Origin of the sequence: Rhizobium sp. CRRU65 (assembly GCF_048551595.1) — a bacterium.
Classification (GTDB): domain Bacteria; phylum Pseudomonadota; class Alphaproteobacteria; order Rhizobiales; family Rhizobiaceae; genus Rhizobium; species Rhizobium leguminosarum_J.
Genome location: NZ_JBLYZH010000017.1, coordinates 57186 through 111713, shown reverse-complemented (window position 1 = coordinate 111713; position 54528 = coordinate 57186). Strand labels below are relative to the sequence as shown.

General features: G+C 61.5%; 57 protein-coding genes and 1 pseudogene (1 of these 58 cut by a window edge). 25 read left to right on the top strand and 33 right to left on the bottom strand.

Annotated elements, in window-relative coordinates:
- Together ACM5SV_RS28720 and ACM5SV_RS28715 are read right to left on the bottom strand one after the other, a co-directional pair.
- On the bottom strand, positions 1–138 hold the 5' end (the start) of the coding sequence (locus ACM5SV_RS28720; RefSeq protein WP_012758477.1) for a glutathione S-transferase family protein. 873 nt of this gene lie to the left of the window's left edge; only the first 138 of its 1011 coding nucleotides appear in the window; its start codon is at positions 136–138; the stop codon falls past the left edge of the window.
- A gap of 5 nt (positions 139–143) precedes the next feature.
- Positions 144–368: a hypothetical protein gene (locus tag ACM5SV_RS28715; RefSeq protein ID WP_164902749.1), complete on the bottom strand. Its 225-nt coding sequence runs from the start codon at positions 366–368 to the stop codon at positions 144–146.
- Between ACM5SV_RS28715 and ACM5SV_RS28710 the strand changes: the two genes are divergently transcribed.
- Entirely contained in the window at positions 333–896 is a 564-nt protein-coding gene (locus ACM5SV_RS28710) for a GNAT family N-acetyltransferase (RefSeq protein ID WP_222014227.1), read from the top strand. The genes ACM5SV_RS28715 and ACM5SV_RS28710 overlap by 36 nt on opposite strands.
- A gap of 42 nt (positions 897–938) precedes the next feature.
- On the opposite strand, the gene ACM5SV_RS28705 is transcribed toward ACM5SV_RS28710, so the two are convergent.
- From ACM5SV_RS28705 to ACM5SV_RS28685, 5 genes are read right to left on the bottom strand one after another with little or no spacing between them, the layout of a single operon-like run.
- Positions 939–1355, bottom strand: a complete 417-nt coding sequence (locus ACM5SV_RS28705; RefSeq protein WP_222014226.1) for a GNAT family N-acetyltransferase — start codon at positions 1353–1355, stop codon at positions 939–941.
- 4 nt (positions 1356–1359) lie between these two features.
- Entirely contained in the window at positions 1360–3429 is a 2070-nt protein-coding gene (locus ACM5SV_RS28700; RefSeq protein WP_222014225.1) for a hypothetical protein, read from the bottom strand.
- A 1-nt stretch (position 3430) separates the two neighbouring features.
- Positions 3431–6244 (bottom strand): DUF4159 domain-containing protein, encoded by a 2814-nt coding sequence (locus tag ACM5SV_RS28695; protein WP_222014224.1) that lies wholly within the window; start codon positions 6242–6244, stop codon positions 3431–3433.
- Positions 6241–7161 (bottom strand): DUF58 domain-containing protein, encoded by a 921-nt coding sequence (locus tag ACM5SV_RS28690; RefSeq protein ID WP_012758472.1) that lies wholly within the window; start codon positions 7159–7161, stop codon positions 6241–6243. Before ACM5SV_RS28690 ends, ACM5SV_RS28695 begins: the two co-directional genes overlap by 4 nt.
- A 13-nt stretch (positions 7162–7174) precedes the next feature.
- Positions 7175–8185, bottom strand: coding sequence for an AAA family ATPase (locus ACM5SV_RS28685; RefSeq protein WP_113545306.1), 1011 nt, complete (start codon positions 8183–8185; stop codon positions 7175–7177).
- Positions 8186–8343: 158 nt separating this feature from the next.
- On the opposite strand from ACM5SV_RS28685, the gene ACM5SV_RS28680 reads away from it, so the two are divergent.
- From ACM5SV_RS28680 to ACM5SV_RS28670, 3 genes are read left to right on the top strand one after another with little or no spacing between them, the layout of a single operon-like run.
- Complete coding sequence (locus ACM5SV_RS28680) at positions 8344–8967, top strand: DUF1285 domain-containing protein (protein WP_012758470.1); 624 nt, start codon at positions 8344–8346, stop codon at positions 8965–8967.
- Entirely contained in the window at positions 8964–9614 is a 651-nt protein-coding gene (locus ACM5SV_RS28675) for a CoA pyrophosphatase (RefSeq protein ID WP_012758469.1), read from the top strand. The genes ACM5SV_RS28680 and ACM5SV_RS28675 overlap by 4 nt, the downstream gene beginning before the upstream one ends.
- The gene (locus ACM5SV_RS28670) at positions 9611–10864 is read left to right on the top strand and encodes a CCA tRNA nucleotidyltransferase (protein ID WP_113545303.1); all 1254 of its coding nucleotides are present in this window, start codon (positions 9611–9613) and stop codon (positions 10862–10864) included. The genes ACM5SV_RS28675 and ACM5SV_RS28670 overlap by 4 nt, the downstream gene beginning before the upstream one ends.
- Here ACM5SV_RS28670 and ACM5SV_RS28665 read toward each other — a convergent pair whose 3' ends face one another.
- The 3 genes from ACM5SV_RS28665 to hemF all read right to left on the bottom strand — a co-directional run bounded on the left by ACM5SV_RS28665 (position 10865) and on the right by hemF (position 12449).
- A complete protein-coding gene (locus ACM5SV_RS28665; RefSeq protein WP_012758467.1) occupies positions 10865–11050 on the bottom strand; it encodes a DUF1059 domain-containing protein in 186 nt (61 codons plus the stop codon).
- 114 nt (positions 11051–11164) lie between these two features.
- Positions 11165–11434 carry a hypothetical protein gene (locus ACM5SV_RS28660; RefSeq protein WP_113545302.1) on the bottom strand — a complete coding sequence of 90 codons (270 nt, stop codon included), beginning with the start codon at positions 11432–11434 and terminating at the stop codon, positions 11165–11167.
- A gap of 103 nt (positions 11435–11537) precedes the next feature.
- Positions 11538–12449: an oxygen-dependent coproporphyrinogen oxidase gene (gene hemF / locus ACM5SV_RS28655; RefSeq protein ID WP_012758465.1), complete on the bottom strand. Its 912-nt coding sequence runs from the start codon at positions 12447–12449 to the stop codon at positions 11538–11540.
- A gap of 173 nt (positions 12450–12622) precedes the next feature.
- Here hemF and ACM5SV_RS28650 point away from each other — a divergent pair, with 173 nt between their 5' ends.
- On the top strand, positions 12623–12883 hold the full coding sequence (locus ACM5SV_RS28650; RefSeq protein WP_012758464.1) for a hypothetical protein: 261 nt from the start codon (positions 12623–12625) through the stop codon (positions 12881–12883).
- 3 nt (positions 12884–12886) lie between these two features.
- Here ACM5SV_RS28650 and ACM5SV_RS28645 read toward each other — a convergent pair whose 3' ends face one another.
- Complete coding sequence (locus tag ACM5SV_RS28645; protein ID WP_113545301.1) at positions 12887–14533, bottom strand: Na/Pi cotransporter family protein; 1647 nt, start codon at positions 14531–14533, stop codon at positions 12887–12889.
- Between the two features lie 218 nt (positions 14534–14751).
- Entirely contained in the window at positions 14752–15213 is a 462-nt protein-coding gene (locus ACM5SV_RS28640; protein ID WP_128405962.1) for a tRNA (cytidine(34)-2'-O)-methyltransferase, read from the bottom strand.
- Between the two features lie 386 nt (positions 15214–15599).
- Between ACM5SV_RS28640 and ACM5SV_RS28635 the strand changes: the two genes are divergently transcribed.
- Positions 15600–17456 carry an ABC transporter ATP-binding protein gene (locus ACM5SV_RS28635; RefSeq protein ID WP_222014223.1) on the top strand — a complete coding sequence of 619 codons (1857 nt, stop codon included), beginning with the start codon at positions 15600–15602 and terminating at the stop codon, positions 17454–17456.
- Between the two features lie 112 nt (positions 17457–17568).
- Here the strand turns inward: ACM5SV_RS28635 and ACM5SV_RS28630 are convergent, their stop codons facing one another.
- A complete protein-coding gene (locus ACM5SV_RS28630) occupies positions 17569–17799 on the bottom strand; it encodes a CopG family ribbon-helix-helix protein (protein WP_012758460.1) in 231 nt (76 codons plus the stop codon).
- Between the two features lie 162 nt (positions 17800–17961).
- Between ACM5SV_RS28630 and ACM5SV_RS28625 the strand changes: the two genes are divergently transcribed.
- The gene (locus ACM5SV_RS28625; protein WP_222014222.1) at positions 17962–19875 is read left to right on the top strand and encodes an ABC transporter ATP-binding protein; all 1914 of its coding nucleotides are present in this window, start codon (positions 17962–17964) and stop codon (positions 19873–19875) included.
- Here ACM5SV_RS28625 and ACM5SV_RS28620 read toward each other — a convergent pair.
- Positions 19831–20763 carry an endonuclease/exonuclease/phosphatase family protein gene (locus tag ACM5SV_RS28620; RefSeq protein WP_222014221.1) on the bottom strand — a complete coding sequence of 311 codons (933 nt, stop codon included), beginning with the start codon at positions 20761–20763 and terminating at the stop codon, positions 19831–19833. The two genes, ACM5SV_RS28625 and ACM5SV_RS28620, sit on opposite strands and share 45 nt — an antisense overlap.
- 284 nt (positions 20764–21047) lie before the next feature.
- Between ACM5SV_RS28620 and petA the strand changes: the two genes are divergently transcribed.
- The 4 genes from petA to ACM5SV_RS28600 all read left to right on the top strand — a co-directional run bounded on the left by petA (position 21048) and on the right by ACM5SV_RS28600 (position 24477).
- Positions 21048–21626, top strand: a complete 579-nt coding sequence (petA, locus tag ACM5SV_RS28615) for a ubiquinol-cytochrome c reductase iron-sulfur subunit (protein ID WP_012758457.1) — start codon at positions 21048–21050, stop codon at positions 21624–21626.
- A 14-nt stretch (positions 21627–21640) separates the two neighbouring features.
- Positions 21641–22909: a cytochrome b gene (locus ACM5SV_RS28610; protein ID WP_012758456.1), complete on the top strand. Its 1269-nt coding sequence runs from the start codon at positions 21641–21643 to the stop codon at positions 22907–22909.
- A gap of 25 nt (positions 22910–22934) precedes the next feature.
- Positions 22935–23819, top strand: coding sequence for a cytochrome c1 (locus tag ACM5SV_RS28605; protein WP_012758455.1), 885 nt, complete (start codon positions 22935–22937; stop codon positions 23817–23819).
- A gap of 115 nt (positions 23820–23934) precedes the next feature.
- A complete protein-coding gene (locus ACM5SV_RS28600; protein WP_221967379.1) occupies positions 23935–24477 on the top strand; it encodes an adenine phosphoribosyltransferase in 543 nt (180 codons plus the stop codon).
- Positions 24478–24501: 24 nt separating this feature from the next.
- On the opposite strand, the gene ACM5SV_RS28595 is transcribed toward ACM5SV_RS28600, so the two are convergent.
- Both ACM5SV_RS28595 and ACM5SV_RS28590 read right to left on the bottom strand, forming a co-directional pair.
- Positions 24502–24969: a MaoC family dehydratase gene (locus tag ACM5SV_RS28595; RefSeq protein ID WP_221967380.1), complete on the bottom strand. Its 468-nt coding sequence runs from the start codon at positions 24967–24969 to the stop codon at positions 24502–24504.
- Positions 24966–25457, bottom strand: a complete 492-nt coding sequence (locus tag ACM5SV_RS28590; protein ID WP_222014220.1) for a MaoC family dehydratase — start codon at positions 25455–25457, stop codon at positions 24966–24968. Before ACM5SV_RS28590 ends, ACM5SV_RS28595 begins: the two co-directional genes overlap by 4 nt.
- Before the next feature lie 81 nt (positions 25458–25538).
- Between ACM5SV_RS28590 and ACM5SV_RS28585 the strand changes: the two genes are divergently transcribed.
- Positions 25539–26648, top strand: coding sequence for a hypothetical protein (locus ACM5SV_RS28585; protein WP_222014219.1), 1110 nt, complete (start codon positions 25539–25541; stop codon positions 26646–26648).
- 72 nt (positions 26649–26720) lie between these two features.
- On the opposite strand, the gene ychF is transcribed toward ACM5SV_RS28585, so the two are convergent.
- Positions 26721–27824, bottom strand: coding sequence for a redox-regulated ATPase YchF (gene ychF / locus ACM5SV_RS28580; RefSeq protein ID WP_017994819.1), 1104 nt, complete (start codon positions 27822–27824; stop codon positions 26721–26723).
- A gap of 342 nt (positions 27825–28166) precedes the next feature.
- Between ychF and clpS the strand changes: the two genes are divergently transcribed.
- Positions 28167–28478, top strand: coding sequence for an ATP-dependent Clp protease adapter ClpS (gene clpS / locus ACM5SV_RS28575; RefSeq protein WP_222014218.1), 312 nt, complete (start codon positions 28167–28169; stop codon positions 28476–28478).
- A gap of 11 nt (positions 28479–28489) precedes the next feature.
- On the opposite strand, the gene ACM5SV_RS28570 is transcribed toward clpS, so the two are convergent.
- The 5 genes from ACM5SV_RS28570 to ACM5SV_RS28550 form a co-directional block, all read right to left on the bottom strand.
- The gene (locus ACM5SV_RS28570) at positions 28490–28951 is read right to left on the bottom strand and encodes a GNAT family N-acetyltransferase (RefSeq protein ID WP_222014217.1); all 462 of its coding nucleotides are present in this window, start codon (positions 28949–28951) and stop codon (positions 28490–28492) included.
- Positions 28948–29679: an aminoacyl-tRNA hydrolase gene (gene pth, locus ACM5SV_RS28565; protein WP_012758448.1), complete on the bottom strand. Its 732-nt coding sequence runs from the start codon at positions 29677–29679 to the stop codon at positions 28948–28950. The genes ACM5SV_RS28570 and pth overlap by 4 nt, the downstream gene beginning before the upstream one ends.
- 191 nt (positions 29680–29870) lie before the next feature.
- The gene (locus ACM5SV_RS28560) at positions 29871–30584 is read right to left on the bottom strand and encodes a substrate-binding periplasmic protein (protein WP_012758447.1); all 714 of its coding nucleotides are present in this window, start codon (positions 30582–30584) and stop codon (positions 29871–29873) included.
- Positions 30585–30609: 25 nt separating this feature from the next.
- A complete protein-coding gene (locus tag ACM5SV_RS28555; protein WP_012758446.1) occupies positions 30610–32961 on the bottom strand; it encodes an EAL domain-containing protein in 2352 nt (783 codons plus the stop codon).
- Positions 32962–33146: 185 nt separating this feature from the next.
- Positions 33147–33755, bottom strand: a complete 609-nt coding sequence (locus ACM5SV_RS28550; protein ID WP_012758445.1) for a 50S ribosomal protein L25/general stress protein Ctc — start codon at positions 33753–33755, stop codon at positions 33147–33149.
- Between the two features lie 296 nt (positions 33756–34051).
- Between ACM5SV_RS28550 and ACM5SV_RS28545 the strand changes: the two genes are divergently transcribed.
- Together ACM5SV_RS28545 and ACM5SV_RS28540 are read left to right on the top strand one after the other, a co-directional pair.
- Positions 34052–36136, top strand: coding sequence for a putative bifunctional diguanylate cyclase/phosphodiesterase (locus ACM5SV_RS28545; RefSeq protein WP_222014216.1), 2085 nt, complete (start codon positions 34052–34054; stop codon positions 36134–36136).
- Positions 36137–36238: 102 nt separating this feature from the next.
- Positions 36239–37789 (top strand): hypothetical protein, encoded by a 1551-nt coding sequence (locus ACM5SV_RS28540; protein WP_222014215.1) that lies wholly within the window; start codon positions 36239–36241, stop codon positions 37787–37789.
- Positions 37790–38010: 221 nt separating this feature from the next.
- On the opposite strand, the gene ACM5SV_RS28535 is transcribed toward ACM5SV_RS28540, so the two are convergent.
- From ACM5SV_RS28535 to lgt, 6 genes are all read right to left on the bottom strand, one after another.
- The gene (locus ACM5SV_RS28535; RefSeq protein WP_011652946.1) at positions 38011–38943 is read right to left on the bottom strand and encodes a ribose-phosphate pyrophosphokinase; all 933 of its coding nucleotides are present in this window, start codon (positions 38941–38943) and stop codon (positions 38011–38013) included.
- Between the two features lie 105 nt (positions 38944–39048).
- Positions 39049–39870 carry a hypothetical protein gene (locus ACM5SV_RS28530; RefSeq protein WP_222014214.1) on the bottom strand — a complete coding sequence of 274 codons (822 nt, stop codon included), beginning with the start codon at positions 39868–39870 and terminating at the stop codon, positions 39049–39051.
- 91 nt (positions 39871–39961) lie between these two features.
- Positions 39962–41113 carry a M24 family metallopeptidase gene (locus tag ACM5SV_RS28525; RefSeq protein WP_017994812.1) on the bottom strand — a complete coding sequence of 384 codons (1152 nt, stop codon included), beginning with the start codon at positions 41111–41113 and terminating at the stop codon, positions 39962–39964.
- Positions 41114–41118: 5 nt separating this feature from the next.
- Entirely contained in the window at positions 41119–41913 is a 795-nt protein-coding gene (pgeF, locus tag ACM5SV_RS28520) for a peptidoglycan editing factor PgeF (RefSeq protein WP_222014213.1), read from the bottom strand.
- Between the two features lie 111 nt (positions 41914–42024).
- Positions 42025–43125 carry a class I SAM-dependent methyltransferase gene (locus tag ACM5SV_RS28515; RefSeq protein WP_221973127.1) on the bottom strand — a complete coding sequence of 367 codons (1101 nt, stop codon included), beginning with the start codon at positions 43123–43125 and terminating at the stop codon, positions 42025–42027.
- A 16-nt stretch (positions 43126–43141) separates the two neighbouring features.
- On the bottom strand, positions 43142–43990 hold the full coding sequence (lgt, locus tag ACM5SV_RS28510) for a prolipoprotein diacylglyceryl transferase (RefSeq protein WP_222014212.1): 849 nt from the start codon (positions 43988–43990) through the stop codon (positions 43142–43144).
- A gap of 201 nt (positions 43991–44191) precedes the next feature.
- On the opposite strand from lgt, the gene ACM5SV_RS28505 reads away from it, so the two are divergent.
- From ACM5SV_RS28505 to ACM5SV_RS28490, 4 genes are all read left to right on the top strand, one after another.
- Positions 44192–44452, top strand: coding sequence for an accessory factor UbiK family protein (locus ACM5SV_RS28505; RefSeq protein WP_012758437.1), 261 nt, complete (start codon positions 44192–44194; stop codon positions 44450–44452).
- Positions 44453–44842: 390 nt separating this feature from the next.
- Positions 44843–45343 (top strand): YbjN domain-containing protein, encoded by a 501-nt coding sequence (locus tag ACM5SV_RS28500; protein ID WP_222014211.1) that lies wholly within the window; start codon positions 44843–44845, stop codon positions 45341–45343.
- A 1-nt stretch (position 45344) separates the two neighbouring features.
- Complete coding sequence (proC, locus tag ACM5SV_RS28495) at positions 45345–46172, top strand: pyrroline-5-carboxylate reductase (RefSeq protein WP_017994808.1); 828 nt, start codon at positions 45345–45347, stop codon at positions 46170–46172.
- A gap of 10 nt (positions 46173–46182) precedes the next feature.
- Complete coding sequence (locus ACM5SV_RS28490; protein WP_222014210.1) at positions 46183–46524, top strand: tRNA-binding protein; 342 nt, start codon at positions 46183–46185, stop codon at positions 46522–46524.
- Positions 46525–46641: 117 nt separating this feature from the next.
- Here ACM5SV_RS28490 and ACM5SV_RS28485 read toward each other — a convergent pair whose 3' ends face one another.
- Positions 46642–47337, bottom strand: a complete 696-nt coding sequence (locus ACM5SV_RS28485; RefSeq protein ID WP_222014209.1) for an MBL fold metallo-hydrolase — start codon at positions 47335–47337, stop codon at positions 46642–46644.
- A 287-nt stretch (positions 47338–47624) separates the two neighbouring features.
- Between ACM5SV_RS28485 and ACM5SV_RS28480 the strand changes: the two genes are divergently transcribed.
- Both ACM5SV_RS28480 and ACM5SV_RS28475 read left to right on the top strand, forming a co-directional pair.
- Positions 47625–48242 (top strand): DUF1236 domain-containing protein, encoded by a 618-nt coding sequence (locus tag ACM5SV_RS28480; protein WP_026157437.1) that lies wholly within the window; start codon positions 47625–47627, stop codon positions 48240–48242.
- 183 nt (positions 48243–48425) lie between these two features.
- Positions 48426–48695, top strand: a complete 270-nt coding sequence (locus ACM5SV_RS28475) for a hypothetical protein (RefSeq protein ID WP_003541697.1) — start codon at positions 48426–48428, stop codon at positions 48693–48695.
- A gap of 149 nt (positions 48696–48844) precedes the next feature.
- Here ACM5SV_RS28475 and ACM5SV_RS28470 read toward each other — a convergent pair.
- A pseudogene (locus ACM5SV_RS28470) lies at positions 48845–49308 on the bottom strand (aminotransferase class IV); the annotation flags it as partial.
- Positions 49309–49590: 282 nt separating this feature from the next.
- Here ACM5SV_RS28470 and ACM5SV_RS28465 point away from each other — a divergent pair.
- The 3 genes from ACM5SV_RS28465 to ACM5SV_RS28455 are packed head-to-tail and all read left to right on the top strand — an operon-like array spanning position 49591 to position 52185.
- Entirely contained in the window at positions 49591–50082 is a 492-nt protein-coding gene (locus ACM5SV_RS28465) for a MarR family winged helix-turn-helix transcriptional regulator (RefSeq protein ID WP_017989072.1), read from the top strand.
- A complete protein-coding gene (locus ACM5SV_RS28460; protein ID WP_011652933.1) occupies positions 50083–50784 on the top strand; it encodes a response regulator in 702 nt (233 codons plus the stop codon). It begins immediately after the preceding gene.
- Positions 50785–50808: 24 nt separating this feature from the next.
- Positions 50809–52185, top strand: coding sequence for an ATP-binding protein (locus tag ACM5SV_RS28455; protein WP_025395442.1), 1377 nt, complete (start codon positions 50809–50811; stop codon positions 52183–52185).
- Here the strand turns inward: ACM5SV_RS28455 and ACM5SV_RS28450 are convergent.
- Positions 52182–52643 (bottom strand): winged helix-turn-helix transcriptional regulator, encoded by a 462-nt coding sequence (locus tag ACM5SV_RS28450; RefSeq protein ID WP_222014208.1) that lies wholly within the window; start codon positions 52641–52643, stop codon positions 52182–52184. The genes ACM5SV_RS28455 and ACM5SV_RS28450 overlap by 4 nt on opposite strands.
- Positions 52644–52677: 34 nt before the next feature.
- On the opposite strand from ACM5SV_RS28450, the gene ACM5SV_RS28445 reads away from it, so the two are divergent.
- Complete coding sequence (locus ACM5SV_RS28445) at positions 52678–53544, top strand: oxidoreductase (protein ID WP_222014207.1); 867 nt, start codon at positions 52678–52680, stop codon at positions 53542–53544.
- A gap of 60 nt (positions 53545–53604) precedes the next feature.
- Here ACM5SV_RS28445 and ACM5SV_RS28440 read toward each other — a convergent pair whose 3' ends face one another.
- Positions 53605–54060 carry a BA14K family protein gene (locus tag ACM5SV_RS28440; protein WP_017994798.1) on the bottom strand — a complete coding sequence of 152 codons (456 nt, stop codon included), beginning with the start codon at positions 54058–54060 and terminating at the stop codon, positions 53605–53607.
- Between the two features lie 140 nt (positions 54061–54200).
- Positions 54201–54416: a cold-shock protein gene (locus tag ACM5SV_RS28435; protein WP_003561293.1), complete on the bottom strand. Its 216-nt coding sequence runs from the start codon at positions 54414–54416 to the stop codon at positions 54201–54203.
- Positions 54417–54528 lie beyond the last annotated feature (112 nt).

Genomic DNA, 54528 nt, shown 5'->3' with positions numbered 1-54528 from the left:
GCCGCTGCCGGAAGGACCGGCCTCACCCTCTAATGTCACCCAGTTGCGGAACTGCGAGGGCTGCCGCTTGAAATGACCCTTGCTCTCCTTCGTGTCGTACCAGGCGTCATGCCAGACGCCGTCCACCAGCATTCCCATGGTCTTCATTCCCTTGATTGCGTGTTGGAACGGAAGATATCGCAGATGGCAGGGCTTTGCAGGCGGTAAAGATTGAACAGTGCGTCACGTCGTGCATTTTGCGTTGGACGGCGGAAATTTTTCCTGCTATCGGCCTTTTCACGATTTTCGGACCCCTGCCTGATGTTCATTTCCAGAAACCCGCGACGACGCTGATGCTCCCGAACGCCCAAGGCGTGTTCGAGACCCATCAATCTGTCCATCCGGTTTCTATCATCATGTACAAGCACGATCTCGTCTACCTCACTGAAGACGCGTCTCATGACGCCGCCATCGAACACATCAACGAAGAAGCCTTCGGTCCGGGCCGCTTCACGCGCGCTGCCGCGCGCATCCGTGAGCAGGGACCCCATGACCTGTCGCTCTCCTTCATCTGCACCGATAACGGTGAGACGATCGCCTCCGTGCGCATGACGCCGGTACTGGCCGGTACAGTGAAGGGCCATCTGCTCGGCCCGCTCGCCGTCCGCCCCTCCCACAAGAACAAGGGCATTGGCCGGGAACTGGTGCGGATCGCGGTGGAGGCAGCAAGACGCAAGGGCTCGGAAGCCGTCATCCTCGTCGGCGACCCGCCCTATTACGGCCCGCTCGGCTTCGAGAAGGTCGCCTACAACGCGCTGTCTTTTCCAGGCCCGGTCGATCCCGGCCGTGTACTCGTCGTTCCGATCGCCGAGGGCGTGCACGCGCTGCTGAAGGGTACGATCGCCTGGCGCGAATGATTTAAGCGCCGTGCGTCCTTTCGGACGCACAAAGGAGATGCGCTAGAGATTTTTCCGGAGGAAGCTGCGCGTGCGGCCTTCCGGGAAATCCTTAAGCTCTCCGAAAACCTCATAACCCTGACGCAGATAGGCGCGCAGAGCCTGCGGGTTGAAGGTGTCGATCCAAGCGCCGCGGCACCCCCGGGCTTTCGCCTCTTCTTCCGCCTTTTCGAGGATATTGCCTGATATACCGGTGCCGCGCAGTGTATCGGGAATATAGAGCATCTGGGTGAAGAGCCAGCCCCAGGCGGTAAAGCCGGAAAGACCGCCGGTCACCTTGCCGTCGGTATCGCGGATGAGGACTGCAAGCGGCTGGCGATCCGAAGGGCCGACATCGCTGTTGTTGAAGGCCGAGAGCGCATCGGTGATCACTGCCAGTTCCTCTAGCGAGGGCGAAGCGGTGAGCTCGAATTCCGGCATGAGATTACCGCCCTTCGCGCCACCACATGGCGCCGAAGGCGAGCAGCAGGATGCCGACGCCGGCGAACCCGGCAAAGAGCGGCAGCGTGTTGATGCCCTTCAAGACCGTCTCGCTGGTCATGCGGATCATCATGCGATCGTTGTCGGAGACGCGCACCTGGCCGCGCACCGGCAGGATCGGCGGGACCGAGATCGCGCCATTTGCATTGGAGACGCGGGTGACGAGACCCTTGCTTCTGTCGGCGACCGGCTGCAGCACATCGGTCGTCGAGATCATTGCCTTGAATTCCGGCGCGTCGACGGCGCCGATATGAACAAGCGTCGACAGCTTGCCGTTGCGGACTTCGAAGAGACCGATTTCGTCCATCCTCTTCTCGGCCTTGTAGAGCCCCGGTTCGGACTGGGTGAGCGGCAGGGTTTCGGTCTTGCCGGAGGGATAACGCACGGTGGCGTTGCCGGGATTGTCGCCGATCGTCTGGCGGGTAACTTCAAGGGTCCGGCCGGAGGCGCGCGCCGTCAGCGCTTCTTCCTCGAGCGCCGGCTCCTTCATCAGCCAATGGGCGATACGGCGATAGAGCGAAACGTTCGGACCGCCGCCTTCGAAGCCGCGCGCCCAGAGCCAGCCCTGATCGGAAAGCAGCATGGCGACGCGGCCCTGGCCGGCGCGGTTCAGCACCAACAGCGGGTGGTTGTCGGCGCCGAGCATGATCGTCTCGCCCTGCGGCCGCTCGACATCGACGCTGCGGAACCAGCGTCCCCAATGCGGCGGGTCCTCGCCCGAGCCATCCAGGCCGCGCGTGACGGGATGTTTGCGGCCTTCCTCGGAGAGGCGGGGATAGAAGGCCTTTTCGATCATCTCTCCGGTGGGCGTTGCCGGCAGGACCGTGGAAAGCGGCGTCAGCGCAATGGAATCGGGGCCGGCATGCTCGGGACCGGCGGCGATCAGCAGCGCGCCGCCGTTGTCGACATATTGCGCGATGTAATCGTAATAGAGCAACGGCAGCACGCCGCGGTGCTGGTAGCGATCGAAGATGATCAGGTCGAAATCCTTGATCTTGTCGACGAAGAGCTCACGCGTCGGAAAGGCGATCAGCGACAGCTCGTTGATCGGCGTGCCGTCCTGTTTTTCCGGCGGACGCAAGATGGTGAAGTGGACGAGATCGACCGAGGCATCGGATTTCAGCAGGTTGCGCCAGGCGCGCTCGCCGGCATGCGGCTCGCCGGAGACAAGCAGGACGCGGAGATTCTGGCGGATGCCGTCGATGACGTGGACGGCGCGGTTGTTGGCGGTGGTGACTTCGCCGGGAAGTGCCGCGACCGAGAATTCGAGCACATTGCTGCCGCCACCCGGCACCTTGAAGGAGAAGGGCGTATCCTGCCCGGGTGCCGCCTGCAGGGTGGCAATCTCGTCGCCATTCAGCTTCACCGTGACATCGGCCGTGCCGCCCGGGCTAGGGCCGTCGTCGAAGACGCGCAGGATCACCTGCTGCTCTTCGTTGACGATGCCGAAGCGCGGCCCCTTGATGACTTCGATGCGGCGATCGAATTCGTTGGCTTTGCCGGTGATGAGGCCATGGATCGGCGCGTCGAAACCAAGCGCCTGATTGGCGGCCGGAGCATCATGGACTTCACCGTCGGTCAGCATGATGGCGCCGCCGATACGGGCGGGCGGGACATCGGCAATGTTGGCCGACAGCGCGTCGAACAAACGCGTGGACGGCACGTCGGAATTGACGTCGCCTTCGACATCGACGAAACGAGGCTCTATCTGGGGGAAGCGGGCGAGCTGTCCCTTCAGGGCCGCAAGCGCATCGTCGGTCATCTTGACGCGATCGGGCGTCTGCTGGCTCTGGCTTCGATCGACAAGAACCGGGACGATCGTCGACAACTGATCCCGATCCTCCTGCAGCAGGACAGGATTGGCAAGGGCGGTCAGCATGGCGAGTGCTGCCAGCGTTCTGATCCAGGCGCCGCGAATGCCGCGCCAGATCGCGAAAGCGGCGATAACAGCGCTGACGACCGCGAGTGCAGCCAGAACCGACCAGGGCAGGAAGGGCGAAAAGTCGAGGTTCATCTCATTGTCCTAACCGTTCGAGGAGGTCGGGAACATGGACCTGGTCGGTCTTGTAGTTGCCGGTCAGCATGTACATCATGATGTTGACGCCGGAACGGTAGGCATATTCGCGCTGCGTTTCATCCGACGGCACGGTCGGCAGTATCGGTACGCCGTTGTCGTCGATCGCCCAGGCGCCGGCGAAATCATTGCCGGTGATCAGGATCGGCGAAACGCCGTCGGCCGTCGCCGCCGATTTTTCGCTCGGTCCCTGACCGCCCTGCCGGGACTCGATCCAGAGGGGGCTGCCCGTATAACGACCGGGAAAGCTCGACAGAAGATAGAAGGATTTCGTCAGCACGTGATCAGATGGTACCGGCTCGAGCGGCGGGATGTCGAGATTGGTGAGGATTGCCTGCAATCTCTCACCGTTGGCGCTGACATTGCCGCCATTGTCCAATGCGCTGATCTGATCACGCGTATCGAAAAGCACGGTGCCGCCATTGCGCATATAGGCATCGATACGGCTGATTGCCGCCGTCGACGGCATCGGCGCCGTCGCCGAAACCGGCCAGTAGATGATCGGATAGAAGGAGAGTTCGTCTTTGGTGAGGTCGATGCCGACGGGCGACGCCGGCTCCAGCGTCGTGCGAAAAGTCAGGAACTGGGTTAGTCCCTCAAGACCGCGCTCGGATATATTATCCACATCCTGTTCGCCGGTGACGACATAGGCGAGATGGGTGTTGTCAAGCCTCTGCAGGATGAGGTCGTCGCCGGGCTGGGAGTCGTCGGCGTGAAGCGTGCCGGGTTGCACGAGAAAGCCGGCGCCGACGGCGACCGCGATCATCGCGGCGGTTCGGACAGCCGGGCGCAATCGCGAGAATGCGCCATTCATGAAGAGGACGATCAGGCTATCGGCCAGGAGCAGCAGAAAGGCTGCGAGAAAGAGCGCGGGTTTTGCCGACCAGCTTTCGCCGCCGATCAGGCCTTCGCGCACGGCATTGGTCCCTGTTGTGTCGAGCGGCGTCAGTTCGGCGTTCTCGGGCAGCACGTTCAACGAGGCGAAACCATCCTCCGAACCGTAGAGCCCGGGAGGGTTGTCGAAATTTGTCGTCGGTTCGACCCCGGCCTGTGGAATGAGCGGCCGCGCCGATCCCGTCTCGGAGACGAGCGTGCCCTTGGCCGTCAGCATGCGGAATGGCGGCAGGGTTTCGGAGACACGCGCATTGCCGCGCGCTTCCGAAGTCACACCGCCCGAGCGCGATATCTGCAGGAGGTGACGCAGCATGTCGACGAAAGTGCCTGAGATCGGCAGATCGGACCAGGTTGCTTCAGCGGTGACGTGAAACAGGACGATCTGGCCGGATGCGATCTGCTTCATCGTGACGAGCGGTGTGCCGTCAGCCAGGCTCGCCCAGGTGCGTTCGGCAAGATCGGGCGTCGGTTCGGCGAGCACCTGCCGCTTGACGACGACATCGGCGGGACGCGCTATGCCGGCGAAAGGCCCGAAACTCGGAAATTCGGCAAGCGACTGCGGCTCGCTCCAGGACAAGGTGCCGCCGAGCGCCCGTTCTCCCTGACGCAAGATGACAGGGATCAGCGGATCGTCCGCAGGGGCTGCCGCCATGCGCGGGCCGGCAAACCGCAGGAGCATGCCGCCATTCGATATCCAGCGCGTCAGAGGCTCGTAGGTTTCCTCCGGCAGCCGGCCGATATCGGCCATGATGATGATGGAGGGATTGTTGGCGAGAAGTTTTGGTATCGCGACCGAAAGATCGGAATCGCCAGGTTGGATCAGATCCGCATAGGGTTGCAGCGCCCGCTGGATATAATAGAGCGGCGAGAGCAGCGGCTGGAACTCATCCCCTCCTTCACCTGACAGCAAGACGACGCGGCGGCGCTTGAATGCGTCGTCGAGAAGGTGGACGGCGCCTGCCGTCGCGCCGTTGTCGACGCTGATGCGCGCGAAATCGTTGCGCATCTCGAAGGGAGCGGTGATCGCACTCGTCGCGACGCTCTGGCCGGGGCGGAAATCCACCCTGCCATTGGCGATCGAGCGGCCCTGGGTATCGACGGCGTTCAGCGCCACCGATGCGGCCTGCGAGGTGTTGAGCCGCGTGACCTTGACGGTCATGGCATCCGCCGCATTGTTGGCGGCAGTGATCGCGACCGTCCGCGCGGCATCGCCCTCGATCAGACGCAGATCAGCGGGCTGGAGTTCGGCCAGCCTGCGCACCGTGGCGTCGTCGGCCTTGGCGGCGGCGCCGTCAGTCAGGAAGGCGAGGGTGCCGGGCTTGATGCCGTTCAGCGCGGCGCGCAGCGCCTGGAAGGCGCGTTCGCGGTCCGGTACCAGTGGTCGCGGCTCGGCGGCGCGCAGCTTGTCGCGGGCGGCAGCGGCGGTGCCGGGCACGGCGTCGTTGCTCGGATCGGCGGTGAAGGCGATCGACACAGGCGTGCCGGCGGATTCGGCGTCGTCTATCAACGCGTCGGCGGTCTGGATGCGGCGCTCCCAGTCGGGTGCCGCCGCCCAGCTGTTGTCGACGAAGAGGACGAGCGGGCCACCTGATGCCAGCGAACTGGTGCGTGGATTGAAAACCGGGTCGGCGATTGCAAGGATGATGGTGGCGGCGAGCAGCATGCGCAGCAGCGTCAGCCACCAGGGGCTCTGCGCCGGCGTCTCCTCGCGCTTCAGCACCGAGGCGAGGATCTTCAGCGGCGGGAAGACTTCGGTCTTCGGACGTGGCGGCGTCAGCCGTAGCAGCCACCAGATGACCGGCAAGGCGACGAGCGCGCCGAGAATGGCGGGATAGGCGAAAGCGAAGGGAAGGGCGTTCATAGCTGCCCTCCATGCGTTGCCTTGGCCGGCATGCCGGACAGATACATGTGCACCGCGACCAACGCTTCCGAAGCAAGATGATCGGTGCGATGAGACGCGAAGGTCCAGCCGAGATGGCGCAGCGACTGGCCGAGGCTGTCCCTGCGAGCGAGGTAGGCGTTGCGATAGGCCTCGCGGATATGTTCGGCGCGGCCGGAGATAAGCTTGGCGCCGCTCTCCGGATCGGTGAATTCGGTGCGGCCGCTATAGGGGAATATCTCTTCGGCGGGATCTGATATCTCGACCACGTGGCCGCGCAGGCCGCGGCGGGCAAGCGGGCCGAGGCGCTCCATGATTGCCGGCGCATCGTCGAGGAAATCGCCGATGAGGACGAGGTCGCTCCAGCCGCGGATCATCGCCGTTTCCGGCAGGCCGCCGGTCAGCGGCGTGTGCATGAGCGCGGCTGCGAGGCGTTCGGCGGCGTTGCGGGCGGAGGCGGGTTCCATGATGCCGGGGCAGCCGATGCGCTCGCCGGAGCGGGCGAGGATTTCGGCAAGCGCCAGCATGATGACCAGAGCGCGGCTTTCCTTGGACACGTTGCCGTAGCTCGACTTGTACATCATCGAGGGCGACATGTCGCACCAGAGCCAGATCGTGTGCGCCGCCTCCCATTCGCGCTCGCGCACATAGGTGTGGTCGTCGCGGGCGGAGCGGCGCCAATCGATGCGCGACAGGCTCTCGCCCTCGGCATAGGGACGGAACTGCCAGAAATTCTCGCCGATGCCGCGCTTGCGGCGACCATGCCAGCCGGCGATCACGGTGTTGGCGATGCGCTTGGCTTCCACCAGGCAGTCCGGCACCAGGGCGGCCCGCTGCCTGGCGCGGGAAAGGGCATCGCTGCCTGACGTCGGGTTGACGATCTGTCCGATAGATGCCACGCGTCCGGCTTCCTTATCCCTTTGCCTGCTTGACCAGTCCGGCGACGACATCACGCACCGACATGCCTTCGGCGCGGGCGGCGAAGGTCAGCGCCATGCGGTGCTGGAGAATGGGTTCGGCGAGCGCGAAGATATCGTCCAGAGACGGTGCGAGACGGCCTTCGTAGAGCGCGCGGGCGCGCGCGCAGAGCATCATTGCCTGGCCGGCGCGAGGGCCAGGACCCCAGGCGACGTTCTTGTCGGTCGAGGCATTGCCCTGTCCGGGGCGGGCGGAACGCACCAGCGCCAGGATGGCATCGACAACCGTGTCGCTCACCGGCATCTGGCGCACCAGAGTCTGGATCTCGATCAGCCGCTGCGCATCGATGACGGCTTCCGGTCGGGTTTCGCCCAAGCCCGTCGTCTCGAGCAGGATCTGACGCTCTGCGGCGAGTTCGGGGTAGTTGACGTCGACTTGCAGCAGGAAGCGGTCGAGCTGGGCTTCGGGCAGGGGGTAGGTGCCTTCCTGCTCGAGCGGGTTCTGGGTGGCGAGCACATGGAAGGGCGCCGGCAGGTCATAACGCTGGCCGGCGATCGTGATGTGATATTCCTGCATGGATTGCAGAAGGGCCGACTGGGTACGCGGCGAAGCGCGGTTGATCTCGTCGGCCATCAGGAGCTGGGCAAAGACCGGGCCCTTGACGAAACGGAAGGAGCGGCGTCCACTGTCGTCCTGGTCCATCACCTCGGAGCCGAGAATATCCGAGGGCATCAGATCCGGCGTGAACTGGATGCGGTTGGCGGCAAGGCCGAGCACCTCGCCGAGCGTGGTCACCAGTCTGGTCTTGGCAAGACCGGGAACGCCGACGAGCAGAGCATGACCGCCTGACAGCACGGCGAGAATGGTGTTCTCGACGACGCTTTCCTGACCGAAGATCACCTTCGAGACTTCCCCGCGGATGGCGGCGATATCGGAGAGCGCCTTTTCGGCGGCGGCGACGATCGCCTTTTCATCGAGGCTGGCTTCGGTCTTCATCATACCCATGCGTATCTCCAACGGCTGAAATCATTCGGCAGCGAATCGGCGGACTTATACATGTGCCTCATACCCGATAGAGTTATGGAGATGTGACGGGCTGACAAGTTCGTTGCGAATGACTATCTCGTGACTTTACTTCGTTAAGGACAAACCGGGACGGAAGAATGGCAGCCGAGGAAATCAGCGGACAGGCGGATGCGGCGGGACTTGCCGCACTGATTTCGCGCGCGTCTCAGGAAAATGCCGGACAAAAACGAGGATTGCCGCCGGTCGAGCGGTGGAATCCGCCTTTCTGCGGCGATATCGACATGGAAATCCGGGCGGACGGCACCTGGTTCTACATGGGTACGCCGATCGGTCGACCGGCGCTGGTGCGGCTGTTTTCGACGGTTTTAAGAAAAGACGACGACCAGAAGACCTATCTCGTAACTCCTGTGGAAAAGGTCGGTATAAGGGTCGTCGACGCGCCTTTCATCGCCGTGGAGATGAGCGTGACGGAGGGGCAAGGCCGACAGGTGCTGACTTTCCGCACCAATGTCGGCGATGTCGTGGAGGCGGGAGGAGAGCATCGGCTGCGCTTTGCGATTGCGGGCGAGAATGCCGAATTGAAACCCTATCTGCATGTGCGCGGGCGGCTGGAGGCGCTGGTGTCGCGTGCGGTGATGTATGAACTGGTGGCGCTCGGCGAGACGATCGAGGTCGAGGGACAGGCGATGTTCGCCGTCCGCTCGGCCGGAGAGGTTTTTGCGATGATGCCGGCCGATGAACTGGATGCGCTTTCCCGATGAATGATGCGATTACCCAACGTTATCCGCTGTTTTCCGCAGCCGAATTCCGCCGCCGCGCGCTCAACCAGAATGGTGGGCCGGTCGATCATGCCTGGCGCGATCACGGGGACCACATCCTCAATCCCGATATCGTCGCCGAGGTCGAGACCTTCAAGCTGCGCGACGCCGCCGTGCTCGTACCCGTCATCGACGATGGCGAGGAAGCGCATGTGATCTTCACCAAGCGCACGGCGACGCTGCGCAAACATTCCGGGCAGATCGCCTTTCCCGGCGGCTCGATCGATCCCGCCGATATCTCGCCCGAAATGGCGGCGATCCGCGAGACGGAGGAGGAGATTGGCCTGGCCGGTTCCTTCGTCGAAACCGTGGGGCGGCTGCCGAATTACCTTGCCTCAACGGGCTTCCGCATTACGCCGGTGCTCGGCGTCGTCTCGCCGGGCTTTGCGCTGACGCTGAACCCGACCGAGGTGGACGACGTGTTCGAGGTGCCGCTTTCCTTCCTGATGGATCCTGCCAATCACACCCGCGACAGACGTGTCATCGACGGCATCGACCGGCATTTCTACCGCGTGCCCTATGAAACCAGAATGATCTGGGGCATTACCGCCGGCATCGTCCGCACGCTTTATGAAAGGCTTTATGCATGACCGGCATCGCCGACCAAGCATGGTTCCGCGACCCGGCCCTCGGCCGGATCTTAGCGCTTCTCAACGCCGATGGCGGCGAAGGGCGGGTGGTTGGCGGAGCGGTGCGCAACAGCCTGATGGGCCTGCCGGTCAATGATGTCGACATAGCCACGACACTCAGACCGGAGCCGGTGATGGAGCGGGCGGCGGCGGCCGGCATGAAGGCAGTCCCAACCGGCCTCGAGCACGGCACGGTGACGCTCGTCATCGACGGCAAGCCCTTCGAGGTGACGACCCTTCGCACCGACGTCGAGACCGACGGACGCCATGCCAAGGTTGCCTTCAGCACCGACTGGAAGGGAGACGCCGAACGGCGGGATCTGACGATCAACGCGCTTTATGCCGATGCAAAGGGCGAGGTGGTGGATCTCGTTGGCGGACTTGCCGACATTGAGACGCGCAACATCCGCTTCATCGGCGATGCCGCAAGGCGTATTGCCGAGGATCATTTGCGTATCCTGCGCTTCTTCCGTTTCTTTGCCTATTACGGTTCCGGGCGGCCGGATGCCGAGGGGCTGAAGGCGTGTTCCCTCGCGCGTTCGAAACTGACGACGCTTTCGGCAGAACGCGTCTGGTCTGAGTTGCGAAAGCTGCTTGGCGCCGACGATCCTGGTCGCGCGCTGCTCTGGATGCGGCAGGTGGCGGTGTTGACGGAAATCCTGCCGGAATCGGAACGATGGGGGATCGATGCGATCCCTTCGCTGATCGCCACCGAAAAGGCGCTCGGCTGGATACCCGATCCATTGCTGCGCCTTGCGGCGATCGTGCCGCCCGATGCCGCGCGCATGGAGGCGCTCGCAGCCCGGCTCAAGCTCTCGAATGCGGAAGCGGCCACCCTCAAGGCCTGGGCCATGGCGGCGCCAGTCAATGACGACATGTCATCGGCGGCTTTCGAACGGTTGCTTTATCGCAACAGCACCGACGGCATCACGACACGGCTGAAGCTGGCACTTGCGGTTGCGCGCGGCAAGGCTGAAAGCGATTTCGACGAAATGGCGCGGTCTGCGCGGCTCAACAAGCTGCTGGATAAGGCAACGCACTGGAAGAAACCACAGTTTCCGCTGAACGGCGGCGACGTGATTTCGGCAGGAATCGCGTCTGGCCCGCGCGTCGGCGAGCTGCTTGCCGGTCTGGAAAACCAGTGGGTGGAGGAAAATTTCGTTTCCGACCGGGCGGCGCTGCTCGCCCGGCTCCAGGAACGCGTGCAATAATCAGGCTGCGTTCACCTCGTCGCGGATTCGAGCCTTGATATTATCCACCATGTTCTCGCGGATCGTGGTTTCACCGTGAGCGTCTTTCATGTGTTCAACGGCACGGCGGACCACCTCGGCGTCGCTATCTGCCCGTGTATGCCAGGCGCAGCCCGGAACGAGAGTGCCGCATTCGAAAAGTCGCATGGTCTTCTCCTCTGTTCGAAACACAACGAAGATCGCGATCTTACGCGATTCATGAATGTGCGGGGGGAGGGAAGGTTCCGGCCGGCATCGACATGCCGGCCAGTAAAGGCCGTGTCAGTCGGGCATCGCCCAGGCTTTGTAGGTATCCAAAAGGTGGCCGGGCATGTTGCTGTTGGCGGCCACTGCTTCGTTCTGCAGCTGTTCCGGCGACTTTCCGCCGGCCAGTTGCAGCTTGACCTGCTCGATGAAGCAGGACAGCGGCAGATCCGAGCCGCTCTTGGTCCGCAGTTTCTCGGCAATGCGCGTCAGAAACTCGGATGTGTCGATCGTGCGGGATGTTTCCTGGACATCCGTGGACGCTGGCGAGCCACTTTGTATCGTCATGACAATCCTCCTCCGATTGTTACGCACATACATATAAAGTTAGGACGCACTGAGTTTTCGTGAAGGTCTATCACCTCGAATTTATCGATGAGATATCACAGTTTCATGGCCAGCGGACGACGGGGGGCAACGAAGAGAGAATGGATTCAACGTTGCCGCCGGTCTTCAGGCCGAAGATCGTGCCGCGATCATACAGCAGATTAAATTCGACGTAGCGGCCCCGGCGGATCAATTGTTCGTCGCGATCGGCCTCTGTCCACAATTTATTGAAGTTGGAGCGGACGATTTTTGGATAGACCATGGCGAAAGCCCGGCCGACATCACGCGTGAAGGCGAAATCGGCGTCCCAGCCGCCGGCTTCCTCGCTTGAATGCAGCCAGTCGTAGAAGATGCCGCCGATGCCGCGGGCCTCGTTGCGGTGTTTCAGGAAGAAATATTCGTCGCACCAGGCTTTGTACGCATCATAATCGGCGACGGCATGATTGCGGCACGCGATCTCCATGGCTTTGTGGAAGAGCTGGCTGTCCTCGTCCTCCTGCGTGCGGCGGCGCGACAGCACCGGCGTCAGGTCGGCCCCGCCGCCGAACCAGCGGCTGGTGGTGACGACCATGCGGGTGTTCATGTGCACCGCCGGAACGTGTGGGTTCACGGGATGGGCGATCAGCGAGATGCCGGAGGCCCAGAAACGCGGATCGTCCTTGGCGCCGGGTATCTGGGCGCGGAAATCCGGGGCGAATTCGCCGTAGACAGTGGAGGTATGGACGCCGACCTTTTCGAAGACGCGGCCTTCCATCATCGACATCCGGCCACCGCCGCCAGCACCATTTTCGCGTGACCAGTCCTTGGCGACGAAGCGGCCGGGCTCCTGGTCGGATAGCGGCCCTTCCAACTCGTCCTCGAGGGCCTCGAAGGAGGCGCAGATCGTATCGCGCAATCCCTCGAACCAATTGCGGGCTGCGGCCTTCTTCTCTTCGATATCGTCAGGCAAGCCGATCGGCAGTTCCGGTCTTTCCATTTACGCCTCCGACGGTCGGCATCTCCATCGGAGGCGACTCGCTCATTCTTCATTCACGCCATGATTAGCAGTTGGTGCTGCATCTCGCCAAGCCGAGGCAAGCACCCGGCGCCTCCAAGATTCGACTCGCAAATCGAGAATTTCGATATTACCTTTTCCGAGGAGGTAGATTGATGAAAAAAGTTCCAGGGCCTCCGTCCTTCGACGGCCTGAAGCGCAGGATAGCGAGACATCGGGCGGAAAATCCCCCGAGCAAGAAAGACCATTTCGTGCGTGAGACATATTGCCTCGGCCTCACGGACGCACGCGCCAAGGCGCGCGAATGGTTCGACGAATATCCGAAAGCCGCTTACTGGACCGAGGTGGAAAGCTGGCGCCAGCTCGACGGCGACCAGATCGAATTCACCATGCGCCGTCTGCCCTCGGCAGACTGACCGTCACTTCGCAGTGGCGCGCACGCGGCTTTCGATCAGCAGGCCGTTTTCATCCATGATCGGATGCGCCACCGAGACGATGTGGGCGTTGAGGCGCTTCAGATCGCGCAGCATGTCGAGATGCAGCGAACTCGTTTGCAGGCTGTCGGCGCGACCATCACGCAGGCGTTCGAGGTGGCGCTCGGCAGACTGCTTCTCCATCCGGCGCACCTCGACCTTCACCTCCATCATCTGGCGCGCCAGATTGAAATCGCGGGTGACGAAGATTGTCTGGGCGACGCGCAGATTGTCGATCGTCAAATCGAACAGCTTGCGCAGTTCCTGATGACCGTCCTCGGAAAATTTCAGGCCAAGGGAGATCTTCTTTGCCACCTGCTCCAGCAGGCCCTTCTCGATGATATCGCCCATATGTTCGAGGTTGATCGCATAATCGATGACGACGATCGAGCGGCGGGCGTTCTCGTCGCTGAGACCCTCGCGGCCGAGCTTCGAGAGATAGACCTTCACCGCCTGCTGCAGCCGGTCGACGCGCTCTTCGAGGGTGGATATCTCGGCAAGCTTCGATGCGTCGTTACGCTCGAAAGCTTCGGAGACCCGGATCAGCATCCGCTCGATCAGATCGCCGACGCCGAGCACTTCGCGGGTAGCGCTGGCGAGGGCCACGACCGGCGTCGAAAGCTCCTGCGCATCCAGATATTTCGGCGCGCTGTCGGGTTCGGCTTGATCAGGCACCAGCCGGGCCATCAGGGCAGCGAGCGGCCGGGAGAATGGCCAGGCCAGCGCCGCCAGCAGAAGGTTGAAGGCAAGATGCGCGTCGACCGGCAGCTTGGCAGGACCGAAGGGCAACATTTGGATGAGTTCCGCGCCATATCCCGCCAGCGGCAGGGCGATAAGGCAGCCGAGCGTGCGGACGGCGAGATTGCCGAGGGTGACGCGCCGTGCCGAAACCGGGCCGGACAATGTCGCGACGACAGGCGGTATCGCCCCGCCGAGATTGGCGCCGAGTACGAGCACGATGACGAGTTCGGCGGAGACCACGCCGGCCGAGGCGAGCGAGAGGATGAGCACCACCACCGCAAGGCTCGACGAGGACGCGAAGGCAAGTGCTGCCGAGACGATCATCGCCACGGGCAGGGCGTTATCCAGCAGGCCGATGAAGGCGGCGAGTGCGGGGGAGGCGCGCATCGGTTCCGTAGCAAGGCCAAGAAGGTGCAGTGACAATAGCATCAGCCCGATGCCGATCAGCGCCGTGCCGCCGCCCTGGCTGGCGCTGGAACGGCCGCGGTAGAGCACAATGCCGGCAAGAATCAGGAGCGGAGAGAGCCATTCGATGCCCGTTGCCACGATCCAAGCGGTGATTGCCGTGCCGACATTGGCGCCGAGCAGGACGATCTGCGCCATGCGCGGCTTGATCAGGTCACGCTCGACGAAGGAGGCCGTCATCAGCGCCGTCGCTGTGGAGCTTTGCAGCGCGATTGTCGCGACGAGGCCTGACAGGAAAGAACGAAGACCGCCGCGCGTGCCGGTCGCCAGGCCTGTTCTCAGGCGGGCGCCGAAGGCTCTGGATACGCCATCCTTTACCTGCGCGAGGCCGAACAGCAGCAGAGCCACGGCGCCGAACAGGTTGATCATGATGATTGTAGAGTCCATTTTATTGTTTTTATTCTTCTTTCACAGATCTGGAGAAGTGCTGTTTTCCTCACATGACCGTTCCAAACTTATTGGAATCATGGAGGCCAATGCTGAATTTTTGATTGCCCGGCTAATAAATATACGCCGGTTTGACGGATAGACAACGTTATTTTGCGACATATTCCGGAGCGGATCGGCAATTTCGCGGGCTTTTGCTCTGCCAGCGCCGGTGTCCGTCAGGCCCAGACGGTTTGGCGCATCGCCTCGCCGACGATCATCGCGGCGGAGACGGCGACGTTGATCGAGCGCTGGCCTTCGACCATCGGGATCAGCACGCGCGCATCGGCCCTCTCATGCACCTGATCCGGCACGCCGGCGCTTTCGCGGCCGAAGAGCAGGACATCGTCGGGGCGGAAGGTAAGATCGGTGTAGCGCTCCGCAGCTTTGGTCGAGGCGAGGATCAGGCGGCGGCCGGTGGTCAGACGCCACGCCTCGAAGCGGTCCCAGTTGACATGGCGGGTGAGGGCGGCGGCGGCGATGTAGTCCATGCCGGCCCGTTTCAGGTTGCGGTCGGAGATGTCGAAGCCGGCGGGCTCGATCAGATCGACGGCAAAGCCGAGGCAGGCGGCAAGACGCAGGATGGTGCCGGTATTGCCTGCTATATCCGGCTGATAGAGTGCAAGTCTGAGTGAGGTCATGACGCGCCCTTTTCCCGCTTTCGCCGCTTAGGACCTAATGCAACTGTGATTTCGGCGCAACAGGGCGCATTTTGACATGGAAACGTTCAATTTACGGCAATACGGGGGCTGGAAATTTCGCGATTTTCGCGTTATCCATGCCTATCTTCAATCGCCAGCAGGGAGGGTCACAATGAATATTTTGCTCGATATGCGCCTTCCCGCCGTGATGCCGATTAAGGCGACACGCCGCCGCTAGTGCGTATTTCTTCCTGAAATCCCTCTTTTGATCCATTGTGCGGCTGTTTCAGCCTCGCCCCTTGAACGTTCGGTTCCCATATGTGCTTGCATAGCGCTGGGATGGCGCGAAGCCGGGAGCCGGAACGCTGACGTTTCGGAGCAATTTCATGTTTGGCTGGTTCGAACAGCGACTCAATCCCTTTCCAAGCGAGGACCCCGTCGTCCCGCCGAAAGGTCTCTTTGCCTTTTGCTGGCATTACAGCAAGCCGGCTGCGCCCTGGCTCGGCCTGATGGCCGTGCTGACCGCGCTGATCGCGATCGGCGAAGTGGCGCTCTTCCAGTTCCTCGGCGACATCGTCGACTGGCTGACCAATGCCGACCGCGCCACATTCCTGGAGAGAGAAGGCCACAAGCTTTTCTGGATGGCGGCGCTGGTGCTGATCGGCCTGCCTTTGGTAGCTGGGCTCGATTCGCTCATCATGCATCAGATGATGCTCGGCAATTATCCGATGATCGCACGCTGGCAGATGCACCGCTTCCTGCTGCGTCACAGCATGTCGTTCTTCGCCAACGAGTTTGCCGGGCGTGTCGCCACCAAGGTGATGCAGACCTCGCTTGCGGTGCGCGAAACGGTGATGAAGATCCTCGACGTCTTCGTCTATGTCGTCACCTACTTTCTGACGATGATCATCGTGATTGCGGCAGCCGACTGGCGGCTGATGATCCCGATCCTCGTCTGGCTCGCGGTCTATATCAGCATCGTCGCCTATTTCGTGCCGCGGCTTCGCAAGATCGCGGCGGCGCAGGCGGATGCGCGTTCGATGATGACGGGGCGCGTGGTCGACAGCTATACGAATATCGCGACGGTCAAGCTGTTTTCGCATGCGGGCCGCGAGGAGGTCTATGCCAAGGAGGGCATGGACGAGTTCCTGCAGACCGTGCACAAGCAGATGCGCAAGGTGACGCTCTTCCACATCTTCGTCTACGTGAACAACTGCGTTGCGCTCTTCGTCATCTCGGGCCTGTCGATCTGGTTCTGGCTGAACGGGGCGATATCAGTCGGCGCCATCGCCATCGCCATCGGTCTTGCCATGCGCGTCAACGGCATGTCGCAATGGATCATGTGGGAAGTCTCGGCGCTGTTCGAGAATATCGGCACGGTCTATGACGGCATGGAGATGATGAGCAAACAGCACGACATCGTCGACAAGCCGGGCGCACCCACCCTGACGGCGAAGAAGGGCGCGATCCACTATGACCGCATCCGCTTCCACTACGGCAAGAGCAAGGGCGTCATCGACAACCTGTCGCTCGACATCAAGGCCGGCGAGAAGGTTGGTCTGGTCGGCCGCTCCGGCGCCGGCAAGACGACGCTGATGAACCTGTTGCTGCGCTTCTACGACCTGGAGGCCGGCCGCATCACCATCGATGGGCAGGACATCGCCGGCGTTTCGCAGGAAAGCCTGCGTTCGCTGATCGGCGTGGTGACGCAGGACACTTCGCTGTTGCATCGCTCGATCCGCGACAACATCGCCTATGGGCGCCCCGAAGCAACGGACGACGAGGTGATCGAGGCCGCCAAACGCGCCAATGCCTGGGAGTTCATCGAAGGCCTGGTCGACATGCAGGGCCGCGCGGGGCTCGACGCGCAGGTCGGCGAACGCGGCGTCAAGCTCTCCGGCGGCCAGCGGCAGCGCGTCGCGATCGCCCGCGTCTTCCTGAAGGACGCGCCGATCCTGGTGCTCGACGAGGCAACCTCGGCACTCGATTCGGAAGTCGAGGCGGCGATCCAGGAAAACCTCTTCGCCCTGATGGAGGGCAAGACGGTGATCGCCATCGCCCACCGGCTGTCGACGCTGACGGAGATGGACCAGCTGATCGTGCTCGACAAGGGCCGGATCATCGAGGCCGGCTCGCACAGTGAGCTGATCGCAGGAGGCGGCATCTATGCCGACCTCTGGAACCGTCAGTCCGGCGGCTTCCTCTCCGATCACGCCGACGAAGCGGAAGTGGCGGCGGAATAATAAGAGTAATGAGGCCCTCCCTGCGAAAGCGGAGAGGGCCTCGTGAATTCTTAGGGGGGTTCCAGCTTGCCGACCGTTGCTGAAGATCTGAGCGCGTTTGCGTCCTATCCGATCAAAGGCTGTCGGCCCAATCGATCACGCGGTGAGTTTCGACGACGACCATTGTGTGGGCGGCGGCGATCGTGCGAAGCGCGACGAGGCGGCGGTGCTCCTCCTGATCGATCCAGGTGGTAATGGCCTCGGCGACGATCTCGTCGCGCGGCAACCCCAGGGCGAATGCCAGGGCATCCAGCCTTTCTGCAAGCGGAAGCGGAACATGCACATCGAGCATTTTCGTTTCCATGGATATGGTCTCCGGTAAAGCGCGATCGTAACGTGAGATTGTGACCGGTTCGGGGGCATTCAATGGGTATGCCGCCGATGTTACCGATAATTACCAAAATATAACATTCTGTCCGCTTTTCATTCCCTTTGCCGGCACGGCTAATCCGCCTATATCGCTTCTATGTTGCTGCACCCCATCCTCCGCCGGTTCGAAACCTGGATCGATCCGTTCCGCCCACGCGCCAATCTGCAGCCGCCGCGCTCGACGCTCGGATTCATCTGGTTCTATATCGGCCAGGCGAGGATGCCGTTCATCGCCATGCTCGTTCTCGGCGGCACGTCGGCGGCGATAGAGGCCGCACTCTTCTGGTTCGTCGGGCGGTTGGTCGATATCCTCGGCAGCATCACGCCGGGGGCCGGCTGGAGCGGCCTTCTCGCTGCCCATGGCGGCGAATTGTTCGGGATGCTCGCCCTCATCGGGCTGGTGCGCTTCGTCATCGCCTTCCTGATCGCGCTCGTCGACCAGCAGGTGATCACGCCTGGCTTCTACAATCTCGCACGCTGGCAATCCTATCTCCATGTCTCCAGGCAGTCATTGTCGTTCTTCCAGAGCGATTTTTCCGGGCGCATCGTCACCAAGGTCTGGTCGGCCGGACAGGCCACCGGCGATCTCGTCACCTCGCTGATGGAAAGCGTCTGGTTCGTCGGCATCTATGCCGTAACGACGCTCGTGCTCGTCGCCCGGCTGGACTTTTCCCTTGCCGCCGTCGTGCTGTTCTGGCTTGGCGCCTTCAGCCTGCTTGCCCGCCACTTCGTTCCGCGGATCCGCCAGCATTCCCGCGAGACGGCGGAAGCCGGATCGATGCTGAACGGCCGGATGGTCGACTCCTACAGCAACATGCAGACGCTGAAGCTGTTTGCCCGCGACGAGGAGAGCGACCGCTACATGCGTCAGGGCTTTGATATCTATCAGGATACGGTGTTGCGCTTCACGCGGTTCATCACCGGCGTCCGGGCCTCGATGGCGCTGCTCTCCGGCCTGATGATCGTAACGATGGCGGGGCTGAGCGTCGATCTCTGGCTGCGCGGCCTGGTGAGTTCCGGCGCCGTGGCGTTTTCGCTGGCGCTGGTGCTCAGGCTGAATTTCCTGCTCGGACGGCTGATGACGCAGTTCAACGGCATCATGCGCAATCTCGGTACCATCCAGAACGCCGCCGAGCTGATCTCCCAGCCTCTGGGGCTCGTCGATCGGCCGGATGCGAAGTCCCTGGTGATCCGACAGCCCGGCATCCGCTTCGACGATGTTTCGTTCCGTTACGGCAAGGGTCATCAGCCGGTCGTCGAGAATTTCTCCCTGACCATCCGCCCGGGCGAAAAGGTCGGGATCGTCGGCCGTTCGGGTGCCGGGAAATCGACGCTGATGAACCTGCTGCTGCGCCTCTACGATATTCAGGACGGCCGCATTCTCATCGACGGCCAGGATATTGCAGCGGTGACGCAGGAATCTCTCAGGATGCAGATCGGCGTCGTCAGCCAGGACACCTCGCTGCTGCATCGTTCCGTGCGCGACAATATCCTGTTCGGACGGCCCGATGCCGGCGAGGAGGGGCTGGTGGAGGCGGCAAGGCGCGCCGAAGCCATCGACTTCATCGAACGTCTGCAGGATCAGCAGGGTCGTAGAGGTTTCGATGCGCATGTCGGCGAACGCGGCGTCAAGCTGTCAGGCGGGCAGCGGCAGCGTATCGCCATTGCCCGCGTCATGCTGAAGGACGCGCCGATCCTCGTTCTCGACGAAGCGACGTCGGCGCTCGATTCGGAAGTGGAAGAGGCGATCCAGTCCAATCTTCATCGGATCATGGAAGGCAAGACAGTGCTTGCGATCGCCCATCGGCTGTCGACCATCGCCGCGCTCGACCGGCTGATCGTCGTCGATCTCGGGCGGATCATTGAGGAAGGCAGCCATGACGAACTGCTTCGCCACGGCGGGCTCTATGCGGAACTTTGGGCGCGCCAGTCCGGCGGCTTCCTTGCTGCGGATGAGGATGCGGGCTCAAGGGTCGACGACGAATTCCGCCATGAGGCCAAAATGATTTGACCCGAAGCCATTCTCGATGCGGCGAACGGATTTCAGCCGCAGCGGCGCCCGGGTAAAGATATGATCGATCGGAATACCGAAAGCACCGGCGCGGATCGGCCATGTGGCGGGCTCTAGCGACACCGTGCCCAAGCCTTGAGTGCGCATGAGATACTGCACGTCGGGCGCCAGAATCGACGTATTGAAATCACCGGCGAGAACGAGCGGTCCCGAAAGGGTAGGGATGATCTCCGCTAGATCCCAGATTTCGAGGCCGTGGAATTCGTCGTAATAAGGTTTGGTCAGGTGCGCGGCGAGGAAATTGACCTTCCGGCCATCGAAATCGATCGTCGAGATCGTCAGCCGGTTGCGCCAGAGCAGGCCGAGATTGCGGATGCGGGGTTCGATCAGCGGACGTTTCGACAGCACCAGCGTGTCGCATTGCTCCATGCCGACGCCGCAGCCGACGTAATAGGGATAGGTCTTCAGCAACCGTGGCAGTTCCGACAGCAGCGGTTCGGCCTCCAGGATGTTGACGACGTCCGCACCCGAGCCAATGACCATGTCGGCGATGTCAGGGCCGTTTGCAAAATTATCGTTCTCGATATTGAAGGACATCAGCCTGAACAGGGCCGGGCGGCTCTCCTCGACGGATGGTTCGACGAATTCGCGCATCATCACGACACCGTGGACGGCAAGGACCACCGATATTGCGAGGGTCAGCAGGCCATACCAGTGCCGCTTGACGAAAAGGGCAGCGACCGAGGCCACAGTGCCGGCCACCGCCAGATGGACCTGGAAGCTGTAAAAGAAAGACAGCAGATAGAAATCGGTGACGTATCGCAGGGAGATAATGGCGAGAACGAGGGTCGTGAGAACGCTGAATACGCAAAAAATCGTGTCTCTCATCCGCTCCGGTCCGGCTCACTGGCATGGCTTGGACTGCGCCTATCACGAGGCCGTTTTTGTTGCAATGCAACATAATGGCAAGCGCGTGTTTGCCTTAAAAAATTCATCCGAAATTTCCCGCGACATTGTGCCCTCATCCCCTTGCCAAGGCTGGACATAATTTGCGATCAAGCATAGAACGCGCCGGATTGCCGGGGAATCTATGGCCGAATTGTGTCCAGAGAGATTCGCCGGTAGAGGGGGCAGGGCGGAATTCCGCGAAAATTGCGCAGAGGATGTTAGCCGTGAGCGAACACGAAACGACAAGCGAGGGCATGGGCGAACCCACTCGCCGTGATTTCCTTTATCTCACCACTGGTATGGCAGGCGCCGTCGGCGCCGTCGCGGTCGCTTGGCCGTTCATTGATCAGATGCGTCCTGACGCTTCGACGCTTGCTCTCGCCTCCATCGAAGTCGACGTTGCCAGCCTCGAGCCCGGCATGTCCCTGACGGTTAAATGGCGCGGCAAGCCGATCTTCATCCGCAACCGCACGCCTGAGGAAGTGGAAGCGGCAAATGCCGTCCAGCTTGCTGATCTGAAGGACCCGGTCGCGCGCAATGCAAACCTTCCTGTCGACGCTCAGGCAACGGGTGTCGACCGTTCGGGCGGCAAGGGCAAGGAAAACTGGATCGTCATGATCGGCACCTGCACGCATCTCGGTTGCGTGCCGCTCGGCCAGGCCGGCGAATACAATGGTTGGTTCTGTCCCTGTCATGGCTCGGTCTACGACACGGCCGGCCGCATCCGCAAAGGCCCGGCGCCGCAGAACCTGGCGATTCCGACCTTTTCATTTTTGTCCGATACCAAGATCAAGATCGGTTGAGGGGAGACTGATTAATGAGTGGCCATTCCAGCTACGAGCCATCAACCGGCCTCGAGAAATGGGTCGATGCGCGCCTTCCGCTGCCGCGCATGGTCTATGACAGCTTCGTCGCCTATCCGGTTCCGCGTAACCTGAACTACGCCTACACCTTCGGCGCCATGCTCGCCGTTATGCTGGTGGTGCAGATCCTGACGGGTGTTACGCTCGCCATGCACTATGCGGCCGAATCGTCGGTTGCCTTCAACTCCGTCGAAAAGATCATGCGTGACGTCAACCACGGTTGGCTGCTGCGCTATATGCATGCCAACGGCGCATCCTTCTTCTTCGTCGCGGTCTACCTGCACATCGCCCGAGGCCTCTATTACGGCTCCTACAAGGCGCCCCGCGAAATCCTCTGGATCCTCGGCGTGGTCATCTACCTCCTGATGATGGCGACCGGCTTCATGGGCTATGTTCTGCCCTGGGGCCAGATGTCCTTCTGGGGCGCCACCGTCATCACCGGCTTCTTCTCCGCCTTTCCGCTGGTCGGCGAATGGGTGCAGCAGTTCCTGCTCGGCGGTTTCGCGGTCGAAAACCCGACGCTGAACCGCTTCTTCTCGCTGCACTACCTGCTGCCCTTCATGATCGCCGGCGTCGTCATCCTGCACATTTGGGCGCTGCACGTCGTCGGCCAGACGAACCCGACGGGCGTCGAGGTCAAGACGAAGACGGACACGGTGCGCTTCACGCCTTATGCGACGATGAAGGATGCGCTCGGCGTCTCAATCTTCCTGATGGTCTATGCCTATTTCGTCTTCTACCTGCCGAACTTCCTGGGCCATGCCGACAACTACATCCCGGCCGACCCGCTGAAGACGCCGGCCCACATCGTTCCGGAATGGTACTTCCTGCCGTTCTACGCGATGCTGCGCTCGATCACCTTCAACGTCGGCCCGATCGACTCCAAGCTCGGCGGCGTGCTCGTGATGTTCGGCGCGATCATCGTGCTGTTCTTCCTGCCCTGGCTCGATACCTCAAAGGTCCGTTCCGCCGTCTACCGCCCCTGGTACAAGCTGTTCTACTGGCTGTTCGTGATCAACGCGATCATCCTCGGCTGGCTCGGTTCGCAGCCGGCGGAAGGCTTGTTCACCACGATCTCGCAGATCTGCACGCTCCTCTACTTCGCTTTCTTCCTGGTCGCGATGCCGGTTCTCGGCTTGGTGGAAACACCGCGTCGCATCCCGAACTCGATCACCGAAGCGGTGCTCGAAAAGCGCAACAAGACCGTAGCGGTCAAGGCATAAGCGAGCGACGGAAGGGAATAGAAATATGAAAACGCTTGTTACAAGCATTCTCTCGCTCGCATTTGCCGCCGGTCTCGGCAGTGCGGTGCTGGCCCAGGAGGCGACGCCCGCCAACGGCGCGGCTCCGGCCCATCACGCGGAAAGTGAGACGCCGCACTATCCGCTGAAGGAGCCGAAGGAGGAGGAATGGACTTTTGCCGGTCCGTTCGGCCACTACGACAAGGGTCAGCTTCAGCGCGGCCTCAAGGTCTACACCGAAGTCTGTTCCGCCTGCCATTCGATGAACCTCGTGCCCTTCCGCATGCTCGACGAACTCGGTTATTCCGAGGCGCAGGTGAAGGCTTTCGCCGCGAACTACGAGGTCCAGGACGGCCCGAACGCCACCGGCGAGATGTTTACCCGCAAGGCAGTCCCCTCCGATCACTTCCCGGCGCCTTTCGCCAATGCGGAGGCGGCTGCTGCTTCCAACAACGGTGCGGCTCCGCCTGACTTTTCGCTGATCGCCAAGGCTCGCGAAGTCGAGCGCGGCTTCCCGCAATTCGTCTTCGACATCTTCACGCAGTATCAGGAAGGTGGCCCCGATTACATCCACGCGCTGCTGACCGGCTATGAAGAGCCGCCGGCCGGCTTCCAGGTGGCGCAGGGATCACATTACAATCCTTATTTCCACGCTGCCGCCGTCCTTGCCATGCCGAAGCCGCTCTCCGACGGTCAGGTGACCTATGACGATGGCGCGCCCGCGACGGTCGACCAGTATTCGAGGGACGTCTCCGCCTTCCTGATGTGGGCCGCCGAGCCGCATCTCGAGGAGCGCAAGCGCACAGGCTTCATGGTGATGATCTTCCTGGCGATCTTCACGGTGCTGATCTACCTGACGAAGCGCTCGATCTACGCCAATAAGGAACATTGAGCGGTTCCCCGCCGGATTTCGAAAGGCGGCCTACGGGCCGCCTTTTTTGTTGGTTCTGCCCCTGGCAATTGATAAAGTCCGGCCAATTTCATGCGTTCGCAGATATGGATTTTCGATGACCAATACGACTTCGGAGCTCGCAGCCAGCATCCGTTCCATTCCCGACTACCCCAAGCCCGGCATCATATTCCGCGACATCACCACGTTGCTCGGCAATCCTCGGGCTTTCCGCCGGGCGGTCGATGAACTCGTACAGCCCTATGCGGGCACGAAGATCGACAAGATCGCCGGCATGGAGGCGCGCGGCTTTATCCTCGGCGGCGCGGTGGCGCACCAGCTTTCCTCAGGCTTCGTGCCGATCCGCAAGAAGGGCAAGCTGCCGCACGAGACCGTGCGCATCGCCTACAGCCTGGAATATGGCGTCGACGAGATGGAGATGCATCGCGATGCTGTCCAGCCCGGCGAGAAGGTGATCCTGGTCGACGACCTGATCGCCACCGGCGGCACGGCGGTCGGCGCGACGAAGCTGCTGCGCCAGATCGGCGCGGAAGTGGTCGGCGCTTGCTTCGTCATCGATCTGCCGGACCTCGGCGGACGCAAGAAGCTGGAAGAGCTCGGCGTCGTCGTGCACACGCTGGTCGAATTTTCCGGCCACTGAGCCCTCGTCCTCGTGCCTGCAGCGTCAGTCGAATTCGAGCACGCCGCTTTCGAAGCGGATAACGGCATCGCCGTTTTGATTGACGCCCTCGCAGAGGATGGTGTTGAGGTGCCATCCCGGCCGCGACGCGAGCGCCCGGCTGGAGAGGAAGGCGACGGAATAGGTCACGACATCGCCTGCGAAAACCGGCCGCAGCCATTGCAGTTTCTGGAAACCGGGTGAGGGGCCGAGGTTCGGTGACGTCTGGCCCTTTTGCGCGAGTGCGGCGCTTTGCCTTTCCCAAAAGGCGAGGAAGGTCCGCATCCAGGCGGCGGTGGTGTGCCAGCCGGAGGCGCAGAGATCGCCGAAGAGGGTGTCTTTGGCGGCTTCTTTGTCGACGTGGAAACGCTGCGGATCGTAGCGCGTCGCGAAACGGATGATGTTTTCCTCGGTAAAAGTGTACTTGCCGATCTCGGCCTTCTCGCCAACCGCGTAAAGCTCGGACATCCTCATGCTGATGTCTCCGGGCTTATGCCGATATCCGCGGGCCGGGCACGCATGCCGAACATGACTGAATTCTCCGAGACGCAGACGAGTTCGCCGCGCTGGTTTTCTACCTCGTGGCGCAACTTGACGATGCCGATGCCAGGGCGCGAGCGCATCGGCCGGGCTTCAAGCACGGTCGAATGGCCAGATAGCGTGTCGCCGGCAAGCACCGGCTTTCGCCATTCCATCAGATCGACGCCCGGCGCACCTTCGCAGAGCGAATGCAGCACATAACTGTCGGCCATCATGCGCATGAACATAGAAGAGGTATGCCATCCGGAAGCGGCAAGGCCGCCGAGAATGCTGGCGCGGCCGGCAGCCTCATCGATATGCATCGGTTGCGGGTCGAATTCGCTTGCGAACTCAATGATTTCCTCGGCGGTTACCAGCTTCGGGCCAAGCGCGAAGCGGCGGTCGGGCTGGAAATCCTCGAAGGAAAGCTTTTCTGCCGACATTCGTTCCTCCCGCCATATGCAGCGCACAATGCTTACAATAGCATCCGCGCGGGCTCAATGATTCCGGGGAGATAAACCGGCATGACTGAACTAAGGTCGATACTCGACGAGGCCGTGCGCCAGGAGCTGATTTCGCCGGAGGCGGGCGGGCGGCTTTTGCCGTTCCTGATGGAGCGCGGGGTCGCCGTCGTCGGGAGCGGCGTCGCTGAGGCACAGCCGGCAATGGCGGCGGAGGGGCAGGCCTGGTCGGATACAGAGACGCCAAGCTTCGTGCGCGGCTTCCACGACGTGCTGATCACCATCGGCGTCGTGGTGGCGCTCGGCGGCCTCTGGGGGCTTGCCGCACTTTATGCCGTGCTGCCTGCGATCATCGTGCTTTCGGAAATCCTGGTGCGCCGCCAGCGGCTTGCCCTGCCGGCCGTCAGCCTGACGATCGCGCTGTTCTGTTGGACATTCCTGCTGATGTCCTTCTTCTTCAAACCGGGAATATCAGCCTTCAATGATATCGGGGCGGAGGCGACGCAGTTCGTCGCCGGCTTCCCGATCGTTCTCGGCCTCTATTATGCCCGGTACCGCGTGCCGCTGTCGCTGGCGCTCTGCATCACCTCGGCCCTTGCACTGGTGTTCACCTTGCTATTGCGCCTCATGCAATGGGCGAGCGGCGATCCGCAATTCTTCTCCAACCATCCCCTCCTGTTCGCGGTGGTCCTCGTTTGCGCGCTCGGGCTGTTTGCAACGGCGCTCTATTTCGACCTCGGCGACCGGTTGCGCCGGACGATACGCTCCGATATCGCCTTCTGGCTTCATCTGGGTGCGGCACCGGCACTGCTCTTCAGCGTAAGGCTGCTGATGTCGTTCGACGGCAATTTGCTGGATGTTGCCCAGGCCGTGTCGATCAAGACGCCCATCATTGTCATCAGCGTGGCGGTGTTGATGCTGATCGGCCTTGTCATCGACCGGCGCGCCTTCGTCACGTCAGGCCTGCTGTCGCTCGGTTTTGCGATCTACGGCATTTTCCGCCAAGGGAGCGCGACTGTTGATACCTATATCTTCACGACGCTGATCGTCGTTGGAGCGATCGTGCTCATCATCGGAACAGGCTGGATGCCGCTGCGCCGTATCGTGCTGCGGGCGCTGCCGCTGGTAATCTCGCAGAGATTGCCGCCTGCCGTCGCGGGGGCGGTATCGTAGACCTTATGATTTCGCCCAAACCGCCGTGCCGTTTGGGCGAGATGCATTGGTCGAGACAGCAGCGGTCTACGATCAGGTGTTGAAGCGGAAATGGATGACGTCGCCGTCTTGGACGACGTATTCCTTGCCTTCGTCGCGCGCCTTGCCGGCATCCTTGGCGCCGACTTCGCCATTGTATTTGATGTAGTCGTCATAGGCGATGGTGTTTGCGCGGATGAAGCCACGCTCGAAATCCGAATGGATGACGCCGGCGGCCTGTGGCGCCTTGGTGCCGCGCTCGATCGTCCAGGCGCGCGTTTCCTTCGGGCCGACAGTGAAATAGGTGATGAGGTGGAGCAGCTTGTAGCCGGCACGGATCAGCCGGTCGAGGCCGGCCTCGTCAAGGTCGAGGGCGGAGAGAAATTCCTTGGCTTCCTCTTCGGGAAGCTGGGCAACCTCCGATTCGATCGCCGCCGAGATGACGACGGTTTCGGCACCCTGTTCCTTCGCCATGACGGCAACAGCCTCGGTGAATTCGTTGCCGGTCGAGGCATCGGCTTCGGCGACGTTGCAGACGTAGAGCACCGGATGCGAGGTCAGAAGATTGAGGCTCTTGAGGATGACGATTTCTTCCGCATCGAGCGTCGACAGCAGCGTACGAACCGGCTTGCCTTCGTTGAGCAGCTTCAGCGAGGCATCCATGATCGGCAGCATCGCCACCGATTCCTTGTCTTTGCCGGTGGCGCGCTTGCGCGTCTGCTCGGTGCGGCGCTCCAGGCTTTCGAGGTCGGCAAGCATCAGCTCGGTCTCGATCGTCTCGGCATCGGCGACCGGGTTGATGCGGCCCTCGACATGCGTGATGTCGCTGTCTTCGAAGCAGCGTAGCACATGGACGATGGCGTCGACTTCGCGGATATTGGCGAGGAACTGGTTGCCGAGGCCTTCACCCTTCGAGGCGCCGCGCACCAGGCCAGCAATGTCGACGAAGGAGATGCGGGTCGGGATCAGTTCCTTGGACTTGGCGATGTCGGCAAGCTTGCGCATGCGCGGATCGGGAACGGCGACTTCGCCGGTGTTCGGCTCGATGGTGCAGAAGGGATAATTCGCCGCCTGTGCCGCCGCCGTCTTGGTGAGCGCGTTGAAGAGTGTCGATTTGCCGACATTCGGCAGCCCGACGATACCGCATTTGAAGCCCATGGCTAAAACCTGCTGTTCTTGAATTCCTTGCTGGTGCCTATGGGATAAAGGAGCAATATGGTCAAGTCTTAGAGAGCTTTTAGCGTCGCTCACTTGCCGATGGATCGGTGCTGGCCTATTCTTGAAAGCGATGGAGATTTTGACGTATTGCTGATTTCATCAGAATCCCGGTCGCTGCTCGTATAGACGCAGTTGACCTTTTCAGTATCGAAGCCGGCGACCAGCCCCTGCCTGTTTGAGGCCGGGAGCCGCGCCAGCCGACCGTCGAAAATTCGTCATCGACAATGATTAGCTGGTTTTGAAGATTACTAACCCCATGTCATCAACGGGTGGGTTTTTCCGATGAGTGACAATGACATCGCCCTGAAACCGAAGGCCAAAGTGAAGCTCAAGCTGGACAAGCCGAAGCTCTACAAGGTCATTCTCGTCAATGACGATTATACGCCGCGCGAATTGGTGATCATGATCCTGAAGGCCGTCTTCCGCATGAGCGAGGAGACCGGCTACCGGGTGATGATGACGGCGCACAAGCTCGGTTCATGCGTGGTCGTGGTCTGCGCCAAGGACATCGCGGAGACCAAGGCCAAGGAGGGCATCGACCTTGCCAAGGGCATGGGCTATCCGCTGATGTTCACCGCGGAGCCGGAGGAATAGGCATTTCGGGTTCAGGGCCGGCGGATCTGATAGCCGGTCTTGTCCTGAACGAAGCCGCAATTCTCGTAGAAGCGCAGCGTCGCCGGGCTCTTCGAGCCGGTGAGCAGCATCACCTTGTAGCAGCCGGCCTTCCAAGCCTGCGTCACTGCATGGCCGATGACGGCGCCGGCATAACCGCGCTGGCGGTGATCGGCGTGGGTGACGACGTTTTCAATCAGCGCATAGGAGGCGCCGTTGCGCGTCATGTTCGGCACGACGATCAGGGTGGCGGTTGCAACGGCGAGATCGCCGGCGAAGCCGATGAAAACGGTCATGCCGGGCTGGACGAGGATGGTGGAGAAGCGCTCTTCAGCCAGGGCCCTGTCGAGAACCGGATCGGTCTGGTTCAAGTGCTGGTAGAGGATGGTCAGCCCGGGAAGGTCGCCGGCGGCTGCGGCACGGATGGCGAAATCTTCGTGCGGCACCGGTCTCATTCCCCCTTGTTGCCGAACATCTTCTTCAACATGTCGGCCATCGGGCCGGAGGCCGGCAGCTTCGGCTGATTGTGGTTGCGGGCCTGATGGATATGCGACTGGCCGGCCGGCTTCTTCTCGGCGTCCTTCTTTTCCTTCGCCGGTTTCTCCTCCTCGGCCTTGCCGCCGAGCGCCAGCGCGATCTTGTTCATCAGCTGCGAATCCTCGTTTCGCACCAGCATGTCGGCATTGTCGGCGAGCGTGTCGAGAAGCGGCTCCAGCCAGGCCTTGTCGGCCTTGGCGAAATCGCCGAGCACATGGTTCTGCACCATTTCCTTGATGCCGGGATGGCCGATACCGAGGCGCAGCCGGCGGTATTCCCTGCCGCAATGCGCATCGAGCGACTTGATGCCATTGTGGCCGTTATGGCCGCCGCCGGTCTTCAGCCGCGCCTTGCCCTGGGGAAGGTCGAGTTCGTCGTAGATCGCTACAAGATCGGTGGGCTGGAGCTTATAGAAGCGCATCGCCTCGCCGACGGACTCACCGGAGAGGTTCATGAAGGTTTGCGGCTTGATCAGCAGCACCTTCTCGCCGGCGACCTCGCCCTCGGCGATCTCGGCCCGGAACTTCTTCGACCAGGGCGAGAAGCCGTGGCGCCGATGGATGGCGTCGACGGCCATGAAGCCGATATTGTGGCGGTTGCCGGCGTATTTGCCGCCGGGATTGCCGAGACCCGCGATGATCAGCATGGCCTGTCTTTCCTCGCTAAAGCATGTCGTGCAAAAGTGTGCAGCGGTTTTGCGACAACGACATGCGTAAAAACAAAGACCTAAGGCGCGATAAGCGAATCTGAAAGATCCCGACGCGCTTTAGAACTTACCGCCGTTCACCACCGCGAAATGAAAGCAAAGTCAAGCGGAAAGGGCAGTTGTCGCCAGGGTCATTCCGACAGGTTCATGCCGTATTTTAGGAAGATCTGCTTCTGGTCGCCATCGGCGATCAGCTTGTCGAGGGCAGCCTGCATCCTGGTGAGCAGATCGTCTGGAAAGTTCTTCTCGCAGGCGATGCCCATCGGCTGGGAGGAGAGCACGGTCACTATCTCCACCGGCTGGTCGACCCGCAGCTTCTCGAAATAGAGTTCGGAGATCGGCATCATGTCGATGCGCCCGCCAAGCAGTTTGCGCAGCGTGGCGTTGAAGTCGCTGGCGACATCGAGCTTGGTGAAGCCTTTCTCTTTCAGGATCGTCTCGGTGTAATCCTCGCGCTGCGTGCCGACCGTATATTTCTTCGCCTTGTCCAGATTGTCGGCGGTGACGCCCGAGCCCTTGCGGGTGATCAGGATGTTGCGGTCGATGAGCAGCGGCTCGACCCATTTGAACAACGGGTCGCGTGCGCCATTGTGGGCGGTCGCGAAGACACAGGTCATCGGCGCCGTGCGGGCAAGGCTAAAAGCGCGCGCCCAGGGCATGATCTCGATCGTGTAATCGACGCCGATCGCGGCCATCACCTTTTCGACTTGCTCGACGGTCGCGCCTTTGATCTCCTTGCCTTCGCGATAGTTGAAAGGGGCATAGTCCTCGGTCGTGAACGTCACCGTTTGCGCATGGGCGGTGCAGGGCAGCGCCAGACATGCGAGAAGCAGGAGCTTTTTCATCTGTATCATCTCCTTGGTTCGTCGTTTACGAGGCGCGTGCGACGGCCGACTGCAAGGCCATCAGTTGCTCGATCAGCGTGGCTGCGTGCTGTGGACGATGGAAGAGATAGCCCTGACCATAGTCAAGCCCCATCTGGTGGAGCGTGCGGCATTCCTCTTCGGTCTCGATGCCCTCGGCAATGACGGTGCAGTTCATCTTGTGGGAAAGCGTGGTGATGCCTTCGATCAGCATGCGGCTCTTTTGGCGCACGTCGTCGTCGCCGTCGTTGATCGCGCGGGTGAAGGACTGGTCGATCTTGATGATGTCGACGGGGAAGCGGTTGAGGTAGCTCAGCGACGAATAGCCGGTGCCGAAATCGTCAAGCGCGATGCGGCAACCGAAGCGACGAAGCTCCGTGACGATCATGCGGATCTGCGGGTTGTCGTGCATCAGCACGGCTTCGGTGATCTCGACGACGATGCGCTCGGGGCGGATGCCGTGGCGACCGACGATGGCGGCAAGACGGGCCGGCAGCGCCGGCTCGAACTGCAACGGCGAGAAGTTGATGGCGAGATAGGTATCCTGCATGCCTGATATGCGGGAAATCTCCGCGAGGTTGGCGATCGCCTTTTCCATGATGACGTTGCCGACGCGGACGATCTTTGCCGTTTCCTCGGCGACGCTGATGATCTCGGCCGGCGGCATCAAGCCCTTCTGCGGATGGTTGAGGCGCATCAGCGCCTCGAAACCGGCAATGCCTCGGCCGTTCAGGGTAACGATCGGCTGCAGAAAGGCTTCGAACCAGTTGTCGACGAGGCCGGCTTCGATATTGGCCTCGATTTCGGCGCGGCTGCGGGCACGGTCGAGCATGGCATTGTCGAAGAGCTGCGCGCCGTTCTTGCCGTCGCGTTTCTTGGCATACATCGCCATGTCGGATTTCTGGAGCAGTTCGGCCGCGGTTGCGGCATGATGCGGATAGATGGCGATGCCGACGGAAGCGCTCAGATGCATGTCGGGGGCGAACGGCGTTTCGAAGATCGAGGCAATCTGCTCGCACATCACCTTGGCGCGTTTTTCGGCGTCCTTCGCCGGCAGCAGGATGGCAAATTCGTCGCCGCCGAGACGGGCGGCCTCGTCGGAGGGGGCAAGATGGGTCTTCAGGCGCTCGACGAGCTCGATCAGCGCCATGTCGCCGGCGGCGTGGCCCATATTGTCGTTGATCCACTTGAAGCGGTCGAGATCGACGAAGAGGCAGGCGAGTTCGTGGCCGGCAGCGTCGGCGGCGGCGATCTTGTTGTCGAGTACGGCTTCGAAGCCCTGGCGATTGAGAAGACCGGTCAGGTGATCGGTGATTGCCTGGCGGTGGTTGCGGTCCTCGGAGGCCTTGAGTTCGGTCACATCGGCCATGACCGATAGCGAGAGGCGGTCTTGAGCGCCAGCGCCCGCCTCCGATTCCATAATAAGGACGTCCATGGTGCGGCCATCCAGGCAGATGAACTTGACGGTGACGGTCATGCCGCTTTCGCCCTGGCGGCGCTTGACGAATTTGTCGCGGGTCGGGGGAGTGACGAGATCGGCGAAGTTGCGGCCGATGATGGCGGCGCGGTTGTAACCCGTGGCAAGCAGCCAATAATCGCTGACGGCGGTGATGCGGTCTTCCTCGTCGAGCGAGAAGAGCATGGCGGGCGTCAGATTGTAGATGTCGGTGGCGCGGCGGTGGGCAAGCTTCAGCTCCTTTTCCTCGCTTTCGAGCTTGGTCTGCATCTCGTTGAAGCTATGGGCAAGCCGCCCCATCTCGTCGTTCGACTGCCAGTCGACATGGTGGCGGGAGCCCAGCTGGCGGGTGGCCTCGATCGCCGCCGTCAGCCGCATCAACGGCTGGATGACGAAGAAGCGGTTGCCGATCAGCGCCGTGCCGAAAACGGTCAGCACCGCGAAGATGAAGATCGAGATGAAGACAACCTCTTCCTGCTTCAGGCCGGAAAACAGGCCGAGCGCAGGATAATAGACGCTGATGCTGCCGAGGTTCTTCGGACCGTCGACGGTGTTGTAGATGATGGCGCGCGACACCTGCACCAGCTTGCCGTCGAAGGAGCGCGGAATGGTGGACTGGCTGACGTCGAGCTGGCCTGACTGGTCACGCACTTCGACCTTGACGATGGCGCCCTGGGAAACGACCGTCGCGCTGATCTGAGTGACGCTCTCCTCATCGAGATCCCACAGCGGTTTGGCCAGCGCCTGGGCATTGGCGACAAGAAGAACGGAGATATGGTCGCGTATTTCCTTGTCGGCCCGTTCCGAGGAAAGAAATAGGAAGAGAACAAAGAGGGGAGCGACAAAGACGAGCAGCGCTCCGCAAACTATCGCAAAAAATCTGTTCTCAACGGAATTGTTCATGGTTCCGTCTACTCCCCCAGGCCGGCCATATTTGCTGTCGCGCGTTGAGGCGGGCTTCTTCGCAGCTGACGAAACATGCTTTCACGAATTTGTTAAATGTTGCTGAAACGGGGCGTTTCCGGACAATGAAAAGCCCGCTTTCCAGGGGAAAGCGGGCCATATGCTTTACAAATTGGTCGAAGCGATCAGGCTTCGGCTCCACCTTCCGCAGCACTCTCGTCAATGCCGCCAGCCGGGGCAATGATGGTCGCGATCGTGAAGTCGCGGTCGATCACAGGAGTGACACCCTTCGGCAGGGTGACTTCCGCGATATGGATGCTGTCACCGATCTTCTTGCCGCTGAGGTCGATGTTGAAGAACTCAGGGATTGCATCGGCCGGGCAATGAACTTCGACTTCATGGCGAACGATGTTCAGAACGCCGCCGACCTTGAGGCCCGGGGACTTCTCTTCGTTGATGAAGTGCACGGGAATTTCGACGGTCACCTGGGTGTTGCCGGAGACGCGAAGGAAATCGACATGCATGGTGAAGTCACGGACCGGATCGAGCTGGTAGTCCTTCGGCAGAACCTTGTGCTTCTTGCCGTCGACGTCGATCGTGGCCACGGTGGTCATGAAACCACCGGCGTGAATGCGCTTCGTCACCTCATTGGTGTTGAGAGCGATGGCAATGGGGGCCTGCTTGTCACCATAAATGACAGCGGGAATCAAACCGTTGCGGCGAAGTTCACGGGCGGACCCCTTACCAACCCGTTCGCGCGCCTCGGCCTTGAGCTCGTAAGTTTCCTGGCTCATGGCTATTCCTTTCGAGGTTATTTGGAGAGTTCGGCGGCGGGCAAAAGCCTTGTTCCGACGAACCGGAGGCGGTATGACCCGACCTCATCCGCGTTGCCTCCAAGGGTGTCTACACGGACCGGTGGCCTATATTATAAGTCGATCGGAAACGCAAGTTGCGGATTTGGGTTGTTTTTCGCCCATATACACGCTTTCGCCAAGGTTTAACCATCGAAAACGAAATCGGCGGCGATTAATAGATCCTGCGTTTGCCCGCCAATATAAGCAGGGCCGTCTCAATTTGCCGGTTGCCTCTCATGTTGCGTGTCCTTTCCTGCATCACCGTCGAACACAGCCTTCCGCATCTGATCTTCGCCACCGTTATTTGTGTGCTCGGATCGATGCTGTCGATGCGCCTCTTCACCCGGGTGCGCCGATCGCAGGGGTTGCAGAAAACCAACTGGTTGTTTCTCTCTGGTTTTGTTGGCGGCTCGACCATCTGGACGACGCATTTCATCGCCATGCTCGGTTACCAGACGCCGGTGGCGAACGGCTATGAGCCGACGTTGACGCTGCTGTCGCTGTTTGCCGCCGTCGCGACGACGATGACCGGCTTTACCATCGCGTCAATCGCGCAGAAGAGCCCGCTTATCGAGGCAGGCGGCGTTATCGTCGGCCTCGGCATCGCGGTAATGCACTATGTCGGGATCGCCGGTTACGAGATCGAGGGTCGTCTCGAATGGCAGACCTCTTATGTCGTCGCCTCGCTGGTCTTCGCCGGCTTGTTCGGCGCAGTCGCCACCAATCGCGTCTGCCGGCCGATCACGCGTTTCTGCCGCCACGGGGCTGCCCTTTCGCTGATCCTTGCGATCGTGCTCACGCATTTCACCGGCATGGCGGGGCTGACGATCCTGCCGGATGCCACTGTTGCGGCACCCACCGAGATCATCTCGGACGGCATCATGACCGGTCTCGTCAGCGCCGTCATGATCATCATCCTGGCGCTGGGCGCCTCCACCTATATTATCGACATGCAGTCGACGCAGGCAGCCGTCGAGCGTTATCGCCATCTGTCGCTGCATGACCCGCTGACCAATCTTGCCAATCGCGCCGCCTTCAACGAGCATCTGTCGGCGCTGGTCAACAAGCCGAAGGAGATGACGGCCAATATTGCCGTGCTCTCCTTCGACCTCGACCGTTTCAAGGAAATCAACGACGTTCACGGCCACGCCGCCGGCGATGCCGTGCTGCGCGCCGTCGCCGAACGGCTGTCCAAGATCATGCTGAACGGCCAGTTCGTGGCGCGGGTCGGCGGCGACGAGTTCGTCGCCGTCATGTGCGATTATTTCGTCCGTTCGGACGCCAAGGGACTGGCACAACGCATGCTCGACGAGATCGCCCGGCCGATCGAATGGAACGGCCATGCGCTGACCGTCGGCTCCAGTATCGGTATCTCCACCTATCCCGGACAGGCGGACACTTTGGACGACCTGCTGTCACAGGCCGATATCGCCATGTATCGGGCAAAATCGACAGCGACCAACAGCATATGCTTCTACGAGCCCTCGATGGATCAGGCAGCGCGCGAACGCAACGCGTTGGCGAGCGAGATGCGGGAGGGATTGGCGCGCGGCGAATTCGAGCTGTTCTACCAGCAGCAGAATGACACGGTGACGCGCGACATCGTTGGCCTGGAAGTGCTCCTGCGCTGGAGACATCCTGTGCGCGGCTACATCTCACCCGCCGAATTCATTCCGATCGCGGAGAAGACCGGCTTTATCATTGAGCTTGGTGAATGGGTGCTGCGGGCCGCTTGCGCGGAAGCGGCGACATGGAAGAACCCGTTACGCATCGCCGTCAACGTCGCGCCGCAGCAGCTCGGCGACAACCGCCTACCGCAGATCGTGCATCAGATCCTGCTTGAGACCGGCCTGCCGGCGGCGCGACTCGAGATCGAGATCACCGAATCCGGCATCATCGCCGATCATCAACATGCGCTTCAGGCCATCCGCCGGCTGAAGGCGCTCGGCGTCAAGGTGGCGATGGACGATTACGGCACCGGTTATTCGTCACTGTCGACACTGCAGAGCTTCCCGTTCGACAAGATCAAGATCGACCGCGCCTTCGTCGACGGCGTCGTCACCAACAAGCAGTCTGCGGCAATCGTGCGTTCGACGCTTATTCTTGCAGCAAGCCTCGACATACCGGTGCTTGCTGAAGGCGTCGAAAACGAAGACCATATCGACTTCCTGCGACGGGAAGGCTGCCTGCAGGTGCAGGGCTTCCTCTTCGGTAAGCCGGGACCGCGCTCGGGCATCGAGGCGATCGTCAACGGCGAGGTGCCGGCCGCGCAGCAGGAAACGGTTCTTGCGCCGGCCGTGAAAAAATCCGCGGCCGCGTGAGCGGCAAATTGCCATTCTCTGCCGCAGCTGAGGTTGACATCGGCGCGCTTCGCATCTTTGGATGGCCCGCATTCAAAAAAGCGGCTGAGGAGAAATCGGACTATGCGTCTCAAACTTGTCACGGCAACGAGCTTGCTGGCACTTTGCCTTGTCACCACGGCCCAGGGTGTCGAGATCAATCAGGATGGCGCCAATGCGGTCAAGGACACGCTGACGAAGCTGCTTCCCGAGGATCTGGCCAAGAGCGGCCTGATCACCGTCAATCCGGCGGGGGCGCGATACGAGATCATTTACGATCTGGCGAAGCTGCTTGCCAAAGCCGATCCGGCGACATTCGCGATCAACGGGCTGACGCCGTTCTCGATGTTCGCCACGCCGCTCGATAGCGGGCTCTGGAACATCGAGGGTGACAACAACCTCAACGTTTCCGGCCATTTCAAAGGCCCCGACCAGAAGCCGACGGATTTTTCCTACTCCATCGCTTCGCTTGTCTATACCGGCGTCTTCGACCCGGCGATCAGCTATCTGCGCTCCGGCACCTTCACCGGCAAGGACATCAAGGTCACCAGCAAGTCCGACACCGAGGAAGTCCATGCCAGCATCGCCGCGATCGACCAAGAGCTGAGTTCGACGGACAGCGCAGGCGGCAACGGGCGTATCGATTTTGCGGGCAGCGGCTCGATGTCGACTTTCGTCGAGCAGGTTTCCGGCCTGCAAATGCCGCCTGTCGAAATCCGTGCCGATTCGATCGATTTCGATGCGAAGGTGAACGGCCTGCCGGCCAAACAAATCCGCGAGATCGTCCTTTTCGTTCTCGACCATCTCGAGGAGAAGGAATTAAGCCCGGAGAATAGCGGCAAGATTAAGGGAATGCTGAAGGAAGCCTTCCCGATTCTTGCCTCGTTCAGCGAGACGATCGGGGTCAATAATCTGACCATCAGCAGCCAGATGGGCAATGGCGGCGTCAAGGCGTTCGGTTACAACCTGGCCATCGATGGGCCGAGCGACGCCATGCGTTTCGGCTTCGGCATCAATGCGCAGGACATCAGCCTCGACAGCCCGCTGATGCCGCCAAGCTATTCGCCTTTCATGCCGACCAGCTTCGAGCTGCAACTCGCCATGCCGAATCTGGATTTCGCCACCTTCGGCGAAGCCCTCATGGCGATGGATTTCAATGACAAGGCGCCGGAGACGAGCGGCGAGGAGATGAGCAAGAAGCTCTTCCGCGACGGCCGGCTCGCCGTCGAGTTTCCGAAGGTCAGCGCCAAATCCGACGTCTACGACCTCGATATGACCGGCAAGATCGAGGGGCGGGTCGACACCGAAAAGGACTATTCCATGGAGGCGACGATCCTTGCCCGTGATCTCGACAAGACGATTGCCGCGGTTCAGGAGCTTGCCAAGACGGATCCCGATCTCAACCAGGTCTCCTTCGGCATCATGATGGTGAAGGGTTTCGCGAAGACCGATGCAGATGGTCGTTCGCGCTGGGACATCAGCGTCGGCCGCGACGGCGCGATCGCCGTCAACGGCCAGGTGGTCAAGGGGCCGGATGGTCCGGATCAAAATCAAGATCAGGGGCTGGAGCCAGACCAGGAGCAGGAACCGGATCAGGGTCTGGACACGGTACCTGCGCCGCCGCAGCAGCCTTGAGCCTTATCAATTGGGATCAGAAATGAAAGGAAGCCGGCCTTGTGCCGGCTTTTTTGTGCCCAACGATCGCAACGGCGGTTTATTCTGGGCTTTCGTTGTCACCGAACGCGGCTCGGCGACAATCAACGGGCCAGCAATTCATGCGGCTTGGAGAAATGCCCGGTAATAGCTTGGTCCATCTGATGCAGAAATTGAAAGAGCCGGTCGAATGCCGGCTCTTTTTAATCGAACAGGCTAGAGACGGACTCTTCCTGAGCCGTTCGGCTGATGGCTTCGCCGATCAGAGGGGCCGTGGTCACGATGCGGATATTGTGCGCCGAGAGAACCGCCGTGGTCGGCTGGATCGAATCCGTGATGACGAGTTCGCGAAGCTTCGAGGAAGTGACGCGGGTGACTGCGCCGCCCGAGAGAACGCCGTGGGTGATATAGGCGGTGACACTGGATGCGCCCTTGGCCAACATCGCGTCGGCCGCGTTGCAGAGCGTGCCGCCGGAATCGACAATGTCGTCGATCAGCAGACAATCTTTGCCGGTGATGTCACCGATGATGTTCATGACTTCGGATTCACCCGGCCGCTCGCGACGCTTGTCGACGATGGCCAGAAGACAGTCCAGCCGCTTGGCCAGCGCGCGGGCGCGAACCACACCACCGACGTCAGGCGAGACGACCACGACGTTGCTGAGGTCATAATGGCTCTTGATGTCGCGCGTCAGCACGGGCATGGCGAAGAGATTGTCGGTCGGGATATCGAAGAAGCCCTGGATCTGCCCGGCATGGAGATCGAGCGTCATGACACGGTCGGCGCCGGCTTCGGTAATGAGGTTTGCAACCAGCTTGGCGGAGATCGGTGTGCGGCCTGAAGCACGACGGTCCTGACGGGCATAGCCGAAATAGGGTAGGACGGCGGTGATGCGGCGGGCCGATGAACGACGCATCGCGTCGATCATGATCAGCAGTTCCATCAGGTGGTCGTTGGCAGGAAAGGCGGTGGGCTGTACGAGGAAAACGTCCTCGCCGCGCACATTTTCCTGGATTTCCACGAAGATTTCCTGATCGGCAAACCTCCGGACACTGGCTTTCCCCAAGGGAACATTGAGATAGTTGCAGATCGCTTCGGCGAGTTGCCGGTTCGAATTGCCTGCGAAAACCTTCATTTTGGTCCGCCTGTTACGCGCTGATAGCCGCGCTTTTTAGTCAGCTTCCCCGTGAATGCAAGGGCAAAGGCGCCACAGGCTTCCATATTTGCAAAAAGTTTGTGACTAACCGCCCTTTGTCTGCCGCCAGGAGGAGAATTCCGCGATGGTTTTTGAGCCGATTTGCTGCATCACCGAGGCTGGAACACCCGCCCAGGGATCGGCCGCGGCCGTCGGCACGCTTTCCTGGCCCTGGATGCGGTGCAGGCGGGCGCCGCCGCTGTCGAGAACGTCCCAGACATAGACCACGGTAACCTTGCCGGCATCGCTGAAGGCGGAGAGATAGCCTTTGAGGATGTAATCGCTGCTCCCATCGGTCGAGCTCTTGATGGAAAGGCCATGCGAGCGCGCCTCGGCGCCGAGCTGGCGCGAGAGTGGTGTCACGGCCTGCACCGGCGCGCCGATGATCGGCAGGAAGCGTACGGTATTGCCGCGGGCGGTGGAGGAATTGGGGGGGAGCGCGGCGGTCTGCTGCGGCTGTTGCGCCTCGGCCGGCGGAGCCGGCTGTGCGGCAAGCTCACCACTGGCCGCCGACGGGGGCAGCGATTGTCCGTCGATCGGGGCAGAGGCGGCCGGTGAGGAGCCGCTTCTCGACAGGGCGTCTGCCTGTTCCTGCATCGTCGTCGGCGCCGCGCCGGTGCCGGGCCGATAGGCCCGCTGCGACTGATCATAGGCTGGATGGTAGCCGCCCTGCTGCGAGCTTCCCGAGAAACGCGGCTGGCGGGTGCCTGCCAAACTCTCGGCTTCGCTCTGCGTCACCGGGCTCGACGGGGCGTCCCCGGAGGAATTGCTGATATCGACCTGCGGCGTAAGCGCATCGGTCGTGTTGCAGGCTGTCAATAGAGCCATGACGAACAGGAGCGTGGGCACAATCGCAGCTCGCGTCATCCCTTGGTCCGTCCTTCCCGCAATCGCAATCAGCCCCACCCGAATTTATGCGGGTGGGGACGGTCGTCTGTCAATTCCGGATTCTCACCGGTCAGAGCCCGATGAAATCGAGCGGATGGCGGGATAGCGCGCGCGGCGCATCCGCTGTCGTCAGATAGGTCTGGCCGAGCGTCATCGCCGTGCCCGTATCTGAGTCGGCGATGATCATGTGCACGAAGAGCGACATGTTCGGCTCGATCGGCTGCGGATTGCCGACATGGAACATCTGATGCTCCATCCAGGAGGGCGAGAAGCGGGCGCCGAGCGAATAACCGCAGGCATTCAGCCGGTGGCGAGCCAGGCCGCGCTCGTCGATGATCCTGGCATGCATGTCGAAGACATCGCCAAAGGTCTGGCCGGGCTTCAGGACGGTTTCGATCGCCTCGATGGTTTCGCGGCAGGCGTTGTAAAGCTCGCGGTGGCGATGCGTCGGCTCGCCGATGACGATCGTGCGCATCATGGCGGCATGGTAATGCGCATAGGCGCCAGCCCATTCGAGCGTCAACTGGTCGTTGGCGTCGAGCTTGCGGCGGCCGGCCTTGTAGCGGCAGAGCAGCGCGTCGGCGCCGGAGCCGATGATAAATTCGTTGGCGGGATAGTCGCCGCCGCCGGAAAAGATCGCACCCTGCATGGCAGCGAGGATATCCGCCTCGTCGGCGCCGGGCTTTGTCAACCGGATCGCGGCATCGAGCGCATCGTCGGCGAGAGCGGCGGCGCGCTCGACATAGGCGACCTCCGTCGGGCTCTTGATCAGGCGCAGCCGGCTGACGAGGTAGGAGGCGTCGACGATCTGGCCGAAGGTGGTCAATTGCGCGTCGAGCAGCCGGGCGACGCGGCCGGTCATGCCGTGGGTATCATATTCGATGCCGATGCGGGCGCCGAGCAGGTCCATCTCAACCAGCAGGTTCTTCAGGTCGAGCGTCGGGTCGGCATTGACCCGGTCGACCCAGATATGGATGTCCTCGAGGATCGAGGTATGCCTGGCCTGGCGAAGATCAGCCGAGCGGGTGATCAGCGCCATGGTGCCGTCGCTCTTGACGACCAGCGTCTGGAAGAAGCAATAGCCGAAGGTGTCGTAGCCGGTCAGCCAGTACATGCTTTCCTGGGCGAAGAGCAGCAAGGCGTCGAGCTTTTCTTCCTTCATCTTCTCGGTGAGGCGCGCAAGCCGGCTTGCGAATTCGGCCTTTTCGAAATGCAGTGCCATTCTGCTCAAGTCTCCCTGATTGATATCGCGGAAATCTGGCGGCCGTAATCCGGCTCCTTGCGATGTGTCGTCCTGCGGTAGGAAAAGAAGCGCTCGTTGTCCGGATAAGTGCAGAGGCCGAGGCTTTCGGCACGCACGCCGGCTTTCGTCAGCCGGTCGGCGGTCAGTGCCGGCAGGTCGAACATGGCGCGGCCAGGCGTTGTGGAAGGCACGAAAAAGCGCTCGTCGTCCGGGTTGTCGGCGACGAAACGCTCGACGAATTCGGGACCGACCTCATAACTTGCCTGGCTGATCGAGGGGCCAAGGCAGGCGACGATGCTGGCGCGGTCAGCACCCAGCGCCTCCATGGCAGCGACGGTATTTTCGAGCACGCCCGTCAACGCGCCCTTCCAGCCGGCGTGGGCGGCACCGATGACGCGATTGTCCGGGTCGGCAAACAGGATGGGTCCGCAATCGGCGGCGAGCACGCCAAGCGCAATGCCAGGGGTGCGCGTTACCATCGCATCCGCGTCGGGGCGGGCGCCGTCGTAATCGGCGCCAATAGTCACGACATCGGGGGAATGGACCTGATGCACGGTTGCCAGCCGCTCGACCGGCAAGCCGAACCAGGCGGCGACGCGACGGCGGTTTTCCAAGACCTTGTCGCGTTCGTCGCCGGAGCCGAGGCCGACGTTAAGGCCACGATACAGCCCCTCGGAAACGCCGCCGGTCCGAGTGAAATAACCGTGCCGGATCGTGGCGCCCGCCGCTTCGTTCAGCAGCGCGCTTTCGATCGGTGCGGGAGAGGCCGCGTCCTGCATCTGTGATTCCGGGGTTTTCGAGGGGTTTGTTGTTATCCCAAGCGCATCGCATATGCGGCGCGCTTCAAGTTCTTGTTTCGGGCGGATGTTGAACCAGCCGCGTGCGCCCTGTCAATCCACCGGACGAAAGGGCATGAGATCGATGGCGGGATAAGAGACCGCCATCACCTTGAAGAGTTCGCCCATCCGGCCTTCACCGGCGCCGGCAAGCCTTTCGACCGCCGCCTGGATGACCTGCTGGGTGTGCGGCTCGCGATCACGGCCGAGAGCGGTTGCGCGCTCGAGGATGCCGAGGGCGGTCAGAAAATCACCTTGGTGCAGGGCGCCGTTCAGATAGAGGCCAGCCGCAAGCGCTGTTTCGGCGAGTTGCTGGAAGTCGACATGGCTCGTCAGATCGGCTTCGCCTGGATGCGCGAGCGGCGGGTCGAATTCATGCATGCGCACGGCCTGCAGCGTATCGCCGAAGCCGGTGACGAGATGGCCGTAGTCGATCGTAAGCGCCGTGCCGCCGAAGGCGCGCAGCCGCTCGCAGATCGCCATCATCACCGCCTGGCGGGCAGGCGAGATCTCGAAGAGGGTGCCGACCGGCACGCTCTGCACCGGTTCGGGAAGAAGCGCGGGATCGATGCCGGCGACGCCGGCGGCGAAAGTCAGCTCGCCATTGGCGTCGATGCCGACCATGCGCTCGCGAAAACCCGTCGGCATGCGAACGAACTGGCGGATCGGGATGGCGTCGAAGAGTTCGTTGGCGGCAATCAGCGTGAAGCCGGGCGGTACTTCGTCGAAGCCATTATGCCAAGTGATCTTCTCGCCGTGGGGTTCGAGCGTCTGGCTCTGGACGTCGCGCAGCCGCTCGCTGGTTTCGACGAGATGCACGGTCATGGCGTCGAAAAGCGGTGGAGCGATGCGGGAGATGACGCGCAGCATGTCTGATATCATGGTGCCGCGGCCGGGGCCGATCTCGACGAGGCGGACGTCCGTCGGCGTGCCATGGCGCTGCCACGCATGGACGATGAAGACGCCGATCATTTCGCCGAAGATCTGGCTGACCTCGGGCGCGGTGACGAAATCACCGGAACGGCCGAAGGGCTCGCGGGTGCGGTAATAGCCGTGTTCGGGGTCCGCGAGGCAGAGCGAGAAATAATCGGTGACGCTGATCGGGCCGTTGGCCTGGATAATCGCCTTGATCTTTTCGCCTAGAGCGGTGGTCATGTCGCGTCCTGCCGTTTCAGAGCTGCAGCGCAGCCTGGCGGCGGGCCCGCAGCATCGCCCAAAGGCCAAGCAGGATCATCGGGGAGGAGAGCACCATGCCCATGGTCAGCCAGTTCGTGCCGAGGAGGTAACCGAGCTGGGCGTCAGGCTCGCGGAAGAATTCGACGAAGATGCGCGACAGCGCATAACCGCAAACGAAGACGCCTGTAATGAAGCCGGGGCTTTTCAGGGCGCGCATGCCAAAGATGAAAGCGGCCAGCCCCAGGAGCAGAACGATGCCTTCGAGGCCGGCTTCGTAGAGCTGGCTTGGGTGGCGGGCGAAGGGGCCGCCGGTCGGGAAGACCACGGCCCAGGGCACGTCGGTCAACCGGCCCCAGAGCTCGCCATTGATGAAATTGGCGATGCGGCCGAAGAAGAGGCCGAAGGGAACGACCGCGGCGACGATGTCGAACAGGCTCCAGATCGGGATGGCGTTGCGGCGGGCAAAGAGGATCATGGCGATCGTCGTGCCGGTCAGGCCGCCATGGAAGGACATGCCACCGTTCCAGATCTCGAGCGCACGGACGGGACTGCGCAGGACAGCGGGGAGATCATAAAAGAAAATATAGCCGAGACGACCGCCGAGGACGACACCAAGCGCTGCCCAGACGATGAAATCGTCGAGCTGCGTCCTGGATATCGGCGAGACGTTGCCGGGCCAGAGACTTTCATTGGCGGCGAGGCGGCGCGCATAGGCCCAGCCGAGCAGGATGCCGGCAACATAGGCGAGACCATACCAATGAATCGCCAGCGGACCGATCGAAAAGGCGATCGGATCGATATCCGGGAAAGGCATGATGGCAAGGAGATCGGCTGCTGTCGGCAAGGTTTTCCACCTGTTGAGTTGCGCGGAACATGCCGTTGCGATCCCGGACGGTCAAGTCCATTGTTCGTGATGGCCCATTCCCGGCCTGTTCCGGCAAGCTTATCCCGTGCAAAGCGCTTGCATCGTCGATGGCGAAGCCCTACCTCAATCCTCGAGGCCCCGAAGGGCTGAATTCACCTCATGCGAAGGGAGAAAAACGCCATGACGACCGGAACGAACCGCATCATGGACGAATTCGCCAAGCTGATGACCGATGCGGCCGGTGCCGCCCAGGGCGTCCGCAAGGAGATCGAGACCGCCTTCAACGCCCAGGCCGAGCGTTGGCTGAACAGCATGGACATCGTCAAGCGAGAGGAGTTCGAGGCCGTGCGCGAGATGGCGATCAAGGCACGCGACGAGAACGAGGCACTTGCCGCCCGCATCGCAGCACTCGAGGCAAAGCTTGCCGGCGAGGGCACTTAAGTCCCGATACGACACAGATGCGGCGTGGCCTTCATGCCACACGCCGCATCTTCCGTAAAAAAAACCAGGTGAGTTTTCCACCTGTGGACACTGCCAAAAAAGCCAATTCGCAGAGTCGCTTATTCTCCCTTCTGAATTGAATTTCGAAGAGCCTTTCCACAGTGGCCGGTCCTATTTTCCGTTCAGGGGGCTGGCAGGGGACCAGGGGCGCTATACACTGATTTTAAATGATGATTCGAAGCGACGTGGTAAGCTCCGGGCAGGTTATCTGCGTTAAGTCTGGCAGCGGTTCAACGATCATCCGAGTGGTGGTTCCGGTATTTTGCGTGTGTCTTGCTTGTGTTCGTACACCAAGTTAGGTCGCATTCGTTCCGGTCAAGAAGGTGCTGCATGAACCTGATGGAATTGGAAGTCGAGCGTCAGTCGAACCCGGTCGATATGATCGAGTATGTTGCCTCCAACAACGACTGGTCGTTCGAACGGTCCGGCGAGGACGAGATCGCAATGACGGTCGAGGGCCGCTGGACGGACTACCACGTCTCCTTCTCCTGGATGGAGGAATTCGAGGCGCTGCATCTTGGCTGCGCCTTCGATATCAAAGTTCCCGACGTCAGGGTCAACGAGGTGGTCAAGCTGCTCTCGGCGATCAACGGGCAGGTGCTGATGGGTCATTTCGACCTCTGGCGCCAGGAAGATGTCGTCATTTTCCGTCAATCGCTGCTGCTTGCCGGCGGCGCGGAGCCTACCAATCGCCAGGTGGAGGTGCTGCTTTCCAGCGCGCTCGACACCTGCGAAGCCTATTTTCAGGCATTCCAGTTCGTCGTCTGGTCCGGCATGGAGGCGACGAAGGCGATGGAAGCCGTGCTGTTTGAAACGGTTGGCGAGGCATAAGATGCCGACGGCCGCTTTCTCCTCGATACATCCCGTCGTTCTAATCGGTGCCGGAAACATGGGCGGGGCGATGCTCTCCGGCTGGCTGAAAAGCGGCGTTCCGGGCTCGGCCGTCATCGTTGTCGATCCCGGTCCGTCGCCTGCGATGCTTTCGACGATCAGCGAGGCTGGCGCGACCCATCTGACCGCGCTTCCCACGGATTTGAAGGCAAGCGTGCTTTTCCTCGCGGTCAAGCCGCAGGTGATGGAGGCGGTGCTGCCGGCGGTGAAGAGTGCCGTCGGGCCGGAGACGGTCGTCGTCTCGGTCGCGGCCGGCAAGACGCTCGGTTTCCTCGAGAGACATTTCGGCAAGGCCGCCATGGTGCGTGCCATGCCGAACACGCCGGCCATGGTCGGGCGCGGTGTGACCGGCGCTTTTGCCAATTCGGGGGTCAGCGATGCGCAACGCGAACGCGTCCATTCCCTTCTGCGCGTCTCGGGCCCGGTCGAATGGGTGCCGGCGGAAGCCGATATCGATGCCGTGACGGCGCTTTCGGGCAGCGGCCCGGCTTATGTATTCTATCTCGTCGAATGTATGGCGGAGGCAGGCCGTAAACTCGGCCTGCAGGCGGACCTCGCCATGCGTCTTGCGCGGGAAACAGTCGCGGGGGCTGGTGAACTCATGCACCAGTCCCCCGACGACGCTTCGCGGCTGCGGGAGAATGTGACCTCTCCCGGCGGCACGACGGCGGCGGCGCTCGCCGTGCTGATGGCCGAAGACGGCATGCAGCCCTTGTTCGACGCAGCCCTTGCGGCGGCGCGCAAGCGGGCCGAGGAACTGGCCGGCTGACGGAGACCATATGGCAGAAGAGATCACCTACGCCGATTTCGAGCGCGTCGATATTCGTGTCGGCACTGTCATCGAGGCCAGTCCCTTTCCGGAGGCACGCAAGCCGGCGTTCAAACTCCTGATCGATTTCGGTCCTGACATCGGCACGAAAAAATCCTCAGCGCAGATCACCGTGCATTATACGACGGAAAACCTGATCGGCCGGCAGGTGCTCGGCGTCGTCAACTTCCCGCCGCGCCAGATCGGGCCGTTCCGCTCGGAAGTGCTGACGCTGGGTTTCGAGGATGAGAACGGCGCGATCGTGCTTGCCGCGGTCGAACAGCCGGTGCCGAACGGCCGAAGAATGATGTGAGCGCGAGCTTACACTTAAAGCACGTCGCGTCGAATCGGATTCATGCGACGCGCTTTAAGCCGTTGTTTTATGCAAGTCGTTATCCCAAAACCGCTGCGCACTTTTGGGCGACATGCATTAGTTGTTCCGGGCTTCGCCCGACGTGGCAGGATCGGATCCTCCACGAGGTCTGATCTCCTGCAGGAATGGATTGCTTCGCCGCTCGTCGCCGATGCGGCTGCCGGGGCCGTGGCCGCAGATGAAGCCGACGTCGTCGCCGAGCGGCAATACCTTGTCGCGGATCGAATCGAGAAGCTGCTGATGATTGCCGCCGGGCAGGTCGGTGCGGCCGATCGAGCCGTTGAAAAGCACGTCGCCGAGATGAGCGAAATTCTGCGCACGGTTGAAATAGATGACGTGGCCGGGGGCATGGCCGGGCGTGTGATAGACTTCGAATTCATGGGCGCCGAAAGAGATCTTGTCGCCATCCTTCAGCCAGCGGTCGGGCACGACGTCGCGCAATCCTGATATGCCGTATTTTTCAGCCTGTGTTTCGATCCGTTGCAGCAGCGGCAGATCGTCCTGATGCGGGCCGACCACGTCGATGCCGAGGGCCTCCTTCAATTCATTGGCGCCGCCGGCATGGTCGAGGTGGCCGTGTGTCAGCCAGATTTCCTTGATGGTCAGGCCGTTCTGGGCAATCGCCTGCAGGATGAGCGGCACGTCGCCGCCGGGATCGACGACGACGCCTTCCTTGGTATCGGGATCGAAGAAGATCGTGCAGTTCTGCTGGAAGGGTGTCACCGGAATGATGCCGGCCTGGAGCATGCCCATATGTGCCTCGCTTCGTGTCTCTGTTGCTTCGGGTATAGTCCGAAACCACGGCAAGGACAGCCGGAATCTTCCGCCATTGCGGCCTGCCTCACGGCAAAAAGACGGACTGAAACAAGAGTTTATGCCTCTCTTCGCCATTGCCGTAGAGCGGAAAAATTGAATTTTGTTCAATTCTTCAAGGTACTTGGATGAAATCTCCCACAAGCGGCTTTTCGCTGGGCGGAGTGCCGGGGAACATCGTGGAACCCCGCGCGTTGTCAGCCCATCGAAACCAAGGAGACGCTCATATGACCTTGAAGAGAAACATTCTGTTGGCTGGAGCCGTGCTCCTGGCGAGCGGCGGTCTTGCGCAGGCGGAGATGATGGCGACAACGGTCAACGATCTCAACGTCCGTGCTGGCCCCGGCCCACAATATCCCTCGGTCGGCCTTGCTACCCGCGGCTCGACCGCGGTGCTCGACGGCTGCATCGAAGGCAGCCGCTGGTGCCGCGTCGACGTCAACGGCATGCGCGGCTGGGTCTATGCGGATTATCTGCAGGTCGATCATGGCGGCAGCTCTGTCATCGTCGAACAGCACCGCGCCGAGATCGGCGTTCCCAGCGTGACTTACGAGTCGACCGCGAGTGTCGTTCCGGTCGATCCGCAGCCGGCGCCGGGGGACGAGTTGCTCGGCCCCGTCGGGTCGGTCGAGACCATCACCCCGCCGGAGACGGTCCGCACCTATATCGACACCAATCCGGGTGAGACGGTGCAGCTTGGCGGCGATGTCGTCGTCGGCGCGGAAGTGCCTGCAGACGTCACCTTCCAGACGATTCCCGACTACGAGTACCGCTATACGAGGATCAACGATCGGCCGGTGCTGGTCGATCCCGGTACACGCCGGATCGTCTACGTCTATCAATGACGTGATCGACAGAAACTGAGGCGAGGCGGACGTCGGACCGCCTCGTTCCGGGGCGTTTCTCCCTGCCTTAATCCCGCATCGGTTGATTTTTCTTAACGCTGTCCTCCAAAATATGATAATATACTAATATGCCGAAGGTTCGGCATAGATCGGCGATCGGGGAGATCGCCAAAGGAGGAAATTATGGAAGCGCTACTTCCGCTCATCACACAATTGATTGCCGGTGCAATCGGCGGCAACGCCGCGAGCGCCGCTTTGAAGCAGCAGGCGATCAACGTCGTCGCCCGTACGATCGCAGGTGCGATCGGCGGCGTTGCCGGCGGTATGCTGCTCAGCATGGTCGGCGGGGAAGCGGCTATGACCGGCCTGATCGCCGACGGCATCGGCGGCCTGATCGGCGGCGGCATTCTCTCGACGCTCGCCGGACTGGTCATGGCACGGGCGCATAGATAAAAGGCCCGACGGGTCTGTATCTACAGCGGCGCGCGTCGTTTCAGGTGCGCAAAGGACGCTGTAGCACTTTGAACTGCTGCATAATTTCATCCTTAAATCGATTCCGATTTAAGGAATCATGCAGTGGCCGGGCCGATTGCGTGAGGGCCTTATTCGGCGGCGATCGCAGCCGGATAGACTTCCCCCATGTCGTCGTCATCAGCGTTTCGGAGATCGTCGACGGCGTGAAGCGATACGGGCCGATTTCGGAAACCGGGTCGATGACAGTCTGGCGGTGATACCGTTCAGGAAGCAATCCGGGGTCGGCGTGTGAATGACGCCGTCCTTGATGAAGAAGGTGTTGGCGCCGGTCGCCTCAGTGGCCGCGATAATCGAGCATCATTGCATCGGCGTAGCCCTTGGCTTCGGCGGCGTGCTTGGAAATGGCGCAGATCATGCAGAGACCGGCAGCCTTGGAGGCGCAGGGCGCCGTCTTCGGATCGGGACGGCGGTATTCGGCGATATCGACGCGGATGCCCTTCAGCTTTTCGCTCGGGTTGAAATAGCTGCCCCATTGCCAGATGGCGATGGCGACGTTGATGCGGTTGGCCTGCGCCCCCCGTCCAGCTGATTCAAAGGAATCGAAGCCATCCCCAAACTCCTCCGGCGCTTCAAGCACCATGCCTGTTGATTGTTGTCCCTATTACGTTTTATCCACAGACGTAGGGGGAAATCGCGTATTGCGTCGGAGTGCCGGACGGGCCCTGTTTTCTGGGGAAATGCCAGGGAAATGAGAGGCCGTGCGGGGCTCCCGCAGAGTTCGCGGAAGCTAATAGCGACGCAAATTTATGTCAATAAAGCTGACATATTTTCGCGAAAGCTTCCGGCAGCGCGCGGAAAAGAAAGGAAATGCCGAGTGTCACGACAGACCGGCCCGAAAGCAGGCAAGCCAGAGCCGCTGGCCACGCCGATGGAAGATACTGATATCATCGATTTCGAGATCATCGAGCTGTTCTTCTTCGCCTATCGCGACTTCGTTTCCGATCCTGACGCTATCCTCGAGAAGAGCGGCTTCGGCCGGGCGCATCACCGCGTCGTGCATTTCGTCAACCGCAATCCCGGCATGACGGTAGCCGATCTTCTCGAAACGCTGAAGATCACCAAGCAGAGCCTTGCAAGGGTGCTGAAACAGCTGATCGATTCAGGCTATATTCGCCAGGTGGCAGGTCCTGAAGACCGGCGGCAGCGCAAGCTCTATCCGACGAAATCGGGACGAGAGCTGGCGCTTGCCCTTGCCGAGCCGCAATCGCGCCGCATTGAGCGGGCATTCGAAGGGGCTTCTGCGGAGGTGCGGGAGGGCGTAAAAGCTTTCCTCAGCGGCATGCGGGACAGACAGAAGGCGGATTGAATGGCGGTCAAGACAGATATTTCCGACGATGCGGCGCACTTGTTGGTGGTCGATGACGACTCCCGCATCCGTGCGCTGCTCAATCGCTATCTCGCCGAGAACGGCTTCCGTGTCACCGTCGCCGCCGACGGCGCCGAGGCGCAGCGCAAGCTTGCGGGTCTCGATTTCGACCTGATCATCATGGATGTGATGATGCCCGGCGAATCCGGCATCGAGGTTACCCGCGGGCTTCGCGCCATCAAGAACGTCCCTATCATCATGCTGACGGCGCTGGCAGAATCGGGCAACCGCATCGAAGGCCTCGAGGCGGGCGCCGACGACTATCTTTCCAAGCCCTTCGACCCGCGCGAACTGGTGCTGCGCATCAACAACATCCTGCGCCGCAACGCCGGCGGCGAGGGACCGAAGATCGAACAGGTGATGTTCGGCCCTTACACCTTCTCGCTGACCCGCAAGGAACTGAAGAAAGCCAGCGAGGTGATCCGGCTTACCGACCGCGAGCAGGAGATCATGCTGCTCTTTGCGCGGCGCGCTGGCGACACGATCCCCCGCCATGAACTGATCGGCAACGATACCGAAGTCGGCGAGCGGACTATCGACGTGCAGATCAACCGGCTGAGGCGTAAGATCGAGGACGATCCCGCCAATCCAGTCTGGCTGCAGACCGTGCGCGGCATCGGATACAGGCTGAGCATCGACTAAACTCAAGGTTCGGGACCGGCGCTGATGGTGACGATCGACAGCTTGCGGCGGGAAGACCGCACTTCTGCGCCGGGCTGGCGCTCGATCGTCCGCTGGTTGCGTCGGCGGCTGCCGACCGGACTTTACGCGCGCTCGCTGCTGATCATCATCATTCCGATGGTGCTTCTGCAATCCGTCGTCGCCGCCGTCTTCATGGAGCGCCACTGGCAGATGGTGACGGAGCGGCTGTCGCTTGCGGTCACCCGTGACATCGCCGCGATCATCGAGATCATCGAGACCTATCCGCAGAATTCGGACTATAGCGAGATCATCCGCATTGCCCGCGACCAGCTCAGCCTGCAGATCTCGATCGAGCCGGACGGCGACCTGCCGCCACCGCGCGTCAAGCCGTTCTTCTCGATCCTCGACGGCATCCTCAGCGACGAGATCACCGACGAGATCCATCGGCCTTTCTGGATCGACACGGTCGGCAACTCGAACCTCGTCGAGATCCGCATCAAACTGGACAACAAGATCCTGCGGGTGCTGACCAAACGCAGCCAGACCTATGCCTCGAACACGCATATCTTCATCGTCTGGATGGTCGGCACCTCGCTGGTGCTGATCGGCATCTCGATCCTCTTCCTGCGCGGGCAGATCCGGCCGATCCTGACCTTGGCGCGCGCGGCCGAAAGTTTCGGCAAGGGGCAGAAGCCCGATAATTTCTACCCGCGCGGCGCCGACGAGGTCAGGCGCGCCGGTCTTGCCTTCATTTTGATGCGCGAGCGAATCGAACGGCAGATCGAGCAGCGCACCGCGATGCTCTCCGGCGTCAGCCATGATCTGCGCACCATCCTCACCCGCTTCAAGCTGCAGCTGGCGCTGGCCGGCGACAATCCCGACCTGCATGGGCTGAACGACGACGTCAACGACATGCAGACCATGCTGGAGGCCTACATGGCCTTTGCACGCGGCGAGGTCGAAGAGGATGTCGGCGAGCTGAAACTCAGTGAGATCTTCGCGAAGCTGGAATCCGATTTCGCCCTGCACGGCAAAAAATTCAGCTATTCGATCGAAGGCGATGACGATATCTCCGTCAGGCCGAACGCCTTCATGCGTCTCGTCACCAACCTTGCCTCGAACGCGCGCCGGTATGCCGATAGGCTCGACATCGAGGCCAAGCACAATGCCAAATGGCTCACCGTCATCTTCGACGATGACGGGCCTGGCATTCCCGAAAAGAACCGTGAGGATGTGTTCAAGCCGTTCTTCCGGCTGGATACGGCACGCAACCTCGATGCATCAGGCACCGGGCTCGGCCTTGCGATCGCCCGCGACATTGCCCGTAGCCACGGCGGTAACGTTACGCTCAGTGACAGCCCGCTCGGCGGGCTGAGGGCGACGATCCGCATCCCGGCTTAAGCGTTGGCGGTAGCCGCCAGCTTGACGGCTTTGCGCGCATCGAAATCGTCGAGGTGTTCGACGATCCAGCGCCAGAGCGCGGCGACCTGCATGAGGAGATCGCGTCCGAGCGGCGTCAACTCGTATTCGACGCGCGGCGGCACTTGGGGATAAAGCGTGCGGATGACGAGGCCATCCCTTTCGAGGGTGCGCAGCGTCTGCGTCAGTACTTTCTGGCTGATGCCCTCGACCCTCTCCATAAGGCGTGAGAAGCGCAGGGGAGCGCCGGCATCGGAGAGCACATGCAGGATGCGCAGCGGCCATTTCGCCGCCGCCCGTTCGATCAGTTCACGGGCCCGCGCATCCTGTTCGTCCGTCATGCTGCTGCAGAAATCGAACATGTCACTGCTCACGTCAGTTACCTCAAGGTGTGTATAGATCGTCTGGGTACCTTCTTTCGATCGGATACAATAGACCATACATGAACCGGGAACCAAAGAAGGAGGGTTTCCGATGTTCAGAGTCTGGTTGATAACAGGGAGTTCGCGCGGTCTCGGCCGGGCGCTGGCGGAGGCGGTATTGGCCGCCGGCGACAATCTTGTGGCGACGGCGCGCGATCCCGGCCAGCTTGCCGATCTTTCCGAACGGTATGGCGATCAGGTGCTGACGCTGGCGCTTGACGTGACCGACGAGGCGGCGGCAGCCGCGGCAGTCAAGGCTGGTGTGAAGCGGTTCGGGCGCATCGACGTGCTTGTCAACAATGCCGGCTACGGCAATGTCGGCTCGATCGAGGATACCAGCCTTGACGATTTCCGGGCCCAGATCGACACCAACCTCTTCGGCACGATCATCATGACCAAGGCAGTCATCGCCCTGATGCGCGGGCAGGGGGCGGGGCACATCATCCAGTTCTCGTCTGTCGGCGGCCGGATCGGACCTGCCGGCCGCGGCGCCTATTCGGCGGCGAAATTCGGTGTCGAGGGCTTTTCCGAGGTGCTGTCGAAGGAGGTCGCGCCATTCGGGATCAAGGTGACGGTGATCGAGCCCGGCGGCTTCAGGACCGATTTCGCCGGCTCCTCGACGGTGCTTGCCGAAGGGCGGCAGGACTATGCGGAGACGGTCGGCGCCACGGTGCGCTTCCAGCGTGAATATGATGGTCGCCAGCCCGGCGATCCTGCCAAAGCGGCTGCGGTCGTCATCCACATCGCCGGTCTCGACGAGCCGCCGTTCCGGCTGCTGCTCGGCAGCGATGCGGTCCACAATGTCGAAAAGGCGGATGCGGCGCGTATCGAAGCCGATCGGATGTGGCGCACCGTGAGCGTCTCGACCGATTTTGACGCCGAGGGCGAGTCCATGCCCTGGGAAAAGAAGGCCGGCTGACGCAGGCCAAAACAAAAGCGCCGCTGAGAAGCGGCGCTTGGCATTGAGGATATCGGGAGATCAGCCGGCGGTGCAGAAGTGGCTGCGGCCGTCATTGCCGATATAGGTGCCGCTGCGCGGATCGAAGGAGCGGTAGCGGTAGGAGCAGTAACGCTGCCATTGCGGCGACCAGGGCTCTACCGCCGTGCGGACCGGCGCGTAATATTCCGGCTGATCGACATAGACGCGGCGCGGCGCGCGATAGACCGGAGCGGGCTCGTAGTAATCCGGCTCGTAGGCTGGGTCGATGTAACGGCGCTCTTCGTAAACCGGACCGTTATTGGCATTGGCGATGGCCGAACCGACGATCAGCCCGGTGGCAAGGCCGACGGCGCCGCCGACCCACGCATCGTTGTTGCCGTGATTGCCATGGCGCCAGTGGCGGTCGCGGGCCGACGCTTCACCGATGGCGGAAAGCGTGAGTGCGGCAGCGGTTGCCGTCAGCAGAAGGGTCTTGGCGAGCCTGTTCATCATCATAATCCTAATCCCGGGAACCGAACGCCGGTTCCTTTCTCGATGGTCACAGTCGTAGAGATTTGTAGCTGAACCAAGGCTGAACGACAAAACCCGGCATTGCTGCCGGGCTTCAACTCGAATTCGCCAGCCTTGTTAAGGGTTCAGCCCGCAATCTGCAGATTGACGGCCTTCGGGCCCTTGCCGCGGCGATCCGGCTCCGTGTCGAAGCTTACCTTCTGGTTTTCCGTCAGACCGGCCAGGCCGGAGGCCTGAACGGCAGAAATGTGAACGAAGATATCGGCGCCGCCCCGGTCCGGCTTGATGAAGCCGAAGCCTTTGTCGGTATTGAAGAATTTTACAGTGCCAGTCTCTGCCATGCCTCAGGTCCTTTTCTCTCTGCCCGCCATCCACACGGGCAGCATCATAGCATTGCCCTCCTTGCGGGAGGTGTTGGCAGGCAATTCTTGAAATTTGAGAAAAAGGTCCCCT

Excerpts from the sequence above, each read along its gene's own strand:
- ACM5SV_RS28710 (WP_222014227.1), top strand. The coding sequence starts at position 333 with ATGCTCCCGAACGCCCAAGGCGTGTTCGAGACCCATCAATCTGTCCAT.
- ACM5SV_RS28715 (WP_164902749.1), bottom strand. The coding sequence starts at position 368 with ATGGGTCTCGAACACGCCTTGGGCGTTCGGGAGCATCAGCGTCGTCGC.
- ACM5SV_RS28705 (WP_222014226.1), bottom strand. The coding sequence starts at position 1,355 with ATGCCGGAATTCGAGCTCACCGCTTCGCCCTCGCTAGAGGAACTGGCA.
- ACM5SV_RS28700 (WP_222014225.1), bottom strand. The coding sequence starts at position 3,429 with ATGAACCTCGACTTTTCGCCCTTCCTGCCCTGGTCGGTTCTGGCTGCA.
- ACM5SV_RS28695 (WP_222014224.1), bottom strand. The coding sequence starts at position 6,244 with ATGAACGCCCTTCCCTTCGCTTTCGCCTATCCCGCCATTCTCGGCGCG.
- ACM5SV_RS28685 (WP_113545306.1), bottom strand. The coding sequence starts at position 8,185 with ATGGGTATGATGAAGACCGAAGCCAGCCTCGATGAAAAGGCGATCGTC.
- ACM5SV_RS28680 (WP_012758470.1), top strand. The coding sequence starts at position 8,344 with ATGGCAGCCGAGGAAATCAGCGGACAGGCGGATGCGGCGGGACTTGCC.
- ACM5SV_RS28675 (WP_012758469.1), top strand. The coding sequence starts at position 8,964 with ATGAATGATGCGATTACCCAACGTTATCCGCTGTTTTCCGCAGCCGAA.
- ACM5SV_RS28670 (WP_113545303.1), top strand. The coding sequence starts at position 9,611 with ATGACCGGCATCGCCGACCAAGCATGGTTCCGCGACCCGGCCCTCGGC.
- ACM5SV_RS28665 (WP_012758467.1), bottom strand. The coding sequence starts at position 11,050 with ATGCGACTTTTCGAATGCGGCACTCTCGTTCCGGGCTGCGCCTGGCAT.
- ACM5SV_RS28660 (WP_113545302.1), bottom strand. The coding sequence starts at position 11,434 with ATGACGATACAAAGTGGCTCGCCAGCGTCCACGGATGTCCAGGAAACA.
- hemF (WP_012758465.1), bottom strand. The coding sequence starts at position 12,449 with ATGGAAAGACCGGAACTGCCGATCGGCTTGCCTGACGATATCGAAGAG.
- ACM5SV_RS28650 (WP_012758464.1), top strand. The coding sequence starts at position 12,623 with ATGAAAAAAGTTCCAGGGCCTCCGTCCTTCGACGGCCTGAAGCGCAGG.
- ACM5SV_RS28645 (WP_113545301.1), bottom strand. The coding sequence starts at position 14,533 with ATGGACTCTACAATCATCATGATCAACCTGTTCGGCGCCGTGGCTCTG.
- ACM5SV_RS28640 (WP_128405962.1), bottom strand. The coding sequence starts at position 15,213 with ATGACCTCACTCAGACTTGCACTCTATCAGCCGGATATAGCAGGCAAT.
- ACM5SV_RS28635 (WP_222014223.1), top strand. The coding sequence starts at position 15,600 with ATGTTTGGCTGGTTCGAACAGCGACTCAATCCCTTTCCAAGCGAGGAC.
- ACM5SV_RS28630 (WP_012758460.1), bottom strand. The coding sequence starts at position 17,799 with ATGGAAACGAAAATGCTCGATGTGCATGTTCCGCTTCCGCTTGCAGAA.
- ACM5SV_RS28625 (WP_222014222.1), top strand. The coding sequence starts at position 17,962 with ATGTTGCTGCACCCCATCCTCCGCCGGTTCGAAACCTGGATCGATCCG.
- ACM5SV_RS28620 (WP_222014221.1), bottom strand. The coding sequence starts at position 20,763 with ATGAGAGACACGATTTTTTGCGTATTCAGCGTTCTCACGACCCTCGTT.
- ACM5SV_RS28610 (WP_012758456.1), top strand. The coding sequence starts at position 21,641 with ATGAGTGGCCATTCCAGCTACGAGCCATCAACCGGCCTCGAGAAATGG.
- ACM5SV_RS28605 (WP_012758455.1), top strand. The coding sequence starts at position 22,935 with ATGAAAACGCTTGTTACAAGCATTCTCTCGCTCGCATTTGCCGCCGGT.
- ACM5SV_RS28600 (WP_221967379.1), top strand. The coding sequence starts at position 23,935 with ATGACCAATACGACTTCGGAGCTCGCAGCCAGCATCCGTTCCATTCCC.
- ACM5SV_RS28595 (WP_221967380.1), bottom strand. The coding sequence starts at position 24,969 with ATGAGGATGTCCGAGCTTTACGCGGTTGGCGAGAAGGCCGAGATCGGC.
- ACM5SV_RS28590 (WP_222014220.1), bottom strand. The coding sequence starts at position 25,457 with ATGTCGGCAGAAAAGCTTTCCTTCGAGGATTTCCAGCCCGACCGCCGC.
- ACM5SV_RS28585 (WP_222014219.1), top strand. The coding sequence starts at position 25,539 with ATGACTGAACTAAGGTCGATACTCGACGAGGCCGTGCGCCAGGAGCTG.
- ychF (WP_017994819.1), bottom strand. The coding sequence starts at position 27,824 with ATGGGCTTCAAATGCGGTATCGTCGGGCTGCCGAATGTCGGCAAATCG.
- clpS (WP_222014218.1), top strand. The coding sequence starts at position 28,167 with ATGAGTGACAATGACATCGCCCTGAAACCGAAGGCCAAAGTGAAGCTC.
- ACM5SV_RS28570 (WP_222014217.1), bottom strand. The coding sequence starts at position 28,951 with ATGAGACCGGTGCCGCACGAAGATTTCGCCATCCGTGCCGCAGCCGCC.
- pth (WP_012758448.1), bottom strand. The coding sequence starts at position 29,679 with ATGCTGATCATCGCGGGTCTCGGCAATCCCGGCGGCAAATACGCCGGC.
- ACM5SV_RS28560 (WP_012758447.1), bottom strand. The coding sequence starts at position 30,584 with ATGAAAAAGCTCCTGCTTCTCGCATGTCTGGCGCTGCCCTGCACCGCC.
- ACM5SV_RS28555 (WP_012758446.1), bottom strand. The coding sequence starts at position 32,961 with ATGAACAATTCCGTTGAGAACAGATTTTTTGCGATAGTTTGCGGAGCG.
- ACM5SV_RS28550 (WP_012758445.1), bottom strand. The coding sequence starts at position 33,755 with ATGAGCCAGGAAACTTACGAGCTCAAGGCCGAGGCGCGCGAACGGGTT.
- ACM5SV_RS28545 (WP_222014216.1), top strand. The coding sequence starts at position 34,052 with ATGTTGCGTGTCCTTTCCTGCATCACCGTCGAACACAGCCTTCCGCAT.
- ACM5SV_RS28540 (WP_222014215.1), top strand. The coding sequence starts at position 36,239 with ATGCGTCTCAAACTTGTCACGGCAACGAGCTTGCTGGCACTTTGCCTT.
- ACM5SV_RS28535 (WP_011652946.1), bottom strand. The coding sequence starts at position 38,943 with ATGAAGGTTTTCGCAGGCAATTCGAACCGGCAACTCGCCGAAGCGATC.
- ACM5SV_RS28530 (WP_222014214.1), bottom strand. The coding sequence starts at position 39,870 with ATGACGCGAGCTGCGATTGTGCCCACGCTCCTGTTCGTCATGGCTCTA.
- ACM5SV_RS28525 (WP_017994812.1), bottom strand. The coding sequence starts at position 41,113 with ATGGCACTGCATTTCGAAAAGGCCGAATTCGCAAGCCGGCTTGCGCGC.
- pgeF (WP_222014213.1), bottom strand. The coding sequence starts at position 41,913 with ATGCAGGACGCGGCCTCTCCCGCACCGATCGAAAGCGCGCTGCTGAAC.
- ACM5SV_RS28515 (WP_221973127.1), bottom strand. The coding sequence starts at position 43,125 with ATGACCACCGCTCTAGGCGAAAAGATCAAGGCGATTATCCAGGCCAAC.
- ACM5SV_RS28505 (WP_012758437.1), top strand. The coding sequence starts at position 44,192 with ATGACGACCGGAACGAACCGCATCATGGACGAATTCGCCAAGCTGATG.
- ACM5SV_RS28500 (WP_222014211.1), top strand. The coding sequence starts at position 44,843 with ATGAACCTGATGGAATTGGAAGTCGAGCGTCAGTCGAACCCGGTCGAT.
- proC (WP_017994808.1), top strand. The coding sequence starts at position 45,345 with ATGCCGACGGCCGCTTTCTCCTCGATACATCCCGTCGTTCTAATCGGT.
- ACM5SV_RS28490 (WP_222014210.1), top strand. The coding sequence starts at position 46,183 with ATGGCAGAAGAGATCACCTACGCCGATTTCGAGCGCGTCGATATTCGT.
- ACM5SV_RS28485 (WP_222014209.1), bottom strand. The coding sequence starts at position 47,337 with ATGGGCATGCTCCAGGCCGGCATCATTCCGGTGACACCCTTCCAGCAG.
- ACM5SV_RS28480 (WP_026157437.1), top strand. The coding sequence starts at position 47,625 with ATGACCTTGAAGAGAAACATTCTGTTGGCTGGAGCCGTGCTCCTGGCG.
- ACM5SV_RS28475 (WP_003541697.1), top strand. The coding sequence starts at position 48,426 with ATGGAAGCGCTACTTCCGCTCATCACACAATTGATTGCCGGTGCAATC.
- ACM5SV_RS28460 (WP_011652933.1), top strand. The coding sequence starts at position 50,083 with ATGGCGGTCAAGACAGATATTTCCGACGATGCGGCGCACTTGTTGGTG.
- ACM5SV_RS28455 (WP_025395442.1), top strand. The coding sequence starts at position 50,809 with ATGGTGACGATCGACAGCTTGCGGCGGGAAGACCGCACTTCTGCGCCG.
- ACM5SV_RS28450 (WP_222014208.1), bottom strand. The coding sequence starts at position 52,643 with ATGGTCTATTGTATCCGATCGAAAGAAGGTACCCAGACGATCTATACA.
- ACM5SV_RS28445 (WP_222014207.1), top strand. The coding sequence starts at position 52,678 with ATGTTCAGAGTCTGGTTGATAACAGGGAGTTCGCGCGGTCTCGGCCGG.
- ACM5SV_RS28440 (WP_017994798.1), bottom strand. The coding sequence starts at position 54,060 with ATGATGATGAACAGGCTCGCCAAGACCCTTCTGCTGACGGCAACCGCT.
- ACM5SV_RS28435 (WP_003561293.1), bottom strand. The coding sequence starts at position 54,416 with ATGGCAGAGACTGGCACTGTAAAATTCTTCAATACCGACAAAGGCTTC.